The sequence below is a fragment of the Lyngbya sp. PCC 8106 genome (genome assembly GCF_000169095.1).
GTDB lineage: Bacteria > Cyanobacteriota > Cyanobacteriia > Cyanobacteriales > Microcoleaceae > Capilliphycus.
The window spans coordinates 57,672-108,332 of the sequence record NZ_AAVU01000021.1 but is presented as its reverse complement, the minus strand read 5'-3'; the positions used below and the strand labels follow the sequence as shown (position 1 = coordinate 108,332).

The 50,661-nt window shown below is 41.1% G+C and carries 44 protein-coding genes and 2 pseudogenes (1 of these 46 cut by a window edge); 19 read left to right on the top strand and 27 right to left on the bottom strand.

Going from position 1 to position 50,661, the window contains the following annotated elements:
• Nucleotides 1-11: 11 nt before the first annotated feature.
• Nucleotides 12-566 (top strand): annotated as a pseudogene (locus tag L8106_RS15610) (transposase); the annotation flags it as partial.
• 237 nt (nucleotides 567-803) lie between these two features.
• Nucleotides 804-1,106: pseudogene (gene folK / locus L8106_RS34470) on the top strand (2-amino-4-hydroxy-6-hydroxymethyldihydropteridine diphosphokinase); the annotation flags it as partial.
• A gap of 114 nt (nucleotides 1,107-1,220) precedes the next feature.
• On the opposite strand, the gene queD reads toward folK, so the two are convergent.
• The 4 genes from queD to L8106_RS15590 form a co-directional block, all read right to left on the bottom strand.
• Complete coding sequence (gene queD / locus L8106_RS15605; protein WP_009785309.1) at nucleotides 1,221-1,673, bottom strand: 6-carboxytetrahydropterin synthase QueD; 453 nt, start codon at nucleotides 1,671-1,673, stop codon at nucleotides 1,221-1,223.
• Between the two features lie 35 nt (nucleotides 1,674-1,708).
• Nucleotides 1,709-2,680: an NAD(P)/FAD-dependent oxidoreductase gene (locus L8106_RS15600; RefSeq protein ID WP_232228500.1), complete on the bottom strand. Its 972-nt coding sequence runs from the start codon at nucleotides 2,678-2,680 to the stop codon at nucleotides 1,709-1,711.
• Between the two features lie 70 nt (nucleotides 2,681-2,750).
• A complete protein-coding gene (locus tag L8106_RS15595; protein WP_009785307.1) occupies nucleotides 2,751-3,437 on the bottom strand; it encodes a 2OG-Fe(II) oxygenase family protein in 687 nt (228 codons plus the stop codon).
• Between the two features lie 47 nt (nucleotides 3,438-3,484).
• Complete coding sequence (locus tag L8106_RS15590) at nucleotides 3,485-4,687, bottom strand: LL-diaminopimelate aminotransferase (RefSeq protein ID WP_009785306.1); 1,203 nt, start codon at nucleotides 4,685-4,687, stop codon at nucleotides 3,485-3,487.
• Nucleotides 4,688-4,937: 250 nt separating this feature from the next.
• Here L8106_RS15590 and L8106_RS31480 point away from each other — a divergent pair.
• Nucleotides 4,938-5,665 (top strand): IS1-like element ISLysp1 family transposase gene (locus tag L8106_RS31480; protein ID WP_156803696.1). Its coding sequence is split into 2 segments (ribosomal slippage): nucleotides 4,938-5,226 and nucleotides 5,226-5,665, totalling 729 coding nucleotides; the frame shifts between segments, so codons are not numbered across the junction.
• A 221-nt stretch (nucleotides 5,666-5,886) separates the two neighbouring features.
• Here L8106_RS31480 and L8106_RS15575 read toward each other — a convergent pair.
• Both L8106_RS15575 and L8106_RS15570 read right to left on the bottom strand, forming a co-directional pair.
• Nucleotides 5,887-6,381 (bottom strand): SET domain-containing protein-lysine N-methyltransferase, encoded by a 495-nt coding sequence (locus L8106_RS15575; protein WP_009785303.1) that lies wholly within the window; start codon nucleotides 6,379-6,381, stop codon nucleotides 5,887-5,889.
• An 830-nt stretch (nucleotides 6,382-7,211) separates the two neighbouring features.
• Nucleotides 7,212-7,631 carry an SDR family NAD(P)-dependent oxidoreductase gene (locus tag L8106_RS15570; protein WP_009785302.1) on the bottom strand — a complete coding sequence of 140 codons (420 nt, stop codon included), beginning with the start codon at nucleotides 7,629-7,631 and terminating at the stop codon, nucleotides 7,212-7,214.
• Nucleotides 7,632-7,886: 255 nt separating this feature from the next.
• Here L8106_RS15570 and L8106_RS15565 point away from each other — a divergent pair, with 255 nt between their 5' ends.
• The 3 genes from L8106_RS15565 to L8106_RS15555 are packed head-to-tail and all read left to right on the top strand — an operon-like array spanning nucleotide 7,887 to nucleotide 10,580.
• Nucleotides 7,887-8,936: an ABC transporter substrate-binding protein gene (locus tag L8106_RS15565; RefSeq protein WP_009785301.1), complete on the top strand. Its 1,050-nt coding sequence runs from the start codon at nucleotides 7,887-7,889 to the stop codon at nucleotides 8,934-8,936.
• 29 nt (nucleotides 8,937-8,965) lie between these two features.
• On the top strand, nucleotides 8,966-9,733 hold the full coding sequence (locus L8106_RS15560) for an ABC transporter ATP-binding protein (protein WP_009785300.1): 768 nt from the start codon (nucleotides 8,966-8,968) through the stop codon (nucleotides 9,731-9,733).
• Nucleotides 9,734-9,767: 34 nt separating this feature from the next.
• Nucleotides 9,768-10,580, top strand: coding sequence for an ABC transporter permease (locus L8106_RS15555; RefSeq protein WP_009785299.1), 813 nt, complete (start codon nucleotides 9,768-9,770; stop codon nucleotides 10,578-10,580).
• Nucleotides 10,581-10,812: 232 nt separating this feature from the next.
• Here the strand turns inward: L8106_RS15555 and L8106_RS15550 are convergent, their stop codons facing one another.
• Together L8106_RS15550 and tnpA are read right to left on the bottom strand one after the other, a co-directional pair.
• The gene (locus L8106_RS15550; protein ID WP_009785298.1) at nucleotides 10,813-11,292 is read right to left on the bottom strand and encodes an NUDIX domain-containing protein; all 480 of its coding nucleotides are present in this window, start codon (nucleotides 11,290-11,292) and stop codon (nucleotides 10,813-10,815) included.
• Nucleotides 11,293-11,499: 207 nt separating this feature from the next.
• On the bottom strand, nucleotides 11,500-11,913 hold the full coding sequence (gene tnpA / locus L8106_RS15545; protein ID WP_009785297.1) for an IS200/IS605 family transposase: 414 nt from the start codon (nucleotides 11,911-11,913) through the stop codon (nucleotides 11,500-11,502).
• A gap of 737 nt (nucleotides 11,914-12,650) precedes the next feature.
• Between tnpA and ltrA the strand changes: the two genes are divergently transcribed.
• The 4 genes from ltrA to L8106_RS15530 all read left to right on the top strand — a co-directional run bounded on the left by ltrA (nucleotide 12,651) and on the right by L8106_RS15530 (nucleotide 15,858).
• Nucleotides 12,651-14,381, top strand: a complete 1,731-nt coding sequence (ltrA, locus tag L8106_RS15540) for a group II intron reverse transcriptase/maturase (protein WP_009785296.1) — start codon at nucleotides 12,651-12,653, stop codon at nucleotides 14,379-14,381.
• A gap of 111 nt (nucleotides 14,382-14,492) precedes the next feature.
• Nucleotides 14,493-15,416 (top strand): RNA-guided endonuclease TnpB family protein, encoded by a 924-nt coding sequence (locus L8106_RS15535; RefSeq protein ID WP_009785295.1) that lies wholly within the window; start codon nucleotides 14,493-14,495, stop codon nucleotides 15,414-15,416.
• Nucleotides 15,409-15,600 carry a zinc ribbon domain-containing protein gene (locus tag L8106_RS34465; RefSeq protein WP_083798419.1) on the top strand — a complete coding sequence of 64 codons (192 nt, stop codon included), beginning with the start codon at nucleotides 15,409-15,411 and terminating at the stop codon, nucleotides 15,598-15,600. The genes L8106_RS15535 and L8106_RS34465 overlap by 8 nt, the downstream gene beginning before the upstream one ends.
• 57 nt (nucleotides 15,601-15,657) lie before the next feature.
• Complete coding sequence (locus L8106_RS15530; protein WP_009785294.1) at nucleotides 15,658-15,858, top strand: hypothetical protein; 201 nt, start codon at nucleotides 15,658-15,660, stop codon at nucleotides 15,856-15,858.
• 83 nt (nucleotides 15,859-15,941) lie between these two features.
• Here the strand turns inward: L8106_RS15530 and L8106_RS15525 are convergent, their stop codons facing one another.
• Nucleotides 15,942-17,621, bottom strand: coding sequence for an AarF/ABC1/UbiB kinase family protein (locus L8106_RS15525; protein ID WP_009785293.1), 1,680 nt, complete (start codon nucleotides 17,619-17,621; stop codon nucleotides 15,942-15,944).
• A 166-nt stretch (nucleotides 17,622-17,787) separates the two neighbouring features.
• Nucleotides 17,788-18,933, bottom strand: coding sequence for a DegT/DnrJ/EryC1/StrS aminotransferase family protein (locus L8106_RS15520; RefSeq protein WP_009785292.1), 1,146 nt, complete (start codon nucleotides 18,931-18,933; stop codon nucleotides 17,788-17,790).
• A 53-nt stretch (nucleotides 18,934-18,986) separates the two neighbouring features.
• Between L8106_RS15520 and fetB the strand changes: the two genes are divergently transcribed.
• Both fetB and L8106_RS15510 read left to right on the top strand, forming a co-directional pair.
• The gene (fetB, locus tag L8106_RS15515) at nucleotides 18,987-19,766 is read left to right on the top strand and encodes an ABC transporter permease (RefSeq protein ID WP_009785291.1); all 780 of its coding nucleotides are present in this window, start codon (nucleotides 18,987-18,989) and stop codon (nucleotides 19,764-19,766) included.
• 73 nt (nucleotides 19,767-19,839) lie between these two features.
• Entirely contained in the window at nucleotides 19,840-20,181 is a 342-nt protein-coding gene (locus L8106_RS15510) for an antibiotic biosynthesis monooxygenase (protein WP_009785290.1), read from the top strand.
• A gap of 219 nt (nucleotides 20,182-20,400) precedes the next feature.
• Here the strand turns inward: L8106_RS15510 and trpD are convergent, their stop codons facing one another.
• The 5 genes from trpD to fraC form a co-directional block, all read right to left on the bottom strand.
• On the bottom strand, nucleotides 20,401-21,471 hold the full coding sequence (trpD, locus tag L8106_RS15505) for an anthranilate phosphoribosyltransferase (RefSeq protein ID WP_039896438.1): 1,071 nt from the start codon (nucleotides 21,469-21,471) through the stop codon (nucleotides 20,401-20,403).
• A gap of 517 nt (nucleotides 21,472-21,988) precedes the next feature.
• Complete coding sequence (locus L8106_RS15500) at nucleotides 21,989-25,069, bottom strand: RNA helicase (RefSeq protein ID WP_009785288.1); 3,081 nt, start codon at nucleotides 25,067-25,069, stop codon at nucleotides 21,989-21,991.
• Between the two features lie 334 nt (nucleotides 25,070-25,403).
• Complete coding sequence (gene larE, locus L8106_RS15495; protein ID WP_009785287.1) at nucleotides 25,404-26,228, bottom strand: ATP-dependent sacrificial sulfur transferase LarE; 825 nt, start codon at nucleotides 26,226-26,228, stop codon at nucleotides 25,404-25,406.
• Between the two features lie 53 nt (nucleotides 26,229-26,281).
• Entirely contained in the window at nucleotides 26,282-26,887 is a 606-nt protein-coding gene (locus L8106_RS29675) for a DUF5357 family protein (RefSeq protein WP_009785286.1), read from the bottom strand.
• A gap of 5 nt (nucleotides 26,888-26,892) precedes the next feature.
• Nucleotides 26,893-27,405, bottom strand: a complete 513-nt coding sequence (fraC, locus tag L8106_RS15485; RefSeq protein WP_009785285.1) for a filament integrity protein FraC — start codon at nucleotides 27,403-27,405, stop codon at nucleotides 26,893-26,895.
• A gap of 399 nt (nucleotides 27,406-27,804) precedes the next feature.
• Between fraC and L8106_RS15480 the strand changes: the two genes are divergently transcribed.
• Nucleotides 27,805-28,038, top strand: a complete 234-nt coding sequence (locus L8106_RS15480) for a hypothetical protein (RefSeq protein ID WP_009785284.1) — start codon at nucleotides 27,805-27,807, stop codon at nucleotides 28,036-28,038.
• A 98-nt stretch (nucleotides 28,039-28,136) separates the two neighbouring features.
• Entirely contained in the window at nucleotides 28,137-28,391 is a 255-nt protein-coding gene (locus tag L8106_RS15475) for a hypothetical protein (protein WP_156803693.1), read from the top strand.
• A gap of 132 nt (nucleotides 28,392-28,523) precedes the next feature.
• Here the strand turns inward: L8106_RS15475 and L8106_RS15470 are convergent, their stop codons facing one another.
• Both L8106_RS15470 and L8106_RS15465 read right to left on the bottom strand, forming a co-directional pair.
• The gene (locus L8106_RS15470) at nucleotides 28,524-29,936 is read right to left on the bottom strand and encodes an ATP-binding protein (protein WP_039896433.1); all 1,413 of its coding nucleotides are present in this window, start codon (nucleotides 29,934-29,936) and stop codon (nucleotides 28,524-28,526) included.
• A 250-nt stretch (nucleotides 29,937-30,186) separates the two neighbouring features.
• Entirely contained in the window at nucleotides 30,187-30,522 is a 336-nt protein-coding gene (locus tag L8106_RS15465; protein ID WP_009785281.1) for a hypothetical protein, read from the bottom strand.
• Between the two features lie 310 nt (nucleotides 30,523-30,832).
• On the opposite strand from L8106_RS15465, the gene L8106_RS15460 reads away from it, so the two are divergent.
• Together L8106_RS15460 and L8106_RS15455 are read left to right on the top strand one after the other, a co-directional pair.
• A complete protein-coding gene (locus L8106_RS15460) occupies nucleotides 30,833-32,044 on the top strand; it encodes an RNA-guided endonuclease TnpB family protein (protein ID WP_009785280.1) in 1,212 nt (403 codons plus the stop codon).
• 142 nt (nucleotides 32,045-32,186) lie between these two features.
• A complete protein-coding gene (locus tag L8106_RS15455; RefSeq protein ID WP_009785279.1) occupies nucleotides 32,187-32,477 on the top strand; it encodes a hypothetical protein in 291 nt (96 codons plus the stop codon).
• A gap of 19 nt (nucleotides 32,478-32,496) precedes the next feature.
• On the opposite strand, the gene L8106_RS32245 is transcribed toward L8106_RS15455, so the two are convergent.
• The 4 genes from L8106_RS32245 to L8106_RS32235 form a co-directional block, all read right to left on the bottom strand.
• On the bottom strand, nucleotides 32,497-34,470 hold the full coding sequence (locus tag L8106_RS32245) for an adenylate/guanylate cyclase domain-containing protein (protein WP_009785278.1): 1,974 nt from the start codon (nucleotides 34,468-34,470) through the stop codon (nucleotides 32,497-32,499).
• The gene (locus tag L8106_RS29670; RefSeq protein ID WP_009785277.1) at nucleotides 34,467-38,252 is read right to left on the bottom strand and encodes a response regulator; all 3,786 of its coding nucleotides are present in this window, start codon (nucleotides 38,250-38,252) and stop codon (nucleotides 34,467-34,469) included. Before L8106_RS29670 ends, L8106_RS32245 begins: the two co-directional genes overlap by 4 nt.
• 10 nt (nucleotides 38,253-38,262) lie before the next feature.
• Nucleotides 38,263-39,468, bottom strand: coding sequence for a sensor histidine kinase (locus L8106_RS15435; protein ID WP_009785276.1), 1,206 nt, complete (start codon nucleotides 39,466-39,468; stop codon nucleotides 38,263-38,265).
• Between the two features lie 330 nt (nucleotides 39,469-39,798).
• Complete coding sequence (locus tag L8106_RS32235; RefSeq protein WP_156803692.1) at nucleotides 39,799-39,948, bottom strand: hypothetical protein; 150 nt, start codon at nucleotides 39,946-39,948, stop codon at nucleotides 39,799-39,801.
• 753 nt (nucleotides 39,949-40,701) lie between these two features.
• Between L8106_RS32235 and L8106_RS15425 the strand changes: the two genes are divergently transcribed.
• Both L8106_RS15425 and L8106_RS15420 read left to right on the top strand, forming a co-directional pair.
• Nucleotides 40,702-41,463: a calcium-binding protein gene (locus L8106_RS15425; protein WP_009785275.1), complete on the top strand. Its 762-nt coding sequence runs from the start codon at nucleotides 40,702-40,704 to the stop codon at nucleotides 41,461-41,463.
• Nucleotides 41,411-41,740 (top strand): hypothetical protein, encoded by a 330-nt coding sequence (locus tag L8106_RS15420; protein WP_198012950.1) that lies wholly within the window; start codon nucleotides 41,411-41,413, stop codon nucleotides 41,738-41,740. The genes L8106_RS15425 and L8106_RS15420 overlap by 53 nt, the downstream gene beginning before the upstream one ends.
• A gap of 124 nt (nucleotides 41,741-41,864) precedes the next feature.
• Here the strand turns inward: L8106_RS15420 and L8106_RS15415 are convergent, their stop codons facing one another.
• The gene (locus tag L8106_RS15415; RefSeq protein ID WP_009785273.1) at nucleotides 41,865-42,488 is read right to left on the bottom strand and encodes a hypothetical protein; all 624 of its coding nucleotides are present in this window, start codon (nucleotides 42,486-42,488) and stop codon (nucleotides 41,865-41,867) included.
• 913 nt (nucleotides 42,489-43,401) lie between these two features.
• Between L8106_RS15415 and adhE the strand changes: the two genes are divergently transcribed.
• Nucleotides 43,402-46,062: a bifunctional acetaldehyde-CoA/alcohol dehydrogenase gene (gene adhE / locus L8106_RS15405; protein ID WP_009785271.1), complete on the top strand. Its 2,661-nt coding sequence runs from the start codon at nucleotides 43,402-43,404 to the stop codon at nucleotides 46,060-46,062.
• 65 nt (nucleotides 46,063-46,127) lie between these two features.
• Here adhE and L8106_RS15400 read toward each other — a convergent pair whose 3' ends face one another.
• From L8106_RS15400 to L8106_RS15380, 5 genes are all read right to left on the bottom strand, one after another.
• Nucleotides 46,128-47,849, bottom strand: a complete 1,722-nt coding sequence (locus L8106_RS15400; RefSeq protein ID WP_009785270.1) for an ABC transporter permease — start codon at nucleotides 47,847-47,849, stop codon at nucleotides 46,128-46,130.
• 30 nt (nucleotides 47,850-47,879) lie between these two features.
• Nucleotides 47,880-48,656, bottom strand: coding sequence for a phosphonate ABC transporter ATP-binding protein (locus tag L8106_RS15395; protein ID WP_009785269.1), 777 nt, complete (start codon nucleotides 48,654-48,656; stop codon nucleotides 47,880-47,882).
• Between the two features lie 18 nt (nucleotides 48,657-48,674).
• A complete protein-coding gene (locus tag L8106_RS15390) occupies nucleotides 48,675-49,061 on the bottom strand; it encodes a hypothetical protein (RefSeq protein WP_009785268.1) in 387 nt (128 codons plus the stop codon).
• A 119-nt stretch (nucleotides 49,062-49,180) separates the two neighbouring features.
• Entirely contained in the window at nucleotides 49,181-50,092 is a 912-nt protein-coding gene (locus tag L8106_RS15385) for a putative selenate ABC transporter substrate-binding protein (RefSeq protein WP_009785267.1), read from the bottom strand.
• A 79-nt stretch (nucleotides 50,093-50,171) separates the two neighbouring features.
• Nucleotides 50,172-50,661 carry the 3' portion of a class I SAM-dependent methyltransferase gene (locus L8106_RS15380; protein ID WP_009785266.1) on the bottom strand. 278 nt of this gene lie beyond the right edge of the window, so 490 of the gene's 768 nt are visible here — the last part of the coding sequence; the start codon falls outside the window, past its right edge; the stop codon is at nucleotides 50,172-50,174.

The window sequence follows — 50,661 nt, the reverse complement described above, 5'->3', positions numbered from 1 at the left end:
AAACTGAGCATATCCTTGGGATTGACCCGGGTTTAAATAATTGGTTAACTTGCGTTAGCACAACCGGAAAATCATTTATTATTGATGGCAAAAAGGTTAAGTCTCAAAATCAATGGTATAACAAGCAGGTTGCAAAGTTAAAGACTGGTGCATTACAGGGATACTGGGATGAACAGCTTGCGGCTGTCACCGAAAAGCGCAACCGTCAAATGCGCGACAATGTTGATAAGGCGGCAAGATTCATCATTAACTGGTGTCTCAAAAACAAGGTTTCAACCATTGTATTTGGATGGAACCAGCGCAACAAAGACGGTATTAATATCGGTAAGAAGAATAACCAATCTTTCGTGCAGGTTCCTACTGCAAAATTAAAATCCCGTATCGCTCAACTTTGTGAACAACACGGGATAGAGTTTGTCGAGACTGAAGAATCTTACACATCGAGGTCAAGCTTTTTAGACAACGATACTCTACCTACATTCGGTGAGAAACCCGTAGGCGAAGCCACTCCGAAGGAGTTAGGGTGGATTTCATCAGGAAAGCGAGTAAAAAGAGGTTTGTACAGAGATTCCAAAGGACAATTAATTAATGCAGATTGTAATGGTGCTGCCAATATAATCCGCAAAATAAACGTATCAACACAGCAATTAGCCAAGGTTGTTAGGGGAGTCTTGAGTCTCCCACATCGATATTTTCTGGACAATCTTTCTAGATCATATCGTAAGCAGCATTGTGAAGCGGATTTTAATCCGTGTAACAATTCCGCGCACGAATCCATGTTTTTTAAAGCATGGAGAACTCAACCCCAAGAATTACTAACAACTTTACTAGCAATTGAAGACCAATTTGGTCGAGTCCGTCAAGAACGTTGGGGTGCGCGAACCTTAGATTTAGATGTACTATTATTTGGCGATTTAATTCTAGAAACTCCCGACTTGCAAATTCCACATCCCCGGATGACCGAACGAGGCTTTGTTTTAGTCCCCTTAGCGGAAATTGCCCCAGATTGGGTCGAACCTGTTTCTGGAGAGGCAATTTCTCAACTGGTCAAAAAGGTAGACTGTTCTGGAGTCACTAAGAGCGTCACTAAGGGCGAAAGAAACTAAGAAACTAAACTCTCGCAAATCATCCTCCATAGGGCAGCAATTGCCCCGTCACATAGGTCGCGGAGCGATCGCCTTGGATTTGCCACATCTCCAGTCGTCTCAGTCATTGGTATTTTACAAAATCAAAACATTCCCTTTTCCTTTTGAGTAAACACATTGGCTGGTACAAGTTTCATCAACTCTTACGGCTATCAGACCGGGAATTTCCGTTTCCAGTTTCTCGTAAATCCATTGGGCGATCGCTTCGCTGGTGGGATTAGCTAGACCTGTCGTATCATTTAAATGGTAGTGGTCTAGATAATTATCCATTATCGGTTTGACATATTTTTTAATATCGTCATAATCCATAATCATCCCCTGCTTGGCACCAGAATAGATCAATCTATTCCCAGAAACATAGATCGTACAACGCCAAGAATGACCATGCAATCTGGCACATTTTCCATCATGATTCGGGAGTTGGTGGGAAGCCTCAAATCTAAATTCTTTGCCGATCGTCCAACTTTCGGAGTTAGATTCATCTCTTCTCACTTGAGATATTTTATTCTTTTCTTCATTTGAGTTCATGGTAATTTATTGTGATGCATGAAGCAAATTCTGCACTAAACATTCGATCGCAAATCCTCTTCCACACTTCGCGCTGCAATTGTATCCTGACCGACTGCTGTGGCCACACAGGGATCCCAAAAACTTACCAAATCTCCCGCAGCATAAACATTCGCAATCGATGTACGCAGAAATCGATCCGTCGCGATATATCCGGCTGAATTCAGTTCCAAAGATACCACCCCACCAACATCTAACAATTCGACGATCTCTTCTATGTTCGGTGCAAAGCCCATCCGAAAACATATATAGTCTACCTGGATCTCTTCTGACCGGTTATCTCCCTCTTTGAAGGTGACATAAATCTTCTCTTCTCTCAGATCGAATTGGTGGATCGTTGCTGGTTTATGCAAAGTAATTTTTCCAGCTTCTATATAGTCTAAAACCATTTTTTGGTTCATCCCAAATCCTCGAATCTGGGAGCGAACGAACAAGTGAACGTGTTTGGCAGTATCCGCAAGCATTACTGCGGTTCCTAGTCCGTTATCACCACCCCCCACCACCGCAACTACCTGTCCGTGAGTCCTGGGAATCGCGCCAGGATTAAAGCATACATTTTGTGATAACAAAAGCTGGTTACTTCCGGCAATTGATTCGATAGATTCGTAGCTTTTAAATCTTTGACCTGTGGCGATCGCTATGGCTTGCGCGGTAATTTCCTGTTCCTCCGTGAAGATACTGAAATTGTCTTTAGTTTTTTTACGGGTGATACGTTTTAACTTAGAATCTAAGAGTGTTGTCAGAAATTCTATTTCAACATGTCGGCGAAATTGCTGGGCAAGTTCCTTTCCAGTCTGTCCGGGCACTCCCAGATACCATCTGTTGTGAAATGGATTAATAGTTTGCAAACCTCCAAGCTGTTTGCTCTTTTCGATGATAATTGGGTGAAAACCGAGGTGTTTCAGCCACAGAGCACAAGACATGCCAGCTGGGCCACCTCCAATGATAACAACTATTTTTTTCATCATTAGACTTGATTCAACATAACCATAAACTCAGATAGGTTGATTAGCAAAATTGTACAACCTAAAGATTCAGTCAATTAACCGGGGCTAAGTTACTCCAAAATAATGCGTTTGAGGAATCATGTCCGCGAACCCGATGTATGTTGGCCTTGATTGCGCTTTGAGTTAGATCCTGCAAAATTGTACCGCCCTGGACTATCAGATAGCCTTCCCGATCTGGCATAGAAAACCAGTTATATTCCTTTGTATAGCCTTCTAATCCTTTGATTGACACGACCAGAGTAATTAAGGATCGATCTCGATGAGGTCCAACGGCAATCTCTTCGCGATCGAGATTTTCAATGTATTTTATATACTCTTCCTCTCGATCGTAAAAATATAATCCGTAGTTTTCTTTTTGAGATAACTCTTGTAAAAATTCTGGCGGATATCCACAAGCACAAGAGATGACACGCAGGATCTTCTCAATAAATTTAATGTATCTCTCGACCTTTGTATTTTCTTTGCTATCAAATCGGCTATAAGTTCCATGAAACACAGATCCTTGACCCGTGTAGGCATCTTCTCCGTAATAGACATCAACTGAATTTTGGAGACTTTCCAGTTCTCGATCTATGTGTTCTCTGGCTTCAATGGTATCTTTAATATAAAAAAAACCAAATTGAGTTAAATAGTTTTTGACTTGCTCGATCTGATATTCTTCTGTTCGCTCTAATTCATCAATAATTGGATACTGTTCTAGTTGAATCGGACTCACCATTTTACTCCTTATTTTTTTGTGTATTTCTCTTGACAAAACACAGTTTACTAAGATTCTAAATATTCCAAAGCAGCTTTAATCTCTTCGTGCTGACCCAGAACGCTCAAACGTAAGAATCCTTCGCCACTTGAACCGAATATACAACCCGGAACACCTACAATTCCTGTGGATTCTAATAGTTTGTCAAAAAACTGCCAAGAGGACAACCCTTGGGGCGCTTTTACCCAAATAAAAGGACTATCAGTGGCACCAAAACATTTTAACCCAGTTGCTTCCAAACCGTTTCTGAGTAATCGAGCATTTTTCAGGTAATAATTTATGACTTCCTGGCATTGTTCTTGTCCGTTTGAAGATAAAGCAGCGATCGCCCCATATTGAGCTACATTTGCCGTTCCCCAAAACTTAATCCCATGGCGGATTCGCCACAAGTTATTTAATTCTCCTGGCACTGTATTTTTAATCGTTAGCGCATCAGGAATCACACACCAACCGATCCTCAAACCCGTAAAATTGGCAGTTTTGGAAAAACTGCCAATTTCAATGGCACATTCTTTTGCCCCTTCAATCTCATAAATACTCCTTGGTATATTTGGAAGGGTGATAAAAGAGCTATAAACCGCATCGAAAACAATTACAGCTTTGTGACTCCTCGCATAGTCCACGAAAGCTTGTAGCTGTTCGTAGGTAGCAACTGCTCCAGTGGGGTTATTCGGAAAGCACAGATAAATCAGATCTACTTTTTCTGAAGGCAGATCCGGTACAAAATTATTTTCCTCATCACAGGACAAGCTGACCAATGGACGACCTGCCAGTAAAGTTGCCTCCACAAAAGCCGGATAAGCGGGATTTTGCACCGCCACTTTATTATCTAAAGCAAACAGTTCTTGAATGTTGACTGAAGCCGATTGAGCGCCATCGCTGATAAACACTTCAGACGGTTCGAGTTCGATGCTCATTTTTTTCTGGTAATAGTTGCCGCAAATTGCCTTTCTCAGGGCTAAATTTCCGGTAATATCCTCATACCCCGTATAAGTTTGCGGATCTCCCAAACGATTGGCTGCATCGACGATCGCTTCAACCACTGTAGGTGGCAAAGGCTGAGTGGTGTCGCCAAAGGCCATCATAAAAATTTTCTGTTGCCCATGGGTTTTTCGATAGGCTTCTACCTTACCCCACACTTGGTTAAAAACAATTTCGGTATAAGTTTTTTCTCCAGTTAGCTGACTGAGATTGAAATTTTTGGTAGCCATATCGGAAGGGGTAAAGGAAACGGTAGTAATAAATATATAGTGATAAGCAGTATTAACTAGAAGTATCTTTGATATTGTTGTACCTTTTCTTGAAGAATCGAGCCGTCAGGAATCGTTTGATTAACAATGCGATCGCCAGTAAGACCAACAATAAAGTCTTTGAAAAAACTGGTAAAATATAAATCGGTTGGGAGTCATTCATCCCTAGCCTGAGACTTGATAAACTGAAGACTCACAAAAAATTAAAGCCATGAATAATTCTGCCTTAACTTGTCCCCAATGTCAAAGCCAGAAAATCGTAAAAAATGGTAGCATTCATAACAAAAAGCCCAAATACAAATGCACCGAATGTGGAAGGCAATTTGTCGAACATCCTCGCAAAATTTATATTTCTGAAGACACCAAAAATTTGATCGAGAAACTCTTGTTAGAAAAAATTAGCTTGGCTGGAATAGCTAGAGTAACAGGAGTTTCACGAAAATGGTTGCAAGATTATATTAATGCCAAGTATAAAGAGGTTTCCCGGGAAATTAATGTCTCAAAAAAAAACGAGGAAAGCTGACCATTCAAGCCGATGAAATGTGGTCATTTGTCGGGAACAAAAAACAGAAGCAATGGCTGTGGTTGGCTGTAGATAGAAACACCAAGGAAATTGTTGGTTTTGATTTGGGCGATTGTAGTGAAGAAGGAGCAAAAGGGCTGTGGCGATCACTTCCTAAAGTGTATCGTCAATGTGCAGTGTGTTATACGGATTTTTGGTCGGCTTATGAACATATTTTTCCTAATAAAAGACACAAATCTGTCGGAAAAGAAACTGGGTTGACTAATCATATTGAGCGATTGAACAATACTCTTCGTCAACGAGTTTCTCGACTGGTTAGAAAGACTTTATCTTTCTCGAAAAAATTGGAAAATCATATCGATGCCATTTGGAATTTTATTCACTACTACAATTCAGCGATCGCATCTCAATTTTAGTATCACTACATATTTATCACTACCAAGGAAACATATATAGGACTTACCCATAAAATATATCGGTAGGGTGTCGTTCCCGGGGATAGTCAGGAACCAAGATGCTATATCGCTATATCTAGACAGAGGTACAAATTGAAAACTTGCGATCTGCGATCGGGCATCGAATCCATTTTGTGATGTCCCGATGCCCGATCGAGACCCGCTATATTAATGAGTTGTCATTACTCAACTTCAATTTGTAACTTTTTCTGTATGTACTGCGACAGTTTATATTTTGTCAACATATTTACAGGCAAGTGAGCAGCCCCTTGAATGTATCCGAGGCAAGCTTCGCTTTTACACAGACAATCAAATCCTCGATCCATCGACCATTCTGTTGATGGATAAAAGAATGTCAGTTGTTCGCCGATTTTAATTCGTCGCAAAGCCGTCACTACCCAATCGGTGGTATCAAAACCTACGTTAGGGGTACAACTATGATTGATATATTGCAAAAATTCAGGATCGAGCATAATATGCTGGCGATCGCTGATTTGTACGGTTAAATAGTTTGGGCGATCTAATATCTCTTTAGCCCCAAATTTACTGATGACGTCTCCCGGCATAAAATCGACGGTAGCGTGTAGAGATTTGCTCCCAGTTTTTAGGCACTCTCTAATTTCAGCGAACGAGCAAATTAACGAGCAAATTTTTGTTTGTTTTTCAGTGATCTGCATTAATTTTAATCCTGACACAATTGCAATAATACATAAGCCTGTTTTAACTGTTCTACAAAACCTGTACAAAACGTCGCATTACAACACTTTTGCACTGTTTGCTTCCTGTTTCAAACCAGGACTGTCGGCAGCACCCTGTCCACAGGCTGAAAATCGGCTGGAACCCAACCTATTATTGAGTTTTCAATCACAACTTTGGATCTCTACTCCACTATTTTCAGGAAATTTAAAACTGATGGCTTTACTCAGTTACCTTTTTACAGGCTGCCCACTAGACAAGAATTCTCTGGGATGTCAAGCCTTAAATGCTTTAATCGCTTGGTTTTCGCGTTTTTTGATTGTATCACATTCAGAAAATACCTTGAAGCCACTCAAAGTAACGCAAATCGTATACTAGATTACATCTCTCTTATCTTTAAATTAGACTAAGAGTTTCTAAAACCGCTTTTACTTTTATCACGGGAAATAGTCCGGTAGAGTGGAAGCCCCGTGTCTTTAGACCGGGGAGGAAACTCGACACGAGCGGTTTTAACCGCCTGTAAAAAAATTAATGGGGGTATGGTTGCCCCCAACACCCATTTCTGGGGTAATGTTTGCCTCGCCAATGTTATCGGTCGGTACTTTCCACAACACACTGTCTTACCCCTCGTAGGACTGTTTAATGCTGTGGTTCTAGAGCCGGAGACTGGCCACGCATCTCCGGGTAGGAACGTTAACTCTTGCCGATAACGTAGCCCTCAAGGGACTTAGGCGGGTACTAGCTACCTAAAAAGAGAAGCATGATGCCCCGTCTCTTTAGAGCGGGGTGCTGACATTTTGGGCGCTCGCGATCACAAAGTTGACGATCCGTCCCCAACCTGCTTTCTTGAGAAACGGAATTGTTGCTTGAGTATAACAGAAAAGGTGGCATTGAGGTTTGAATCAAGCATTTGATGCCACTCTTCTATAGAGGTTTGGCTGGTGGGTGTTTCCAAATAGTTGCCTACATTATTCACCACAACAGATAAACCTCCGAGTTTTTCGGCTGCATTTTCTACTAAAGACTGGGCTTGTTCTGGTTTGGTGACATCTGCTTGCAGGGCAATCGATTTTACGCCGTGGGTAGCAGCTTCTTGACTCCCTTGTTTGGCGGCTTCGGCACTATTATTATAGTGAAAGGCGACATCAAATCCCTTACTTGCCAGATCGAGAGCGATCACCCTGCCAATTCCACTTGCGGATCCGGTGACGAGGGCTTTTTTTAACATCATCTTTTCATCTCATTAGAATAGAATTGAGCAATATGAGGATTTAGATAGTGTTATCCAACCTTTAAGTATACAATGAAACTTAGGGGACTCGGCAAAAAAATTCATATATCTTTACATTTTACCGAGCTTGGCTCCAAGAGGATGCTCTGGTGGCCGAGTCATCGAACTCTTACTTAGTCTTGCTAAAGACCGTCTCAGCATTTCAAAATAATTGCTGAAATTCTGTCAACGTAATTGGATCCAACCAGAAACCTAATGCTGAACAACTATCAACCCACTCAAATCAAGCGGCGGCAATTTATGAAACTTAGCGCCTTCGCTCTTGGCAGTAACATTTTGGCTGCTTGTACCAATTCAAACTCTAGGACTTCAGAATCACAAGGCAATCTGGATCGGATTAAATTTAGCCTGGATTGGAAAGCAGAAGCCGAGTATGGAGGGTTCTATCAGGCAGTTGCTACCGGAATTTATCAACAACAGGGTTTAGATGTCGCCATTAAACCAGCTAGTCCCCAAACCAATCCTACTCAATTACTCATGGGAGGTGTGGTTGATTTGATTATGGGAGGTGCGGTTAATGCCCTCCAAGCCGTCCAACAAGGCATTCCCAAAATCACAGTGGCCGCTATTTTCCAAAAAGACATCCGCGTTTTATTAACTCATCCTGGCGTTGGCAATGACTCTTTCGAGGATTTAAAAGGCTCCCCAATTTTTATCGCTCCGGGTTCAAATTTTTGGCTATTTTTGAAGGCTAAGTATGGTTTTACTGACGACCAGCAACGTCCCTACAACTTCAATGTCGCTCCGTTTTTAGTGGATAAAAATTCAGCGCAACAAGGAATTTTGACCTCAGAACCTTACATTGTTGAAAAAGAAGGAGGATTTAAACCCAATATTTTACTTTTAGCCGATGCCGGGTATAATCCTTATGCGTTTACGATCGAAACCACAAAAAAATTAGTAGAAACCAATCCCGATTTAGTTCAGCGGTTTGTAGATGCCTCAATTAAGGGATGGTATAGCTATCTACAAAATCCCGAACCGGGCAATGAACTGATTAAAAAAGATAATCCCGAAATGACCGATGACCTGATTGCCTATGGGTTCAATAAGCTAAAAGAATATGATGTAATCTTCTCAGAAGATGCTGAAACCCTGGGCATTGGCGCGATGAACGACCAACGTTGGGAAACTTTATTTAATGATTTAGTGGCGGTGGGAGTCTTAGACGGGAATACGGATTATAAACAGGCTTATACTTTTGATTTTGTGAATAAAGGAGTCGATTATTATTTATCTAAATAACGCTATCAATATGAATGGAGCGATCGCCTATGAATTCTCAACCTTTAATTACTCTCAGTCAGGTGAGTAAGTTTTTTGACAATGACACTCTCGCACTCACCGACTTAAACTTAACGATTAATCAATGTGAATTTATCAGTTTGGTCGGGCCTTCGGGGTGTGGCAAAAGTACCTTACTCCGCATCATTGCCGGACTAACGCCTCGCAGTTCAGGAACCATTCAATGGCGCGATCGCACTGACAAAAAAAATCTCGCTTTTGTCTTCCAAGAACCTGCTTTAATGCCTTGGTCTACAGTGAAGGGAAATGTACGTTTACCTTTAAAATTGGCAGGAATGTCGAAAAAAGCGGCAGATTATGCCATTAACGAAGCCTTGAAATTAGTGGGATTAGAAAACTTTGCTCATGCTTATCCCCGCCAGCTTTCTGGAGGGATGAAAATGCGGGTTTCTATTGCCAGATCCCTGGTAACATCTCCCACAGTTTTACTCATGGATGAACCTTTTGGCGCATTAGATGATATTACCCGCACTCAGTTAAATGTGGAATTGCTGAATTTATGGAGTCAACAAAATTGGACAATTATTTTTGTCACCCACAATATATATGAAGCGGTTTATCTATCCAATCGAGTCGTGGTGATGGCACCGAGTCCAGGTCGAGCGATCGCCGATATTCCCATTAACCAACCTTATCCACGTTCTGAAGCATTTCGCACTTCCCTGCTTTATTCCCAATATTGCCAGCAAGTGGCGACTGAACTGTCCAAAGGAATGATGCCGCAAAGAACCGTTTAATCCATATTAAACCTGATAGAATATGAGCAAGGATATGAAAAATTCAATCTGGGAAAAGCTGAGATTAAACTACTTAGTCTCTCTTGATTTTCTGGCACCAGTTGCCGTAGGAATTGTCGTCTTACTGACTTGGGAATCTTCGGTGAAAATCGCCAACATCCCTCCCTATCTGCTGCCCAGTCCTAGTCTAATTCTGAAAACATTAATCGCTGACTGGTATCTTTTAGCCCCGGCCTTAATAGTTACCTTAAAAATTACCGTAGTTGCGTTTATTACGGCGGCAGTTTTGGGGTTATTGATTGCCATGTTGATGGCGCAGAGTAAATGGATTGAAAAAAGCTTATATCCTTATGCGGTAATCCTACAAACGGTTCCGTTAGCAGCGATCGCACCTTTAATTATTATTTGGCTAAGAAACAATACCTTTGCCGCATTAGTTCTTTGTGCTTGGATTGTGGCTTTTTTTCCGATTATTTCTAATACAACCTTTGGACTGAATAGCGTTGATTCTAATTTGCGGGATTTGTTTCGCCTTTACAAAGCCTCTCGCTGGCAAACGATGCTCTATTTAAGATTACCCAGTGCATTGCCTTATTATTTATCCGCTTTACGAATTAGTGGGGGGTTATCATTAATTGGCGCTGTAGTTGCGGAATTTGTCGCGGGAACCGGGGGAACTAACTCAGGATTAGCTTATCAAATGTTAATTGCTAGTTACAATCTAGAAATTCCGCGAATGTTTGCCGCTTTAGTGATTATTAGTGTTTTGGGGATTGTGATTTTTCTGGTTTTAAGCACTTTATCTAACTTACTGTTAGGAAAATGGCATGAAAGTTCTATAAAATAGTCTGAAACCATAGAGAACACAGATAAATTCTTTATCCTATCTGTTTCAAGAATTAAGAATCCCAGGTTACAGCGACAAGAGGAGGTTAACGGTAGGAGTCGTCAATGTAGTTAGTGAAAAGCGACATCAAATTTATGACTAGCTAAGTGAGGTGTGAACGCCCGTCCAATTTCAACTGCTGATCCGGTGACAAGGGCTTTTTTGCACCATTACTTATGGTTAACTTTACCGATTAGTTATGATACAGTTGAGCGATATTTTTGTCGATATAATTTTGAATTAAAATTCGAGTATAGGTATTGAGATCATACTTCATTGCCTCTTGGGGCGTAACCCAAGCCCATTCGACAATTTCTTCGTTGGGCGTAATCGTTTCACTGGCTGAGAAGGCATAATAGTTGATCATAATGAAATGAGCGGGTTGGAAAAACTGTGAATCCAGAACAGCTTCTTGTAACAAGGCAAAGCGGATTTGAGTCAACTCCAAACCCACTTCTTCTTGGAATTCTCGAATTAAAGCGGAAACAAGACTTTCCCCCCATTCAACTTTTCCCCCAGGAACGCCCCATGTTCCTCGCCACTTAGTTGTTTTCACGATTAAGACTTTTCCGCGATCATTGACCACAAAAGCACCTACCGTAGTCAAGGGAAATTGCTTTTGTCCCGATGGAACCGATGTTTTTGCTAGGGTCGTTGGATTTTGTTTGCTCACTTTGATTATTGACTGGTAAATTAGTTGTTCAAGTTAAATATTCCGATCACATTTTACCAGATACTGGAGTTTAGACTAATCTAACCATAGGACTTGTCCCCGAGTTTATCTGGATGAGAGAATTAAAAGTTTATTGATCGTGCGTAAAACCCCGTCCCTTGTGGGCGGGAATGAAAGCACGGCAAAATGGATGGGTTCAATGCCCATTCATTTTGTGTGATCTCGTTGTTTTTGAGTTTCGATGTACTGCTTGATTGCCTTTTCCGAAACTCCACCCACGGAAGAGTAAAACGTACCATCGCGACCCATTCCCGACCCCCAAAAGCGACGTTTTTTAAGTTCTTTAAATGTACTGAAGATGTGTACAGCAGAAATTGATTTTATGGTTTTGGCAATTTCGACTGGTGCAGTCGTATGATCTGCTTGTACGAATACATGAACATGATCGGGCATGATCGACCGTGCATGAAGTTTCCATCTATAGGTCTTGCAGATTTCGCCAATAATGCGTTTCAATTCGACCTCTACCGCGCCTTCAAGAACGGGCAGGACGGTATTTGGGACTACGATGATGTGGTATCCAAGGCAGTGTTGAGCGTGAGAAGAAGACAGTATTTTCATGGTTCAGTATTTATCAATTGAATATATAAGCTTTGCGCTATTCTAAATATAATCGTGCGAAATGTTCCTGTCAAAGTGAAGGGATAAAACCCGAAACGTAAGCAGGGAAGTGGTTTTTGAAAAACAAAGCCCACTTTAACTTTGAAAATGTGACCTTAAAGGAAGGTCAAACTCGGAGTCAATAGAATTGGATATGAACCCCAACAGGAAGTAGTAAACAAATCCAAAGAGTTAAGGCAATTTCCACAGTGTCAGACTGATTATCAAAACACTGAAGCTGGAAATAACGGGAAATCAGGTATAAGTCAAATACCAAAGAAGTTCTCTAGCTAATTGCCCAAGAATAACGAAAGTGAACATCTGGCTTGAACCGTCGTGAACAGTAAGTAGCGAAATGACTTGACTACGCTGCGTTCAAAAGAACAAGGGGAAAAGGTAGAAGTTTCAATACACTTCTTCAAAGAGGTAAGAGGTTTGATTATACTAATTACACAGACTCCCAAAAGTACCCCGGCGGATAGGACGATTCTAAAGGCAATAACCCCGTTTTCAAGGAACGTTAAAACCCCTCATATACCCCTACAGAGGTCGAATACTGATAGGTAGCCACAAATCTAAGGCGAATGTTATGAGGGCGAAAGATGGAGTCAGAAGCTAAAGCCTAGATGTAATGTTTAGGATACGCTGATAGATTCCGGTCAAGTTGTTAGGTAAAGTTTCAATTAGCAGTTAAAACGGTGAAAACGAGTATAACCAAGACTACGACTGCATGGAATACAATCAATTGGGCGAAAGTTCAACGGATAGTATTTAAGCTGCAAAAGAGAATTTACCAGGCATCATTATCGGGACAAAATGCGAAAGCTCGAAAGCTTCAAAAGCTCCTAGTTAAGTCGTATTACGCCAAACTCTTAGCAATAAGAAGGGTTACTCAAGATAATCAGGGTAAGAAAACAGCCGGGGTAGATGGAATCAAATCTATTACACCCAATCAACGGTTAGAACTTGCCAAAAATCTAAGCAAATACCAAAAGGCACCACTCCGAAGGAAATGGATACCCAAATCCAAGGATGAAAAACGCCCTTTAGGAATCCCGACTATACACGATAGAGTAAGGCAAGCTTTGGTAAAATCTGCATTGGAACCACAATGGGAAGCCAGATTCGAGGGGGAAAGCTACGGGTTTAGACCCGGACGTTCAGCCCATGACGCAATGTCACGAATCTTCCAAAGTATCAATCAAGGTGAATATTACATCTTAGATGCTGACATCGCAAAATGTTTCGACCAGATTAACCATGAACACCTACTGTCCAAAATTGATTGTCCATCAACAATAAAAGCCCAAATCAGACAATGGTTGAAGGCTGGAGTTATGGACAACTGCATATTTGAGGCAACAGAGGCAGGCACACCACAAGGAGGTGTTATTAGTCCTCTACTTGCTAACATCGCACTGAATGGAATGAGTAGGCTTGTTGAGAAAATCTTTCCAAAAAGAACAAACAACAATAAAAACTACGCAAAAATCATCAGATATGCAGATGACTTCGTGGTAATCAGCCCACAATTAGAAGTCATTCAACAGTGCCAAGTTGCCATAGAAGAATGGTTAAAACCTGTCGGGTTAGAACTGAAACCAGCTAAAACCCGTATATGTCATACACTAAAAGAAATTGAAGTGAAAGGCATAAAGGCTAAACCCGGATTCGACTTTCTAGGTTGGAACTTCAGACAATATCCAGTTGGTAAACACCACTCTGGTAAGACTGGTAGTGCGAACTCAAAACTACTAGGGTTCGGAACCATAATAAAACCTAGTAAGAAGGCAATAGAGCTTCACACGGACAAGGTGAAAGAAGTGATTAAAACTCACAAAACTGCACCCCAGTACGCATTAATCAAACACCTAAACCCGGTAATCAGAGGATGGTGCAATTACCATTCCAAAGTTGTCTCCAAAGAGATATTCTCCTCTTTAGACCACATCAGATGGCAAAGATTAAGAGCATGGACAGTTAGCAGATGCGGTAAAGCTAGTTACGATCAACTGAAGAAATACTTCAGGAAAAACGGTAATATGGCATGGAGTTTTGAAACCAAGGATGGTTATAAACTACTAAACCATGCTGAAACAACTATTAAACGTCACGTAACTATAAGACCTGAAGCATCACCCTATGATGGAAACTGGACTTATTGGAGTACACGAAAAGGCACAGCCTACGATGTACCTAAACGAGTAGCAAATTTGCTCAAAAAGCAAAAAGGCAAATGTAAATCATCTGGACAATATTTCACCCCAGATGATATTGTAGAAATCGATCATATCATCCCAACGTCTGTAGGCGGTAAAGATGAATACAAAAATCTGCAATTATTGCATCGCCATTGTCACGACATTAAAACGGCAACCGATGGGTCTTACAACTCAAAAGAAACCGGATGTTCTGATGATAACAGATAACTTGTACTAGGAGCCGTGTGCTGTGAAAGTAGCAAGCACGGTTTTGAATGGGAGTCGGGAGTTGTAAAGCCTCCCTCGACCCCTAATACGATTTCTCAGGTAATACCACCTATGAAACGTACCGTTTCCATCCCTGTCGATTTACCCCATAAGAGGTTTTTACCCCTCATGGGGTTTTGTGCTGACATCTTTAATCAACACGTTGACTGGGCATTGAAAGAACGGACGTATAACAAAAACAAGGCTCACAAAGCTTTGTACGCCAAAGCCAGATTGCAGCACCCAAATGTGCCGTCTGCACTACTGCAAACGGTTCGAGATAGCGCGATGGAGGCAGTTAAAGCTACAAAATTCAAGCGGCATCCCAGAAAAAAACCGACATCAGGATTGCGTTACGACAAGCGCACGATGACGCTAAGAGGACATCAATTAACCCTTAGTTGTATTGGCAAACGTGAAAAACTCATCTTGAATGTGCCGGAATATTTCCAAGAAGTCTTTGAAACTTGGGAGTTTCGTGCGGCTACACTAACTTACTCAAAACATAATAAACAGTTTTGGGTGAGACTGGTTTTTGAGACAGAAACACCGACTCAATTAGAAGGGGGAATTCAAGGAATTGACCGTGGGCTATATCATCAAGCTGTTACCAGTAACGGGCAATTCTTTAGTTCATCCAGGATCAGGGCAGTACAAAGGCGTTACCTATACAATCGTCGTCAACTCCAGCAAAAAGGCACTCGCAGTGCCAAGCGTCGCCTAAAAACGATGTCTGGATGCGATTATCGGTTCATGCGGGACACAAATCATTGTGTAAGTAAGAAGCTAGCCAACCAACCAGGAATAGCAGCTTTTGTACTAGAAGATTTGTCGAGTATTCGCACTCGAAGACGCGGCAAAAAAATGAACAAATGGTTGGGAAGTTGGGCGTTTTACCAACAAGAACAATTTCTGACTTACAAGGCAGAAGCTTTGGGTAAAAAAGTAGTTTACCAAGACCCTCGTTACACAAGAGCAAAAATGCAATATTTGTAAACATATTCGGCGAACAAATCGCCACAAATCCAGGTTCTATTGCAAAAATTGTGGGCATCAAACACACGCGGATCTTAACGCTGCTTTGAATATTAGAGATGACTATATTCTCTCCTCTACCCACGCTCCGGAGGAGCAGGGGTCAGTCAATACCCCGTATGTTTCAGGAAATTATGTTTCCTAGTTACAAGCCGCATCCCCTTGTGGGTGTGGTAGTTGACATAAATTTTCTCTAATCCAGATGAAACTGAAACGATTGCAAGAGTTTCACCAAAATGTCTACAATCAGATAGGCGCAGCGGCTGATGCTATATTTGAATTAATGAATGCTGCATTATTAACTCGTAATCCCAGTTGTTTGGTTGAATTGTCTCTATCTTCTGTCTTTTTTAGAAAGTTGCACTCAGCCTATGAATTTCTATCTGATTGTAGACCTCACTAATCAAATTTTATCAAACTTTTTCTACTCGAAATTAATCAAAATATTCAGCCCATATTGGTAGCAGATATTTTGATCAGCGGCTTCTACTGTAGTAGTCGCAAAGCGGCGACTTGGGTGGTGGAAAAATCGGCGATCGCACCAATTGCAACATTAAACAAGCGAGCGGGTTGAATATGATCTCCAACTAAACTCCAAATCCGACTGACTTCTTCAGTATGTAAGCGCTCATCTTCAGTCAAAGCTAAAATGATTTGACGGCGAAGAAAATCTCCTTCTGGGGATAGTAAATATTGCAAACCGAGTTGAGCGGTGGGTAGAATATCAAAAGTTTGATCAGACTGAGCGATCACCAACATATTCTCCAACCGTTGCCAGTTAAACTTCCCGTCTTTTATTAATACCTCAATCAAGCGACGACGTAAAGCCGGAGTTTCACCTTTTAGCAAACGACGAGCAACATAGGGATAAGCAACATCAACAATTTTAAAACCAGAATTAAGCGTTAGGGCAATTCCTTCTTGCGTCACCAAAGAGCGAATAATCAGGGCAAATTTTGCCGGAACTCGGAAGGGATAATCATACATCAATTCCGAGAAACTATCCGTAATTGTTTTGAAATTAAAATCCTGAACACTTTCACCCATTGCATTTCCCAGTACCTTTTCTAAAGAAGGAACAATCGGTGTAATATCAGTTTCCGGTGTCAGAAATCCTAATTTAACAAAGTCTTTGGCTAAATCGTTGTAATCTCGATTAATCAGATGAACAACAGAACCCACTAAGGTTTCTTTAACATCTTGTTCTAGCTGATCCATCATGCCAAAATCAATAAATGCCATGCGACCATCAGGCATTGCAAATAGATTTCCAGGGTGAGGATCGGCGTGAAAAAATCCAAATTCTAGCAGTTGTCTTAAACCGCTTGTCACTCCCAGTAAAATCAGATTATCGAGATCTAAACCTGCTGCTTGAATACTGTCAACATCAGTCAGTTTAAACCCGTTAATCCATTCAAGAACTAGAACTCGAGTGCTGGTATATTTCCAGTAGATTTCAGGAACTTTTATCGTCGGATCATCGCTAAAATAGGCACCAAATCGTTCGGCATTGCGACCTTCATTGAGATAATCGATCTCCTCAAACAGTTTAATCCCAAATTCATCGACAATTAAAGTCAAATCGTGGCCGAGATTAAGCGGTAGCCAAGGAGCTATCCAACCTGCTGCCCATCGCATCAGATATAAATCTAAGGTGATAATGGGAACTAAATGGGGTCGCTGAATTTTAATCGCAACTTCTTCACCCGATCGCAAACGGGCGCGATACACTTGACCTAAACTGGCTGCGGCGACAGGTTCAGGCGAAACTTGACTAAAAACACTTTGGATGTCTCGGTCTAAGTCCATTTCTAAAATTGCCATCGCCACTTCAGTGTTGAAAGGCGGTAACTGATCCTGAAGTCGGGTTAATTCTTCTAAAAAGTCTTTGCGAATTAAGTCAGGACGGGTCGAAAGGGCTTGACCCACTTTGATAAATGTTGGGCCGAGATAAGTTAGGATTTCTCGGAGTTGAGTCGCTCGTTCCGGTGTATGTTCAACTTCGGGTCGGCGCCATCGATCCCAAAACAGACCCCAAACAAAGCCTGCAAAAAACCAGACTACGGTTATAGCCCGCCAAATAGCTTGCCAGGGACGACGGCGATAATACTGGGCGATCGCTCTTGGGTCATAACACCGTTCAGATGTGAATGGGTGTGGACTCACGCTTTTATTTTTCCTCTTGAACGCTGAATTTTAACTGGGGGGTTACAGTGGACAGATCGACTCAGATTGAGCGGCTCTGTTCTGTAATTTTATGTTTATCTTGTTGTTATCGTTTTGTTAATTAACAGTATACAAAACTACACACCCAGATTGAAAGTAAATTTACCTATTGGCTCAAACAATCTTTGATCGCATAGATCACACAGTCTTGTTGAACGGTTGTCAGTTCGGGAAAAATTGGCAACGATAACACCTCCTGACAGAGTTGTTCAGCGACCGGAAACTGACCCGGTTGATCGTCTAAATTTTGATAAAGAGGCTGCAAGTGCAACGGTACGGGATAATAAATCATCGTACTAATTCCCTGTTCTTGCAACTGTGCGCGAACAACATTTCGATCAAAAATCCAAGAAGAACCATTCTCAGAAGAACGCGGCATCACTCGAACGGTATATTGATTCCAAACACTTTGTCCGTCCGGGAGTTCTTGAGGAAGAATCAAGCCAGGAACGACCCCAAGAAGCTGATGATAGCGTCTGGCGATGCGATCGCGTTGAGCATTCCATTGATCGAGATAACGCAGTTTAACGTTCAAAATAGCGGCTTGGAGTGCATCCAATCGACTATTAATCCCCACAACCGCCGAATTATACTTGCTCGATTGTCCATGATCTTTAATTATGCGAATTTTAGCGGCGATCGCTTGATCATTCGTTGTAACGGCACCTCCATCTCCACAAGCCCCAAGATTTTTTGTTGGGAAGAAACTAAAACAGCCAATATCCCCAATATAACCGACTTTTTGACCGTCCCAAGTTGCCCCGGTCGCCTGGGCGCAATCTTCAATCACAGCTAAATGGTGAGTCCGGGCAATTGCCATCAACCGAGTCATATTCACCGACTGACCAAACAAGTGTACAGGAATAATCGCTTTGGTTTGAGAAGTAATTGCGGTTTCTACTTGGTTAACATCGAGGTTAAAAGTATTCGCCTCAATATCGACAAACACCGGAGTCGCCCCGACTGCACTCACGACTTCTGCGGTGGCAATAAAGGTAAATACCGGAACAATCACTTCATCACCCGGGCCAATATCAAGGGCGCGGAGGGCGAGAAATAACGCATCGGTACCGGAGTTACAGCCAATACACTCAGAAACCCCAATGTATTTACCAAACTGTTGTTCAAACTGTTCAACCTCAGTTCCCCCAATATAGTAACCCGAGGCTAAAACCTTTCCGACGGCGAGACTGACTTCTTGTGCGATTAATTTGTACTGTTGACCAAGATCGAGAGGAGGGATTTTGTTCACGCTTCACACCACCTTAAAATCTAAGATTAGTTATCTGTTATCAGTGAATAGCTTTGTTAATTCCCTTAGATTTTACAGACTTGGCGTTAGCATTGGGACTGATTGTCATTGCGATCGCTTTATCATTTTGGCAGCAATTGGGCTTAGAGGGGCAATTTCTTCTAGCGACGGCGCGAACAATTGTCCAGTTAGCCGTTGCGGGTTATGTTTTAGCGGTGGTTCTCGATCCCGATCAACCTAACCCTTGGCTGGTTTTAGCCTTTGGGCTATTAATGTTAACGCTTGTTACCGTTGTCACGCGCAACCGCATCAGCAAAAAAGTTCCTCGACTTTTCCCGTGGGTTTGGGCTTCTTTGGGGTTGAGTGCGGTGTTGATTGTCGGTTATGCTCAATTCTTGGTGATTCAGCCGACACCGTTGTATAGTCCTCAATATCTGATTCCGTTATTGGCAGTTATTTTAGGAAATGCCATGAATGCGGCTTCGATCGCGGGGGAACGTTTAGTCACGACGTTGAACCGTTCACAGGTGGAGATTGAAACTCATCTGAGTTTAGGGGCGACTCCGACTCAAGCACTCAAACCCTACCGTCAAGAGGCGATGCGGGCGGGGTTGCTTCCTACACTGAATTCTATGGCAATTGTCGGAATTGCAACGCTTCCGGGTATTTTAACAGGTCAGTTGCTCGTTGGGGTGAATCCGTTGGATGCGGTGTCCTATCAAATTTTGATTCTGTTGATGATCACAGTTGCTAACTTGATTGCTATTCTAGTGTTGAGTACAGGCATTTGTCGTCAGTTTTTTAACACTGAGGCGCAATTGCAAAAACGTTAAGGATTGACTTGATTTGATCAGATCAGATCGGGTTATCTAAAAGACCAGTAACCGTCATTCTTTTGGATTAAAAATGTCAGAATTTTTAGATTTTCTCAAACATCAATATGCCTACGTTGCGATCGGTGAATTTAAACCCGGTAAGTTTGATGAAGCTGAACAACTGTTTGAAAAAGCGGTTTCTACTTATACTAAAGGATTTAAAGGATCGTATCTGTTACAGGAACCGGGAACGGATAAAGGAATTGCAATTATTTTTTGGGAAAATATAGATGATATGGATGAAAATCATAGTGATGTTTATGAAGCCATTATGAATGAAATGGCGCATCTATTTGCCAAAGTACCTAAAACCTCTTTTTATCAAGTTTGTAGCGAAGTTCATCCTCAAGAATTAGCCACCGAAGAAGGATAAACCCGTAGGGTGCATCAAACAATTAATCTGTTGCTAACAGAAGAAAATGCTTACTATTTGATGCACCCCATTCTAACTTGGTCGGGTTCATCAAACAATTAATCTGTTGCTAACAGACGAAAATGCTTACTATTTGATGCACCCCATTCTAACTTGGTCGGGTGCATCAAACAATTAATCTGTTGAAAACAGAAGAAAATGCTTACTATTTGATGCACCCTACTTGAGGAATTTAACCAACTGTTCGAGTTTCGACCAAGCCGCACCGCTACTGATAATATCCTGAGCAACAGACAGCCCAGAAACATGATCTCCTATCGGAACAAAACCGCTAACTTGTAAGGCTAAAGACGCATTTAAAGCCACCACATCTCGTTGAGCAGATGTTCCTTTTCCTTGTAAAACATTTTGCAAAATTTCAGAATTTTCGGCAACTTCTCCGCCTTTTAAAGCCGTTATTTCTGCCGAATTCAATCCCAAGTCTTGCGGGTTAATTGTTACTTTTTCAACTTTCCCTTCTGACAATACAGCCAAATCTGTTAAATCACCCAACCCCGCTTCATCAAGTTTTTCTCGTCCGTATAGAACAATTGCCTGTTTTAACCCTAATTTTCCTAACGCTTCAGCAATGATTTCTAATAAATTGGGATCATACACACCCATCACTTGACCCGCAGGTTTTAAAGGATTAACTAACGGCCCCAAAAGGTTAAAAACCGTTCGCACTTTTAACGTTTTTCTCAGGGGAACAACCGCTTTCATCGCCGGATGCCAACCGGGTGCAAATAAAAAGGTAATTCCAACTTCTGTTAATGCGGCAGTAATTTTTTCAAACGGTGAATTTAACTGAATTCCTAGCGCTTCTAAAACATCCGCAGAACCCACTTTACTCGAAGCCGAACGGTTCCCATGTTTGGCAACAGGAACTCCAGCCGCCGCCGCTACAAACGCCACAGCAGTCGAAATATTAAACGTAGAAGCGCCATCTCCCCCAGTCCCGCAAGTATCAATAATCCGATAGGGAGAATTTGGCAGAGTCACAGGAGTTGAAGCCGACGCCGACTGAGACTGCAATACAGAAGCCATTCCCGCCAATTCTTCTGCGGAGACGCCTTTGGTTTGCAACGCCATCAAAATTGCACCCGAAAGCACCGGGGGAATTTCCTCGTTTAGCCATCCCTCCATTAACGTTGAAGCTTGCAAAGCAGAGAGGGAGTCACCGTCGAGAAGTTGTTGCAGTAAATTCGGCCAGAAGTTGGAATCTTGTGTTGGGGAAGCAGTGACAGTCATTTCAGGATTAAATCTAATCGGCAGTTTGAGAACCTGATTGTTAATTGTACCGTTAAAGGTTACTTTCTTGATCAGTGATCTCAAGTGAAAAATCAAAAAAATTTAATCAGGCTGAAAATGTCAATTTAGGGGTACAAAGCTTGCACAAAATCCCCCATTATGTACAAAGATTTTAGTTCAAAATAAAAGAAAAAAACAACATTATGGAAATTCATCGCCTCATCAAAGATATTTAACCCGTAATTAAATCCGATGAGTCAGGACAAAACTCGATGGTGTAAATTCAGATTACTATTGATAATGATGAGTACCAATTGCAACCGGGATTTGAAGGAGTTGCTCATATTCAAACTTCCCGACTGCGATTTGATCAGAAAATTTCGCGGGAGTTTTTTAAGTTATTCCCCTGGTGGAAGCGGTAAGACAACATTGTACAGAACCGATTAAATTGCACTCAGACTCTTGGACTTGACTTTTCGTTACATGATGATCAATACCCGACCAACCTACTAATTTTTTATTCTACATCTTCATTAATCGGATAACGATCCAGTAACTTTTTCGCATCCATTGCTTTTTGTTTAAAGCTACCATTCAAATGAGGAACATGAGGAATTTGGGAGAGAAAATCCAACGTTCTTCTAATCATTCTGACTAAATCCCCCTCATCCAAACTCGTATGTTCAACTAACTGTAACCAATCAACTCCTTGACCCCATTGTTCGATAATCGCACTCATATTTTGATGTTCCCAGCGTTCGGGTAATACCAAAAACTCCACTTGATAATGACTTTGAACTTTGATCAACATTTTCCGCAAACCCCAGAGTCGTTCTAAAGCAGACTGTACAGGTTCCGAAAGCTGATAATCTGTCCAGGTATCTGATCGCGAAATTTCTGTGACTAACGCCGCACAAGCTGCCGCTAATTGGGAGGGTTCTAACTGATAAAATTCCCCAGACATCAAGGCAATTCCCAACCATAATTCATTATCACCTCGCAAAGCTGCCGTCGCCTGACCTAAAACAGTCGGTTGTAATTCATCTAAGGCTTCAAACTGCTGTAAAATCAAAATCAAATCTAAAAATTTCTGCCAATAATGACCTTGATCTGCCTCAATTTCTGCTTGTAATAACCGAACTTCATAATTGAGATCCGTCCACCGTTCTCGACGTTTTAACAACTTCTGCGGTTTACCCCATTCATACAATGGATGCGTTTCTAACTGTTCTTCAATCTCCCTAACTTGCTGCATTTGATGTTGCACTTCTGGGGGAACTTCTGGCATCGGTACCTCAGAAATTTGTTGGGCGACTGCTTCACTGAGAGTATCTCCTTTCCGCTTCTGACCCAACTTATAGGGAATATCGGGAATATCCATATAGTCTACTGCGGTTAACCGAGGTAAGTCCCCATGCAGCCCCACCACATCAGACGCCCCCACCACATACCAACGGTTATCTTGACCTAAACAGAGAAAATAAGGCGCTTGACCCGGACTCGGCGTTTGGGCGACCAATACCGCCCCTAAAGGTTGGTCTTCGGGGTTCCTGGCATTCGGAGAGACGTGTTTCCCTCGCAGACTAACAAGGGTTCCTAACACCGCAGAAACCAACGCCTGAGACATCCCCGCAGTCAGAGTTTCCTCGGCTTGATCTTGCAAAAGCTTTAACAAGCGTCTTTCTTCCCGGAGACGGGCTTGTAGCTTCTCGTAGTTGGCGATCACGGTTTCGAGATCTTCTATGGTTTGATCTCCCTCTAAGCCCAAATTCGCTTCAATATCAGCAAGTTCGGCTTTGAGTTGCTGCATCTCTACTTCTTGGGGCTGGAGTGAGGCGGTAGACAAGTATTGACCAAAACTACGTTCTATTAACGCTTTCGCCTGTTCTAAACTGTGGGTTTGCAACAAATTCAACACCATGCCATAACTCGGTGTAAACTGACTCACTAAGGGATCGGGTTCAGTTGTGGCTAAATAAGCGGCCTCTGTCGCCCCTTCAAAAGGCGTTTGGACGGTAACAACATGACCCAACAAGTCCATTCCCCGTCGTCCAGCCCGACCTGACATTTGCAAAAATTCTGACGGTTTCAGCAGACGTATTCCCTCATCGGTGCGTTTGGAAAGGCTAGAAATGACTGTTGTTCGGGCGGGCATATTAATTCCGGCAGCCAGGGTTTCGGTGGCATAAACAACTTTAATTAACCCCAGAGTAAAAAGTTCTTCAACTAATACTTTCCATGCGGGTAATATTCCGGCGTGATGGGCGGCTATTCCCAAATACAAAGGTTCAATACTACGAGAGGGAGAAACATCGGTATTGTGGGCGCAAAAGATATCGATTTTTTCTCTTAAAAGTGTGGCTTCTGCTTCATTCACCAGGGAAATAAAGCCCAGTTCATGGACGGCGTAGAAACATTCTTCGACGGCTAAATCACAGCCTCGGCGACTGAAGATAAAATAAATCGCCGGAAGCATTTCTTCTTCTTGAAGTTCATAAAGAACGTACAAGGTTTCAGGAACAAACAGAACTTTGACTAAACCCTGTTGAAATAATTCAGCAACGAATATTCTCCAAGCTGGAGGGAGTTCTAGATGATAAGTGGCTATTCCCCGCGAGAGAGAGTCTAGAGACTTAAATTGTTTAAGTTTGGGGTTAGCGTTTAAAAAGGCGTTAATGGCAGTATTTAAACGATCAGCTTCACTGGAGTTAACAAAAGAAATCCGTTCTATTTTGGGATCGGTGACGGCGCGATCGCAACCTTTACGACTTGAGATGAAGTAAATTGTAGGGAGAGTTCCTTGCTTTTGTAATTGCTTGAGGGCGCTTGCCAAGCTTTGGCCTTGTTGTTTATGTTTGTTGTGGAAACGAGAACGACGGTTATCAAATCGATTATTGCGTCGTTTTTTGGGTTCTAAGTGGCGGTTGATCTCAGTACCCGACTCATTTAACAGGGGATACAGTCCTTGAGTATTGCAAAAGTGAAATTGTAGAGGAACCGGGCGAAAGCTAGAATAGATCAGTTCTGTTGGCCCGTGAACTTTACATAACCAGTCGGTGAGTTGATCGCTGTTGGCGATCGTAGCGGAGAGGGCGAGAAGTTTAATTTCAGGAGGACAATAGATAATCGATTCTTCCCAGACTGTACCGCGAGTGCGATCGTTCATGTAGTGACATTCATCGAGGACAACCGCTTCCACGCCTTCGAGGGAAGTTCCCACTTCACCAATCGGTGTTCCATAAAGCATATTCCGAAAGATCTCGGTTGTCATCACCACAACAGCAGCTTCTCGGTTCATGGAGAGATCACCCGTAAGCAAGCCCACGTTCTCTACCCCAAATCGTTCTTGAAAGTCTCGTAATTTTTGATTGGATAGGGCTTTGAGGGGAGTTGTGTAAAACACTCGTCGTCCCCGACTCAAAGCGTGGTAGATGGCATATTCCCCGATCAGTGTTTTTCCCGAACCTGTTGGGGCGCAAACCACCACAGATTTACCTGCTTTCAAAGCGTCGATCGCATCTTGCTGAAATGGATCGAGTTGAAAGGGAAAAAGTTTGTCGAGTTCGAGCGGTTGAGAATTTGGGGTAGAGTAGGACACTAGGATAATATTGAAACAATCAAAGGACTGAGTTATCCTTCTTAACCTGAGTCAGTTCAGGCAATAAGGTCTTTATAATCAATTTTAAGCTTTTCTTCGAGAAGTGTTGGAATCCAAAGGCTGATGAAGGTCAGGGGCTAGCAACGAAGGTAGACTTTCTCGTTTCGGGAATATGGACGGTCATCAAATTGTCACATTAAACCGGAGTCTGCTCTGCGATTCCCCTGACAATGAGATTAGCGTTTAACTGTCGCCTGCTCCCTGCCATCTCCTAATGGTAGGGTCATTTTATTTGTAAATGTTGGGGAACTTCTCATTTTGTGAGGGGACAGTTTTAGGATTGTCCCAAGGCTTCTGGGGTTAAGACTTGGTTAAGTTTACCACTACGATACCCTTCCAGGTCTAAGGTGACATAAACAAAGCCAAATTCCTGAAAGATTTTGACGAGTTGCGACAAATCAGTCGTTAATACAAATTCCTTGATTTGATCGGGGGGAAGTTCGATACGAGCGGTGTCTTTTTCTGAACGCACTCGTAAATTTTGCCAGCCCAGTTGGCGTAAATAGACTTCTGCTCGTCCGACTCGTTGGAGTTTGGTTACGGTGATTTCTTCTCCGTAGGGAAAGCGAGAACTTAGACAGGGTTGAGCGGGTTTATTCCATCCTGATAAACCAAGTAATTTTGAGAGTTCTCGCACTTCGGCTTTACTGACTCCAACTTCCGCTAAAGGCGATCGCACTCCGCGTTCAGTAGCTGCTTGGATTCCCGGACGATAATCTCTTAAATCATCAGCATTGACGCCATCAACGATGTAAGGATATTTCCATTGTACCGCCAGAGGCTTCAATGTATCATGGAGTTCGCTTTTACAAAAGTAGCATCGATTGACTGGATTAGACGTATAGTTGGGATTTTCCATCTCATGGGTAGAGATTTCTTGATGACGAATTCCAATTTCTACGGCTTGAATTCGGGCGTCTTCTAAGTCTTCGGGGAGTAATGATGGGGAAACTGCGGTTACGGCGAGGGCGCGATCTCCGAGTACATCATAGGCGATTTTGGCGACTAAGGTGCTGTCTATTCCTCCCGAGTAGGCGATTAATGCCTGTTTCATCTCCTGAAACAAAGATTGGAGTTGTTCTAGCTTTTGGATAACCATTATTTGCTTTCGATCTGACGTGAATTTTCCTAGTTTATAGTTTAAAAGATTTGTTAAAATTGTTCATCTGAGTTGAGAAACAGATGATTTTCAGCGTGAAGCAAGCCAGAAGCGGGCTGAAGAAATGCTGGACGGGGGCGAGTAATGCTCGGATTGAGTTCGGGATTGTTTTCCATCTGTTGAACCAGTAGGATATAAAGATCGATCCAGCAGCTTAACAACACATGAATTAAGATAATCGTCACTAAGCTTGTTCGACTAAAAAGCGATGGTGAGTTCTCGGGGGAGCGACTTTTAAACCCTTCCATAACGGCAATGAAAACCGCAGCAATTAAAGGCCATGCTTTCAGGGCGAGAGTCGGATCGGTGTCTTGAGTGAGTTGATAAATGAGTAAGGAGATAAAGGTGGCAATGATCCATGGACTTAAGATAAAACTCCCGAAAACAAACGGGGGTTGACTGGTTGCCCAACCCAAACTAACCGTGAGTAAAATCCATCCTAAAACAGCCATGATATCTTTGGTATTCTCTAGGGCAATAAAAGACAAAACCCAAATGACAATACTGAAGATCAATAAAGTTTTCCAATGGATGAATTTTGGCGGAAGTGCGGGATCAATAACCGTTTTAACTCGATCTACATTTTTTTTCCAGTCCATAATTTTTAGAGGTAAAAGACACGAATTTTAAAGAGGGCAAAGAGTAACGTCACAGAGTAACTGATGGTATGAGCTTTGGTAACGATTTTAAACTGATTTCCCCATTGTGTGCTTCTTTCTAGATTTGAGATTGATGTCCCTTGTTCTGAAACGGTATTCTCGTTGTCAAAAACAAACATATTTAAGAAAAGCAAGCCAATCCACTTGACGAGTAAAAATAGCAAGAAATAAAATAAAGTCAGAACCATTACATCGGCAGCAATTTTTTGAAAGTCATCTAAAGTCAAATAAATAACCAGGTGTCGAGCGGCGTTGAACGGAAAAAAAGTTTGTAAAGAAGTAAAGACGATCGCCCCAAAAACTTCGGCGAATAAATCAATCATCATTGCATATTGTACTCCCTGTTTAGGAGAGATTTTAAAAGATTTTTGATAAACAAAAGACTCAACGGTAATGCTGATCAGAAGACGTAATAATCTAAATAAAATTGCCCGGCCTGCTAAGATAAATGGCTGCATACATCAAACCTTTTTCACTGAATGATTACAATTTTCGTTTTTCGGAAACCTCAGTCAGAGAGCCAAAATCTCTACCTGTCGTTTTAGAGCCGTTGGACGACCTCAATTGATCATACAGATTTTACCTTCTCATTTTTTCACAATATTGCAGTTGTGGATTGATCGAATTTTGATCTAGATTAGATTCAAGCATTGTTACTCGATCGCAAAGACTGAAATAAGTCCGGTCTGAGTTGAGGTGATTGCTCTGTTGTGAACCGTTCTGTCGGCTTAAAGAGAACAGTCAACCTCTGAATCTCAATCTATCATGTTGGTGTAAACTCGTAGATTAAACTTATCTCATTTTATTGACTTTGAGTACAAGGCAAGTAACGACCTGATTGAAATTGCCCTCACACTATGAATTATCCCATTCCGAAAAGTTTGGCAGAAATGATGACTCTGAGTCAACAGCCTATCAGTGAAGAACTGGTCGCCTCGGCGATCGCTGGTGTTATTCAAATTGCTCGTTCTCAGCATCTGTCTCTCGAAGATCTCAAAGCAGAAGTTCTCGCCGATGACTGTCTTCTCAGTTCAGAACAACGCTTGTGGTTAAGTGAATTAGTTGTCCTCGCTTGGAACGGCTTCTCTTGAGTTCTCAGTGACTCTCTGTGAACAGTATGACCCGTGTCCCTCTACTGTTCACGGTTAACTAACTAACAGTTAATTTTAACAGCAGTTGGCATGAAGCGGTGAAACACAGCAATTCAAGAGGTCGAGGTGTGGGAAAATGTTGGAGAACGTTACACCTTAGAAAGCCTTTCCTAACGGGTCAACTCCGGGGAAATATTGCGGCGCATTTTGTGTCTTCGGTGACGTTTAATTTGGATGGGAAAAAAAAGGCGATCGCAGCTTTAGATAATACCCTAAAAATTTACGATGTGGAAACCGGAGAATGGGATCAGTGCTTATCTGGACATAGTAGTTGGCTATTTGTCAAGAGATGATCATTGGGAAAATTCCCGGAGACAAAACTCTAAATCTTCCTAAAACTCTGAACGAATGCTAATTTTTAATTCAGTCATATTTTTATAAGAATCAAATGACATCAAAAGATTTCCTCTAACTCAACTTTAAAATCAAACTAGAGGTAATAAAATCTCAAACTGCGTTCCCATACCCGGTTCAGATTGCATCAAAAATTGACCTCCATGTTTAGCGGTCACAATTTGATAACTCTGGGCTAAACTGGTTTCCTTTTCAAGACGCTTTTTAGTTGAAAAAGATTCTATGATTTTTTGTTGTTGATCCCAAGACATTCCAGGGCCATTATCGCTAATCCGAATTGAAACCCAACGTTGTGGAGTTCTTTCTGTACTCAGTTTAGTTTTAGGGGATCGCACTTCTGTTGAAATTTCTATTGTTGGTTCTGGAACCGGAGCTTTATTCTTGTTTTCTCGATATTTCCTCGCCCATTGTTGAGTAGAAGCTTGACTAATTAACGCATCAATTGAATTAATCAAAACATTCATAAAAACTTGGTTAAGCTGACCAATATAACAAGTTACAGGTGGAATATGATCATAATTTTTAGTGACTCGAATCTCACTTGAAATTCTACTTTTCAGCAGTAACAAAATACCTTCAATATTCGTATGAATATCCGCAGGTTTTGGATGAACTTCATCAATATAACAAAAGTTTTGTAAGCTAGTCGCTAAATTTTTTAACCGTTCTGCTCCGGCTTGAATACTATTCACAATTTGGGGAATATCTTGTTGAATATATTCAAACTCAATTTCTTCTTTAAGCTGCTGAATATCTAATGGAATTGTCGAAAAATGTTTTTCATAAGCCGTAATCAATTCAATCAAACTCTCACTATAAGTCGAGAGATGAGTTAAATTTCCCCAAATAAAACCCACCGGATCTAAAATTTCATGGGCAACCCCATCAACCAACCGTCCCAAACTCGCCATTTTCTCAATTTGGACAATTTGAGTTTGCATCCGTTCATAGCGAACTTGAGTTTCAATCCCCCGAATTTGCCAGTTAGCAAGATTTAATTCGTGAATATCTAACAATCGATAAGGTAAACTTGCAGAAGAAGAAGACTGCGGATCAATTTCCACGACAACAGGATCGCTTCGCAGTTCAGGTAATCGTCTGACGGCCTGTTGTGCGGCACTGACAATGGGTGTCTCCTCTGAGAGAATGAGGGGAGAGTTGCGGGCATAGCTATAAAGAACGCGCAAGGGCTTCTGTAAAAACAGCTTCATCCCTTGAGGGCGAATGAGAAATTCTAACAATTGACGTCGCGAGATCATGCCTACAAATCGCGAATTTCCGTCCGGTGATTCCTCTACAAGAATCACTCCTGGAACAAGAGGATACCGCTCAAAGATTTGAGCGACAACAATTCCTACACAACTTACAGAAACCTGAAACTCATACAGAGATAGATCTCCCAAAGTTGATGCTAAACCCAGATCGAAAATGCTCCCCTCCATTAAGTGTGGGGGAGAGACTTGATCGTGATGTTCGTCTAGCACGGGCTGGTAAATGAATCAGCTACAGATCTACTGTACCGCCTAATTTGTCTTTCTGCACTCCCTATACTCTTTCAATTAAGGTCGTGTCACCATTCCTCATGGATTGTCTCACCAAAGAGTTCACCAAAGCACGGGCTGAACGGATTCTCTGGGTGTTCTCTTTTGGGGTGTCCGAGACCTATCCATTTTAATAAGTTTATAACGTACTGCTATAAGAGTCAAAGAACTAACAAGAGACTATGATTTCTGTCTAAGCGACTAAGGTAGAGTCCCGTCTGACATCCTCAACTTGGTCAATAAAAGCTTTAACCATCGCTAAGTCTGGGTGAGCATATCGTTTGTCGGTGAGGTGATCGTAGGCTTCCCATTCTTGGGCGACTTCTCCGTCGTACCAGACAAACCATTCTCGGTAGAGTTCACCTTCATCGATATCGGGACACAAGGACAACCAATCATCTCCGGTGTAAGTGTCCACGGTTTCCGCCACTAAATGCAACCAAGCGGTTTTGATACATTCTTCTATGTTGTTCTCGAAGGTAGAGCGATCTTGGACTAAAGTTTGGGTCGGATTTTGATTGGTTTCCATCGGTTTTCTGTGACTCAATAACCTTACTCTACAAAAGGGTTTGGGGTAAGTGGAATGCTAGATGTGACACTCTCCAAAGCGTGACATCTCACTGGAGGCGATTATCTTTTCCAACCCTAATAAATAGGGCGATCGCCTTTTCCCCTGACAGACAGTTAACACACTGGCACAGGAAAACCGATTTTGAGAGTATTTTGACCAAGGAAAGCGGGTACAAGCCCCGTCGTTCACGACGGTTAACTCAAGTCGATGCACACAAACTGAGCTACGGGTGATATATTGTTGATATACGCCAAATAATCTAGCGTCAATGATTGTTTACGAATTCAAGGCAAAAGGGAAGCCATATCAATATAAGGCAATCGATGAAGCTATCCGAACAGCTAAGTTTGTGCGGAATTCATGCTTGCGGTATTGGATGGACAATCGTGACTTAGGAAGAAAAGAGTTGTATCGATACAACACTGAACTCCGAGCTATGTACCCTTTTGTCAAGGATTTGAACTCACACGCTTGTCAGGCATCTGTAGAAAGGTGTTGGTCGGCTATTGCTAGGTTTTTTGAGAACTGTAAAAAATCCTCACTCGCCCTTCTTAATAAAGGGGAAATCAAAGGGGGGATAGGATATCCTAAGTTCAAAAAGTATTCTCGCTCTGTCGAATATAAGACATCAGGCTGGAGGCTTCTAGATCCTAAGCAGATCGAGTTCACTGATAAAAAAGGGATTGGAAAACTCAAGCTTGTCGGAACTTGGGATTTGGCATTCTATCCTGTCGAACAGATTAAACGGGTAAGACTGGTTAGAAGGGCGGATGGGTATTATGTTCAATTTTGCATCCAAGTTGATGTGAAGATAGAAACACAACCAACAGGGAAAACAATTGGATTAGATGTAGGACTAAAAGAGTTCTACACTGATAGCAATAACAATACTGAACCCAATCCCCGTTTCTACAGAAAAAGTGAGAAACAATTAAAGTTTTGCCAAAGACGTGTTTCTCGCAAGAAAAAAGGTAGTGCCAACCGATTAAAAGCCATTAAACGACTAGGCAAAGTACACCTTAAAATAAGTAGGCAACGTGAAGAACACGCCAAGAAAATAGCGCGTTGCGTAATCCAATCTAACGATTTGGTCGCTTACGAAGACTTGAGGATTAAAAACTTAGTAAAAAACCATTGTCTTGCCAAGTCGATTAATGATGCGGGTTGGTATCAATTTAGAAAATGGCTAGAATATTTTGGGAGTAAGTTTGGTAGGGTAACGGTTGCCGTCCATCCTGCTTATACTTCCCAAAATTGCTCAAATTGTGGAACAATCGTTAAAAAATCTCTATCAACCCGAACTCATGTTTGTCGATGTGGATGTGAGTTAGATAGAGATCATAACGCCGCAATTAATATTCTAAATTCTGCCTTGAGTACGGTAGGGCATACCGGAACTTGGATCTTAGATCCGAACGCTTCTGGAGATTCAACCTCTACTGTGATAGGAGGAATCCTGTCTCAGCAAGTCGAGTCGTAGAACGAAGAATCCCCGTTGTTTACGACCGGGAGTGTCAATTATTCAGTCCTGAGTGAACAGTTTTCTATAGAGATTGATCCTACAATATTAAAATGGAAATTGTTAACTTTGCCTCTGTACAATCACCCGTTAAGGGGTTTTTATGAAAGCTGTATTATCGCTGATTGTGATCTCTATATTGGGATGGGCTGGGTTGCCGAAAACGGCTCAAGCTTCTTCTGCTTATGATATTGTCTGCGAATTTAAGTACAAAGTGGGAGAGGGATCTTGGGTTCATGATTCGAGTCAGGGAACAACAAGGGCGATCGCTACGGCGAGACGGAGGAATTATCTAGAACGTCAGGAAGCAAAAGCTGAAGAAGCCGGAAATAGTTTTGAGGTGATCTATATGTTCTGTCGTGATCCGTGGGGAAATAGCAGCGATAGCGATTAAGTATTGACTCATGCCTTTTTTAGTGTTCACGGGTCAGGAAATAGGTGGTCATTTCTCCTTTTCCTTTGATGGGAATAGAACCTCGTAAAGCAAACACAAATTGATCTTTTAAGCGTTCGTAGACCTCGGATGTGACTTGAATTTGACCCGAAACTCCGTTAGATTCCATTCGAGAAGCCACATTTACGGTATCCCCCCATAAATCATAGCTAAATTTGCTCAACCCAATCACACCCGCAACGACTGGCCCGGCATGAATACCAATTCTTAGTAGAAAATTATTTCCGGTTTGCTGATTAAATTGAGTCAAATTTGTCTGCATATCAAGAGCCATTTTGGCGATCGCATGGAGATGATCCCGATGATAAAGGGGTAAGCCACCCACAACCATATAAGCATCTCCAATTGTTTTAATTTTTTCTAAACCGTAGTGTTGAGAAAGTTGATCAAAATGGCTAAAAATACTATTAAGAATTTCTAGAATTTGAGCGGGAGTTGCTTCGGAGGAAAAATCGGTAAAACCCACTAAATCAGCAAATAAAACACTAACATCCTGAAAATAGTCTGCAATAATTCCGGGTTGTTTTTGTAACCGTTCCGCAATGGGTTGGGGAAGAATATTTAAGAGTAATTTTTCGGTTTGTTCTTTTTGAGATTGTAATTCTTGTTGGGCTTGTTTCCGTTGAATCAAAGAACCGAGTTGAGTCGCCACCGCTTTAACCAGTTCTAAAGTTCGTTCTTGGGGTTTGCTTTTGGTTTGAGTAAAAAAAACTAACACCGCTAGCATCTGTTCTTCAGCTAAAATCGGCACCCCAAAACCTGATTGTAAACCAATATTGGGTAATATTTCTGAATACAAATGAACTTCCGGTTTGCCAGTCGCCCAAACTCGTCCCGGTAAACCTTCATCGAGTGCAAAAGTTAAATCCAATCTAAACTGTCTAAATTGAGTGGAATGGTGATCACTAATATGCCAAGTTTGACGACACTCTAATAAATTTCCGTCACTATTCGGTATCCAAACCTCACCATAATCCCAATCAATCGTTTGACAAACTGTTGCTAAAACCAGATTCAAAGCTGAGTCTACATCCACCGCTTCATTAATCGCTTGAGTGACTTTCAGAAGCAGTCGAATTTCAAGTTCTCTTTGTTTGGGTTCACTAATATCACGTACTGAACCAATCATCCGTATGGGCTTTCCAGAAGTATCCCATTGAGCTTGTCCGCGAGTCAATACCCATTTATAACCGCCATCGCTACAACGCAAACGATGTTCAACTGAATATAGCGGAATGATTTGTTGTAAATAATCCTGTAAAATCGTTTCAACTTGTTTCCAGTCATCGGGGTGAATCGAATCTTTCCAGGCTTGACTAAATTGAATATGATGGTCTTCGTAACCTAAAACATCCTTAAACCAAGACGAAAGAAACATATCATCTGTTTCAATCTTCCACTCCCAAATGCCATCTTGATTTCCTTGCAGTGCCAGTTGCCAGCGTTCTTCACTTTCGCGAAATTGTTGTTCGATAATTTGTCGCAGATTAATTTCTTTTTGGAGTTTGATATTTTGTTCGCTGAGTTGTAGTTGTAGCGATCGCAGCCGCAAATGATTTTCAATCCGAGCTAAAACTTCAGTGAGTTGAAAGGGTTTAGTAATATAATCTACTCCCCCCATTTCAAAAGCTTTAACTTTATCAGAAGCATCGTCTAATGCACTCAAAAAAATAATCGGAATTTCCCGTGTTTCTGCTTGATCTTTGAGGAGACGACAAAAGTGATAGCCGTCCATTTCCGGCATCATAATATCGAGTAAAATCAAGTCAGGGGGACTCATCTGCACAGAGCGTAATGCTAAAACCCCACTCGGTGCCACTCGGACTTCATACCCCTGCGTTGTCAGCATCCGCGTCAACAGCGTCAGATTAATCGGGGTATCATCAACGACTAAAATACTTTTTTGAGGAGCAGAAGGCGACAAAGAGTTCATGAGCCTCTAGAAGCAGATCGATCAGTTTTCGGTTCAGTTAAAGCCAGTAACTGCTCATATTGATACCGATCCATTAAATAGATTAAGGTATCGGCAACGGATGGATATTGGGGATGAATTTGCTCAATCAGACTTTGCATTCGCTGGCTGCGTCCTTCAATGATAGCTTGATGAAATTGAGCTAACCACTCACTCGGTAATTTGGCCAGATCCTCGGATGTGAGTGTTGCACTATGGACACTTTGAGTAAGGTCAGCTAGAGTAGACTCCTGACAAATGTAATGGACTTCTAAGTGTTGAGCAATACGATCAAAAATATCTCGTTCTAAAAAGGGTTTGCGAAGAAAATCATCACACCCAACAGACAAAGCCATTGCTTTTTCTTTCTCCAGAATTCCGGCGGTAATTGCAATAATTTTTGTTTTCTCAATGTTCTGGTGAGAAGGTATAATCGTCTGAGATCGCGGATCGGTTTTCCTGGCTGCTTCTAACTGACGAATTTGACGAGTGGCTTGATAACCATCGATCATCGGCATCCGTAAATCCATAAAAATCAGGTGCGGTTGCCAACTTGACCACAGTTTGACGGCTTCTTGACCCTCTTTTGCTCCTCGCACTTCAAAACCTACAGGAGTGAGCAATTCGATTAACAGTTGACGGTTATTCGGGCGGTCATCAACGATTAAAATGCGATAGCGGGGTTGGTTTGGTTCGAGTGCAATGACTCGCAGATGCTCGGAGGAAGTATGGGAGATTTCATCTTCGCTAATCTCAACGGGAATCATAAATTGAAAGGTTGTTCCTCGTCCTAAGTCGCTCTCAACGCTAATTTCTCCCCCTATCAAATGAATAAATTGCTGAGAGATTTTTAACCCTAAGCCTGTTCCTTCTTGGGCTTGTTGACCTGATAAGGTTTGCACAAACGCTTGAAAGAGGTATTTGCATTCATCGGGAGCAATTCCTACTCCGGTATCTTTCACCTCAAAGGATAGGGCATAAGTTCCCGCAGGTAAACGGGATGAAGATATGGCTTCGAGATTAGACCAACGAGGGTAAACTCGCAGAATAATCTCACCTCTGGGGGTAAATTTGATGGCATTACTGAGAAGATTAATTAAAATTTGGCGTAATTTTGTCTCATCGGTGTAGATCAATTGAGGAATATCTGGATGACAGTCAAACTTTAACTCTAGGTTTTTATCGTTGGCTTTTTGGGTGAACATTCTCTCCAAGCTTTGGAGGAGATGAAATAGATCAAATTTCCGCAGTTGCATTTTCATGCGTCCGGCTTCTATTTTAGATAAATCTAACACTTGATTAATCAAAGTTAGCAGATGTTGACCACTACTATGAATCACTTCTAGGCTATCTTTTTCATCGCCTGACAGATATATACTGCGACTGAGCAATTGGGAAAACCCTAAAATAGCGTTGAGGGGAGTTCGCAACTCATGACTCATATTCGCGAGGAAGGTGCTTTTTGAACGGTTAGCGGCTTCTGCGGCTTCTTTAGCTTGTCGGAGAGTAATTTCAAAGTGTTGACGTTCGAGTTCGGCTTCGGTACGAGTGGCGAATATTTTCATGATCATCTCGTGATCGAGATTGATTTCTAGCGGTGCGACATCCATAATATAAATTAAGCCAATTGATTCTCCGGTTGAATTGGCTAGGGGAATTCCCCAATAGCTTTCGACACCCAATTTGGCTAATAATATATTGTCGGGGAAATAATGTTGAAGGTTTGCGGGGTGATAACACCAAGCTTGATTGATCACCAGTTCACAGGGAGTTCCACTAGCATCATATTCTAGATTTTCTCTGAGACTATCCCCGTCCCAAAATGCCAAAGTTCGCAGTTTTTGTTTAGTTTCGTCTGTCACTTCTGCAATCACCGCATATTTAACTTGTAGCACTTGGGCTAAATATTGAACGCAGGTGTGAAAGAATTCTTCACCTGTTTTACAGGCAATTTCTTCGGAAAATAAACGCAGAGCTTCTTCTCGTTGTTTGTAGTCGCTAATATCTTGTAAGGTGCCATACAAACGAATAATCTGTCCTTGATCATCTTGCTGAACTTGGGTGCGAGAAATCAGATGATGAATTGTATTATCTTGATCAAGCGTCCGAAACTCGATTGTTGAAGTGATTCCTTGTCTGAGGGTTTCAAAGGTGGCTTGTCTGACTCGGGAACGATCTTCGGGATGAATTCTTTGTTCGATTTGCTCTAAACTGGAAATCGGATCATCAGGATGAATCCCTGTCAGTTGATACATTTGTTCTGACCACCAATATTTATGATCAATCAAATCCCATGACCATCCCCCGACTTTGGCGATGCGTTGTGTTTCTTTGAGTAAGGTTTCACTGCGACGGAGTTCTTCTTCGGCTTGTTTTTGGGCAACTTCTGCAAAAATGCGATCGCTAATATCTTCTTGTATGCCAATAAAATGAGTTAAATTCCCCTCTTCATCGTGTACGGGAGAAATAGAAAGTTTATTCCAAAATGGTGTACCATCTTTGCGATAGTTACGGACAATAATCTTTGTTTCTCGACCTTCTGCGATGCTATTACGCATTTCGATTAAGTTCGGTTGATCGATATCTTCTCCCTGCAAAAAGCGACAATTTTCTCCAATCACTTCATCCGCACTATACCCTGTAGTCCGTTCAAATCCAGAGTTCACATAGGTCAAAGGCTTATCAGTGAGTTGAGCATCGGCGATTACAATACCGTTAGAAGAAGCATCTACTGCCCGTTGTAGAAGTCGTAAATAAGCTTCGCTGGTGGTGCGAATTTCGATTTCTTGTTGGAGTCGGCAATTTTGATCTTTGAGTTGTTGTTTTAACTTTTGGTTGGTGAGATGAGTTTTGACTCGCGCTAATACTTCTTCAAATTCAAAGGGTTTACTAATAAAATCAACGGCTCCTGCTCCAAAGGCTTTGACTTGATCAACGGTTCCGTCTAGCGCACTGATAAATAAGATGGGAATGTTACAGGTTTTAGGATTAGCTTTTAAGTTTTTACAAACGGTATATCCATCTAAATCAGGCATCATCACATCCAAGATAATTAAGTCGGGTTGACTCATGTTGGCTGACATTATCGCGTGTTTTACGCTTTGAGTCGCTCGAATTTTATATCCATTTTCTTCTAAGATTTGCACCAGTAATGTCAGATGATTTGCATCATCATCCACAATTAAAATGTGACCTGAAGTTGTCTTGATATCTTCCTCAAAAGTTTGTTGTAAAGTTCGATAATTTCGCAGGGAAAGAGTGACTGTTGTGATTAATTTTTCTTGGGTAAGTTCCAGTTTGGTTTTGTAGTCGTTAATATCATAGTTGAGAATAACTTGAGCTTCAGGAGCTTGTCCAGGATGACCTGTACGAAGGATAATTCGAGTGAGTTTATTGTTGAGGGTTTCTCGAACATATTTGACAAAATCTAAACCCGCTTCCTCGGTTTCCATGATCACATCCACGAACAAAATTGCAATATCTGGATGCTTGAGGATCAGTTGTTTTGCTTCGGCTGCACTATAGGCGGAAATAAAGTTTAGGGATTTGCCTTCAAAGCTAAATTGGTCTAAGGCGAGTTGCGTCACTTCATGGATAGAGCGATCATCATCAACGATCATCACTTTCCACGTCTCTGTATCACTGGGGAGAGATAAAATTTCATCTTCTTCTTCGATAAAAATCATTTCCTCCTCTGCGGGTAAAGACGTGAAATCTGTTTTTGGGGAAGACTGGTTCGGTTGAGAATTAATGTTTTTTGGCATACTTTTGGTATTATTCCTGAAGTTCTAGTGGTAAATTTAATATAAATTTTGTACCGGAGCTGACTTGACGATCACAGGAAATTTGACCCTGAAGTTTTTGCGTCACTAAATTGTAGATAATATGCAATCCTAAACCACTCCCACCTCTAGAGCGATCTGTTGTAAAGAATGGCTCAAAGATTTTGTCGATATATTCTTCTGGAATACCACACCCATCATCTGCATAGCTAATAATTAGTCTATCATCTTGACAGTTAATGTCAAAGTCCAAACATCCCTTTTCTCCGGGTTGATAGCCATGTATAATTGAGTTGATGACTAAATTCGTGACGATTTGGGAAATTGCTCCTGGATAACTATTGATTTTGAGGTTTTCTTCTCCTCTGATTTTTAATTTATGTCCAGTTTTTTCGAGATGAGGACTGAGGCTAATAATTACTTTTTCAATATAGCTTTTTAAGTCAAAACATTGCTTTTTAAAATGACTTTGATCCACAGAAACTTGTTTTAAGCTTTGAACTAAGTCTGCCGCTCGTTGTAAATTTTCTAGCAGGATTTGACTACTCCGTTTTACCCGGACAATATGATTCACAACTATCGATTTTTTGAGTTGATCTTGGTTGACTTGAAATTCGAAGTTTTGGGCTTCATTATTCAGGGTTGAAGCTAAAGTTACTCCTATTCCTAGCGGGGTACTAATTTCGTGGGATAAACCCGCCACCAATCTTCCCAATGCTGCCATTTTTTCAGCTTCTATCAGTTGAGCTTGAGTCGTTTTTAAATACTCTAACATTTGAGTAAGTTCTGCATTTTTTTCTTTCAACTCTTTTTGCAACTGATGTAAGCTTAAATGGGTTTTGACTCGCGATAACAGTTCGGGAATTCTAATAGGTTTTGTCAGGTAGTCAACAGCCCCGATGGAAAAGGCTTTCACTTGATCAAATACTTCACCTAAAGCACTAATAAAAATAATCGGAATATCTTTAGTACGGGGATCGGCTTTGAGGCGATGACAAACTTCATAGCCATTGATATCTGGCATCATAATATCAAGTAAAATCAGATCAGGACGGTTCTGCACCGCCAAACTCAAAGCAGATAACCCATTCACTGCGGACTGGACTTGATATCCCTTTTCTGTTAAAATTGCAGTTAAAAGTAATAAGTTGTCTTCGATATCATCAACAATTAAAATTGATGGTTTTAGAGAATTCATTTCATTCTATACAATAACTCTTTCAAGGATTAACCGATCAACCTGATTTTTTGTCTTAATACACCCTGACCGACTCGATCCCATTTCTATTGATTGTAGCGGTCAGGAACAACCGCAAGGCTACTCTCTCAACACTCCCCTGGTTAAACGAAGGATTCAACCCTAAGCAAATCGGTTCCTGAGAACTCTCGAAAATTGCTTTGTGTTCGTCACTGACCACCCTGAACCTTGCAGACCTACACCTATGGTAACTTAGATTAGCCAAAAAAAAGAGGCTCGTTTTTGTATTCTCCTTTAGTCTGATTCAAGAGATATTCAAAAAATAAGCTTTTATTGTTCAATTTCTACCCGGAATGTCCCTTCATCTAGAACTCGGTTGAGAGTCAATCCTAAACGTTCACAAACTTTCTGTATGGTGAAATATTTGGCTAAAATCTTAGTCGTGATCTGAACAATATTTTCTGGATGATCAATAGACAAAAGTTGTGATCATTATTCTATAGAACAGCTTCAACAGATGATGAAAAAATTCAAGCCGTTTGTTGTCAAGATTGAGTAATTTTTAAAATGACAAAGGCACAAAGATATGAATATAGCAATAAGAAATCATTTGTAAACGACTTTGCTCCCAAACCCCCTCCTCGCGCGTTCCCTCTCTTGCAAACTTCGCTCTCGACGGAAACCGCCAAGTCGCGAGTTTGCGCTAGCGCCCACAGGTGGCGCGGTGAGTTAGTGCGTTGGGCGGGTTCCCCGACAATCACGCAACTAACGAACCCTTTAGGGGGTCGCTCGTCAATTCTGCGCCCCCCTTCCCCCCAATTTTGGCAGGGCCGTTTCGTTCTAGCCCGAAAACTTGATTTGTGGGGAGGTGGGGAGGTAGGGAGGTAGGGAGGTAGGGAGGATTTTTATTAATAAAAAGCTATTTTTCCTCGGAAAAAACTCCTCTCCCCATCACCCCATCACCCTTTCACCCCATCAACCCCGGCAATTTTTAACTTAGAATGAAACAGCCCTGCCCCAATTTTGGGGGGTGATCTCGATTACTTTTTTACAAATTAGGTAACATTGCTATATATATTCTTGGTATTTTCCGTGTTAATTCTATTCTTATTATTTTTTAAAACTAACCTTGATTATCTATTGATCTTTTGATGCTATTTTCGCTAAAATATGACTAGAAAATTGATTAAAGATTTTCACAAAAATGTCACGATTCAATCGGAGTAATTGATAATGTCCATTAGAGAAATCCCAGTTCCAGTCACAGGAGAGATCGTTTTACCGAATGGAGAAGTTCTCAATATTAATGAGCTTCCGAGTCTTGATAATGGTGAAACTTACGGAAGTATTTTAGAAGTTCGTGGGGTTGAAGATGCTGTTGCGACTGCAACTCCAGACTTTTTAATCAGTGCGGATGATTTCCCAAAATCGATTTATGGTTTGGGCGGAAACGACTTAATTATTGCTGGCATTCAATCGGCTTTTCTCTACGGAAATGAAGGGCAAGATCAACTTCGGGGCGGGTTTGGTAATGATGTCCTTTTTGGGGGAAAAGATTCCGATCAATTAGAAGGTCAACAAGGCGATGATGTACTTTATGGCAACCAAGGAAATGATGCTTTAGCGGGAGATGCGGGAAACGATATACTCTTAGGTGGAGAAGGAGATGATGGATTGCGTGGGGGATATCTGGTCGATTTAGATTTTGGTGAAATTGACCAAGATGGAGATGATTTTCTCTCCGGAGGTGGGGGTGGCGATGATATGGCCGGAGGTCAAGGGAATGATTTTCTCTCTGGGGACTCGGGCAATGATGTCTTGGATGGGGAACAGGGAAATGATACTCTCGATGGCGGAGATGGCTTTGATAACCTGACGGGAAGGAGTGGCACTGACCTGATGGTTTTGAGTCCGAACAACGAAGGTTTTGACCGAATTAGCAATGCGCGAAGATGGCTCAGATTTGATCGGTTTGCGGGAGGGTTTGACCTTTGAGGATGTGTTGATTAGTCCGGTGGGTGAACGGGCGGAGCAGTTGGCTGACGAATGGATTACGGGACGGGGCTTTGCTGAGTTGTTCCGTTTACCTACTCCTCCAGGAGCAGAACTGATTACGGTCGATGTCTCCGCTCTCCCGACAGATATCTTGATAGAAAATGCAAATACCGGGGAAGTATTGGCAATTTTGAGCAGTATTTCATTAAGTGCTACTACGATTGAGGTCGTTCTCGATATTTCTCAGATTACCCAGGAGGATTTTTTAACTCTCTAACTAAAGACTGTAGGGATGTTTGATTGGTATATCATCGCTATATCTTGAGCAGAAAGACCACAATCTTCAGAGGTTGTGGTTAATATTTTATATTGATTGACGATAGAACTCGGACTTCCCAAAATTATGCAAGAAAAGATTCTGTGGAGTATTCTGAAGAGGCTAAGAGATCTTCTGGGTATGCTAGACCTTCGACTTCAACAATTGTAAAAGATCTTTCAGGGTGAGAAGCTGAAAAAATTGAGTCTGCTAACTCCGATGAGCCGGGAGGAACCGCAATAATTTCACTGTCTCCGATATAGTTATCCGTAGGTAGGAAGTAGTTAGGTTCCCAGATAGATTTTTCAGGTTCTTCAAGCGAACTCATTAAATATTCTGTGCGAGTCTGAGTCTCGGATAACAGACTTTCTAAGGTTTCAGTATCTAAACCCGTCAACGGATCAACATTTGCTTCTGCTGTCACGGGTAAACCATTTTTACGGTCTTCGAGCAGTGCTGTCAGTCGTGCTTCTTCTTGTAGACCTGTTTCGATAGATTCTTGAATAAATTCACGGTTTCGAGTCTCTTTCCAGGTGATAAATTCTTCAAAGCTACTAATGTGAGGAGTGCCGAAACGACTCCAATCTATGTTAATTTGATCAGCTAAATCATTAATACCTGTATCGCTGGTTTCAATAGGAAATGGTTTCAACCCAGTATGGAAATTACCAATAAGGATATCACTTCCATTTGTTCCATCAATTGCCATATTTTTTGTTACTCCTTCAATACAATACAGAAACTCAATGACAAGCAACAGTCAATATTCTAGAGCTTGTGATGATTCGCTCCCGCTTTGACCTGTTGTAGTTGAGTATAGCAGCAATATTTGAATTTTTACATCTGTAAATGATAAAAATAATTGTATTTTTTCGGGGGGGGTGTAATTAGTTTAAGTTATCAAATTAAGCGAATGTTAACATCAATATTTTTTGATTTTTTTGAACAAAACTTGTTATTTTATAAATCAACAAAACTTGGAATATCTACCGAGAATATCTACCGAAAGATAGAGGTCAATACTCTGAATATTTCACTTGAGATTGAAGCTCGTTAAACCTGAAAAACGGATGAAATGTATAGACCTTTTGTTGAATCTGACTCTTTTTTGTTGTTAAACTCACCTCGAAGATCCGAAAATTCATTCTGGGTGATCTTTATATCTTGGTGGTTTTTATTCTCTCTGTTTTTAAAATTTAACAACTCAGATGAAAGCGAGTCAACACAAGAAAATATTTTGGAGTTGAAAAGTATCCCTTCTCATTTTAGCACTGTTTTGGCTGAGGTTATCAAAGAATTTGAGTGCAGCTAAATTTTAGATTGTATCGAAAAAAAATATCTTCCGCAAGCCCAAATGAAATCTTAAAACGAATGTTAAGAATTTTGCAAATCTCTGACAAATTTTTGAAGATGAAATAAGATAAAGGATAGAGGCAAGTAGAGAAAACAAAAGAAGACTCTACCCGGTCGGTAATACGTTAAACTAGACCGTGAAACAGCACAGTTGTTTTTTTCACGCCAATCCGTAAACTATCGAAAACCATTAGCTTGTAAACTTTCTAGATTTTGAATCTGGCGTTCATTATCAACACTTCAACCGAACTTTTATCTGAGGTAAAGATATGGTTAATCAAGTAACCAACATCGAAGAACTCGAAACTTTAATCGCCCGAGTCAAAGCAGCCCAACAAAAGTATGCTTCCTACACCCAAGAACAAGTAGACTACATATTTAAAAAAGCGGCTTTAGCCGCCAACGCAGCCCGAATTCCCTTAGCAAAAATGGCAGTCGAAGAAACGGGAATGGGTATTGTCGAAGACAAAGTGATTAAAAACCATTTTGCCTCAGAAATTATCTACAACAAATACAAAGCAGAAAAAACCTGCGGAATTATTGAAGAAGACAAATCTTTCGGTTTTCAACGCATCGCTGAACCTGTCGGAATTCTTGCTGGAATTGTCCCCACAACTAACCCAACTTCGACAGCAATTTTTAAAGCCTTAATTGCCCTCAAAACGCGCAACGGCATTATCTTTTCCCCTCACCCTCGCGCCCGAAATTGCACCAATGAAGCCGCCCGAATTGTGTTAAAAGCAGCCGTTGAAGCCGGGGCGCCCGATGATATTATCGGTTGGATTGATGAACCGACAGTTCCCCTCTCCCAAATGTTAATGCAGCATCACGACATCAAGCTGATTTTAGCCACAGGGGGGCCAGGAATGGTGAAAGCGGCTTATTCTTCGGGTAATCCATCTTTGGGGGTTGGCGCTGGAAATACTCCGGCTTTAATTGATTCTTCTGCCCATATTAAAATGGCAGTTTCTTCAATTATTCTCAGTAAAACCTTCGACAATGGGATGATTTGCGCCAGTGAACAATCTGTTGTTGTGGTTGATGAGGTTTATGATTCTGTCAAAGCCGAATTTCAAGCCCGAGGTGCGTATTTCTTAACCCCAGAAGAACGAGAACGGTTGGGCAAGAAAATTATCATTAATGGCCGTTTAAATGCCGAAATTGTGGGTCAACCTGTTGATAAAATTGCGGCATTAGCAGACATTACTCTCCCCGAAAATACCCGAGTCATTATTGGTGAAGCTGAAGAGATTAGTTCCAACGAACCTTTTGCCTATGAAAAACTCTCGCCTGTACTAGCAATGTATCGGGCAAAAGACTTTGAAGATGCGGTGGAAAAATCGGAAAAATTAGTTGAATTTGGCGGACGCGGACATACAGCCGCCCTCTACACCGAGCCTTCAAATACTGACCATATTAAACGCTTTGAAAATGCCGTCGAAACCGCCCGAGTTTTGATTAATACTCCCTCTTCACAAGGGGCAATTGGGGATATTTTCAACTTCCGTCTTGACCCCTCTTTAACCCTGGGTTGTGGCAGTTGGGGCGGTAATTCTGTCAGTGAAAACGTCGAACCCCATCACCTTTTAAACATCAAAACCGTCGCCGAACGTCGGGAAAATATGTTATGGTTCCGGGTGCCGCCGAAGATATACTTCAAATACGGGGCATTATCAACCGCTATTCGTGATTTAGCCGGAAAAAAACGGGCATTTATTGTCACCGACAAACCGATTTATGAATTAGGAATGACGGCAAATTTAGAGGAAGTTTTGGAGGAAATTGGGTTAAAATACGATGTCTTTTATGATGTTGAACCTGACCCTTCTCTCGATACAGTGCAACGGGGATTGGTGTTGATGAATACGTTTCAACCCGATGTCATTATCGCGATTGGTGGCGGTTCTCCGATGGATGCGGCGAAAATTATGTGGTTGATGTATGAACATCCCGACATCGAATTTGAAGGGTTAGCAATGCGGTTTATGGATATCCGCAAACGGGTTTATGACCTCCCACCTTTAGGGGAAAAAGCAACAATGGTTGCAATTCCAACAACATCAGGAACGGGTTCAGAAGTGACTCCTTTTGCCGTTGTAACTGACCGTCGAAATGATATTAAATATCCCCTCGCTGACTATGCGTTAACCCCAAATATGGCAATTGTTGATCCGGAATTGGTGTTAAATATGCCCAAAGGATTAACGGCATTTGGTGGGGTGGATGCTTTAACTCACGCCCTAGAATCTTATGTCTCGGTATTGGCTTCTGAATATACGAATGGTTTGGCGTTAGAAGCCATTCGGTTAATCTTTAAATATTTGCCAAGTTCCTATCATAATGGTGCAAAAGATCCAAAAGCGCGAGAAAAAATGCACTATGCTTCTACGATGGCTGGGATGGCATTTGCCAATAGTTTCTTGGGAATTTGTCACTCAATGGCACACCAATTAGGGGCAATGTTTCATGTACCGCATGGGTTAGCAAATGCGTTGATGATTTGTCATGTGATTCGCTACAATGCCACCGATGCACCGTTTAAACAAGCCACGTTCTCGCAGTACAAATATCCGAATACAATATGGCGGTATTCTCGCGTTGCTGACTATTTGAATTTGGGTGGTGAAACGGAATCCGAAAAGGTTGATCGCTTGATTTTGGCAATCGAAGACTTGAAGTATCAAGTGGGAATTCCGAGTGGAATTAAAGACGTGATCAAAGAAAGTGAAGCGGAATTTTTAGCAAAAGTTGATGAATTAGCAGATCATGCTTTTGACGATCAATGTACAGGCGCAAATCCTCGTTATCCTCTGATTAAAGACCTGAAGCAATTGTATATCAATGCTTATTATGGTCATCCGTTAGTGGAAGCCCAACACAATGGTAAAATAGGTGTTCAACAAGAACCTGAAGTTGTGGCAACAAACTAACAGTTATTAGGAAATCCCCCCGGCTACGCCATCCCTTTTGGAAAGGTAGAAGGGGGGATTTTAACTTATTCTCTCAATGTTTGTCGTATAAAATGACTGATAAAATCAACAATAAGGGTTAGAGAAATAAACACAATTAATGTGGCAAAAATACTGCGATAATCAAAACTACTCAGTTGTTCTGTGAGTAATCGTCCTAGTCCACCCGCACCCACTAAACCCACAATTACAGTCGCCCGAATACAGACTTCCCAACGATAGAGAATATAGGCAATAAATCGAGGGAGAGTTAAGGGTAAAACACCATATAAAAAGACTTGAGGACGAGTGGCGCCTAACCCGGAAAGCGATCGCAAAGGATGGGGATCTAAATTTTCGGTGACTTCTGCCATTAACCGTCCTAAAATCCCTAAGTTATGTAGCCCCAAAGCAATGGCACCGGGTAAAATTCCGGGAAACAAAATAAATAGAAAAATTAATGCCCAAATTGGTTCAGGAATAGCCCTAAAAAAGAGTAATATCAATCGACTGAGACTCCAAATCAGGGTTCCAAAGTTTAAAAAGTTAGCAGATTTATATTGACTAAAATCAAATATTCCACCCGGTAATGAGAAGTTATTTGCCGCAGGAAATGAAAGTAATATTCCGCCTAAACCTGCTATGATTATTGCTAAAATAGAAAGGGCGAGGGTTTGTTGAGATAAGATCAAGAGTTGTTGGAGTTGACTAAAATCTGGGGGAAACGCCTCTTGTAAAATTGACACAAATAATTGCCATGTTCGAGGTGACAACAGTTTAGAAAAATCAGCGTTAATCTCCCAAAAGGAAAAGACAATTAAAACAAGAGTAAAATAACCGGAGAAGGTGAAAAAGGAAAGAAAATGATGTTTTTTAAGTTCTAGATTTTTTGAATATTTGCTGTAACTTTGTTCAGTTTTTAACTGTAAAATATTAAGATCTAAACGAGAAGGCGCACCCAAGCGATGACGTAAGGTTGAACTCCACAGATCGGTTAATCCGGTTAAGATCACTAATGCAATTAATAATGTCCAAACTTGATGATAACGCAAGGATTGAAGGCTAAGTAAGATTTGATAACCTAAGCCACCTGCCCCAATAATTCCTAATAGAGTTGCTGAACGAATCGAACATTCAAATCGATAAAAGGTGTATGATAAAAGATTAAGAAAGGCTTGCGGAAATAAGGTGTAAAGAAAGGCGTTGAGAGGAGAAACACCACTGCTTAAAAGGGCGGTTAAAGCTTGACGAGGGGTTTCATCTAATATATCTGAAAAAACTTTGGCGGTAATCGTACCAAAAGGAATAGCGATCGCGAAAATTGCCACCAGAGGATCGAGTCCAAAAATATTAACAAAAAATAAGCCCCAAATGGCTTCGTGAATGGAACGAGGAATAGCTAAAAGTGATCGTATAAATAACCAAGGAGTTCCTAATAGATGGGGAGACAGCGATCTCCACCAAATTTCAGAGGAAAATAAACCGCCAATTAAACCGATTAAAATACTAAAAAAAGTACCACAAACTGCAAAGCTTAAGGTTTTTAAACTAGCTTCTAGGGTAAGTTTAAGAAATTCTTGGCTAAGTTCGGGATAAAAAGCGGCGTTGAGAAATTGTTCAACTAGGGTTAACCCGCCTAAATTTACTAATTCTTGTTGAAAAACTCCCGCAGTTTGTAATGACCAAATCAGAGAGATAATGGTAATTATCAGCCAAAATATTTTCCAGTTGACTAAAGAGGGACGTTTGATTTTAGCTGTTGAACTCATTTGAGGAATAGACGTTGAATTGATAGAATTTTATGATAAAATATAGTCAGTTTTAAATGAAGTATCGTATAATTTCTCAATTAGAGAGTCTGTTAAGGTGTTAGCGGGAAGATCAAAGAAAATTTTTCCAGATTTTAAACCAATAATCCGCTGATAATGACTGCGAGCAAATTCAATTTCGTGCAGACTGGTAACGAGAGTTTTATGGGTTTCTTGACTGAATTGACGCAGTAAATCTATGATTTCAAAGGAGCGTTGTGGATCAAGGCTAGCAATCGGTTCATCAGCTAATATTGCAGTGGGATTTTGTACTAAAACTCTCGCGATTGCCACCCGTTGCTGTTGGCCTCCAGAAAGGCGATCTGTACGTTCAAAGAGTTTTTCTGGAATTCCGACCTGCTGGAGTGCTTGGGTTGCGGTTTGAATTTCTAATGGATAAATGAGTGAAATGGCAGCTTTTAAAAATGACCAACGCCCTAAATGACCTGCATTAATATTATGAATGACTCGCAGATTATCAACGAGATTAAATTGTTGGTAAATAGTGCCGATTTGTTGTTGAATTTGACGGCGTAATTTGGGACGAAGATTTCTAAAATCACGACCCAGTATCAAAACTTCACCTTGACTTGGAATAATTGTACCATTCAGTAAACTCAGCAGGGTACTTTTTCCCGCACCGGAAGATCCAACTAATGCGACTTGTTCCCCTGCTTTAATTTTGAGGTTAATATCGGTTAAAGACTGAATTTTTCCAAAGCGATGAGAGACATTTTTAAGTTCAAAAATTGGAACATTTTGTATCATTTAAGAAGCAAACCGATTTCAAAAACTGACATCAATTTTAACTGTTTTTCCAGTTTCTTGATTATAAAGTGTGAGTTCCATAACATCATTAAACTGTTCGGCTCTCTCCAAAACCCAAGCCGTCTGAATGAGAGCATTTACTTGGTCTGGGTTGGGCATAATAACTTCTGCACCGGACTGAGCTTTTAAGATAATCAATGTCCCTAAATTAGTCGATAATTGAAAACTAATTCTTTCTGTGTCAATTTGCGATCGTGAATAGTTACAATTAAAGAGTTGAAAGCTATAGTCATCAGTCCCAGATTCATCAATTGTGCAGGATACTGGCGATGATTGTGCGATCATTGGAGTGACGAATTCACTTCCCCAAAAAAATAACAGCGACAAAAATAGAAGTTTGAGCATTGTATTAACCCAAAGATTTAAAGTATATTTTTAATCCATTGTTCCCTAGCCATTTCTAATTGGTTTTGAAGCAAGAAGTTTATCCTAAATTCTATTGGCACAAGGTTTTGAGCAAATTATTACTTAATTTTACCAATTTCTCGCCCTACTTCTTCAATTTGAGTATAGTTTGAGTTTTGAGTTGTAATAAATTGACTTGCACTAAACAAATCTAGAATTTCCTTTTCCTCTGGCACCTTGGGATCAAGACTAATAAAAGCCTCTTGTATCTTTTGAATGAAGTCTGCACTGTATTGTTCCTTAACTTGGGGATGAATTACCCAATGGTAATCATAATAGGCAGGTGTACGCCAAATCACCTCAACCTGATCTAAGTTTATCGCATTTTCTTGAACTCGTTTTTCCCAAACCTTTTCATTGACTGCACCCACCTGATAAGTTCCGGCTTCTACGAGTTTAATCGTCTTATCATGATCACCTGAAAAGCCAGGTTCCCCTTTAAAATCTTCTAAATTTACCCCTGCTTGTTTAAGAAAATACTGTGGCATTAATCGACCTGATGTAGAAGATTCGCTTCCAAAAGTAAAACTTTTTCCCTTGAGTTTTTGCAGTTCATCAATGTCATTTAAAGGAGTCAATTCACTGGATTTATTAGCAATAAATAAACTATGAAATTGTTGATCAATATCTCGTTGGGCAATCGCTTCTGCTCCCGGAACTTGTAGACGGGCTTGAACTCCCGTTAAACCGCCAAACCAGACTAATTCTAAATCTCCAACTTTAAAAGCTGTTACTGCTGCGGCATAATCTGTGACGGGCTTATATTCAACGGGAACGCCTAGTTTTTCTTCTAAATAAGTCGCGAGTTTTTGATACTTTCTCTGTAATTCTTCGGGATCTTGATCCGGAATTGCGCTAATCACTAACGGTTCTTCTATTCCCTGCATTGAAGTTTGAGAAGAAGGAGAAGAACAAGCTGCTAAAGGTAGCATTGATACAATAATTCCCAGAATAAAAAGTTTTTTAATCATTAATGATCCGATTTTATAAAGTTATGCAACCTGAGTTGAAGTATTTCTATTATACTCGAAATTAAAGCGATTTTTAACTTCAAGTTAAAGTTTCTGGCTTGGTGAAAATCATCAAATGTTGTTGAGGCAAAATATCTTTTGTTTCTTGCCAAACCAAACCGACTGCTTGCATTTCTTTTTTGACTTGCTTTTCGCTCATTTTGTGCAACCCTTTGATCATAATGAGAGGATTTTCTTGGCGATATTCTAACAAAACAACTCGTCCTCCAGGTTTGAGAGCTTGAACAATTCCCTGCATCATTTCTTGAGGATATTCAAATTCGTGATAAGCATCAACTAACAATGTAATATCAACCGTAGATTTTGGTAAATTAGGGTTGTCAATCTCCCCTAAAACAGTTTCAATATTGGTAATATTTTCTTCGTCGATCACAAAATTCATTAACTCTAACATTTCCGGCTGGACATCAACAGAAAAAACCTTTCCTTCGGGAACTAATGGACTAATTCTAAAGGTAAAATAACCTGTACCCGCCCCAATATCAGCGACAATATCAGTCGGCTTGAAG

Excerpts from the sequence above, each read along its gene's own strand:
- queD (WP_009785309.1), bottom strand. The coding sequence starts at position 1,673 with ATGAACTCAAATGAAGAAAAGAATAAAATATCTCAAGTGAGAAGAGAT.
- L8106_RS15600 (WP_232228500.1), bottom strand. The coding sequence starts at position 2,680 with ATGATGAAAAAAATAGTTGTTATCATTGGAGGTGGCCCAGCTGGCATG.
- L8106_RS15595 (WP_009785307.1), bottom strand. The coding sequence starts at position 3,437 with ATGGTGAGTCCGATTCAACTAGAACAGTATCCAATTATTGATGAATTA.
- L8106_RS15590 (WP_009785306.1), bottom strand. The coding sequence starts at position 4,687 with ATGGCTACCAAAAATTTCAATCTCAGTCAGCTAACTGGAGAAAAAACT.
- L8106_RS15575 (WP_009785303.1), bottom strand. The coding sequence starts at position 6,381 with ATGCAGATCACTGAAAAACAAACAAAAATTTGCTCGTTAATTTGCTCG.
- L8106_RS15570 (WP_009785302.1), bottom strand. The coding sequence starts at position 7,631 with ATGATGTTAAAAAAAGCCCTCGTCACCGGATCCGCAAGTGGAATTGGC.
- L8106_RS15565 (WP_009785301.1), top strand. The coding sequence starts at position 7,887 with ATGCTGAACAACTATCAACCCACTCAAATCAAGCGGCGGCAATTTATG.
- L8106_RS15560 (WP_009785300.1), top strand. The coding sequence starts at position 8,966 with ATGAATTCTCAACCTTTAATTACTCTCAGTCAGGTGAGTAAGTTTTTT.
- L8106_RS15555 (WP_009785299.1), top strand. The coding sequence starts at position 9,768 with ATGAAAAATTCAATCTGGGAAAAGCTGAGATTAAACTACTTAGTCTCT.
- tnpA (WP_009785297.1), bottom strand. The coding sequence starts at position 11,913 with ATGAAAATACTGTCTTCTTCTCACGCTCAACACTGCCTTGGATACCAC.
- L8106_RS15535 (WP_009785295.1), top strand. The coding sequence starts at position 14,493 with ATGAAACGTACCGTTTCCATCCCTGTCGATTTACCCCATAAGAGGTTT.
- L8106_RS15530 (WP_009785294.1), top strand. The coding sequence starts at position 15,658 with ATGAAACTGAAACGATTGCAAGAGTTTCACCAAAATGTCTACAATCAG.
- L8106_RS15510 (WP_009785290.1), top strand. The coding sequence starts at position 19,840 with ATGTCAGAATTTTTAGATTTTCTCAAACATCAATATGCCTACGTTGCG.
- trpD (WP_039896438.1), bottom strand. The coding sequence starts at position 21,471 with ATGACTGTCACTGCTTCCCCAACACAAGATTCCAACTTCTGGCCGAAT.
- larE (WP_009785287.1), bottom strand. The coding sequence starts at position 26,228 with ATGGTTATCCAAAAGCTAGAACAACTCCAATCTTTGTTTCAGGAGATG.
- L8106_RS29675 (WP_009785286.1), bottom strand. The coding sequence starts at position 26,887 with ATGGACTGGAAAAAAAATGTAGATCGAGTTAAAACGGTTATTGATCCC.
- fraC (WP_009785285.1), bottom strand. The coding sequence starts at position 27,405 with ATGCAGCCATTTATCTTAGCAGGCCGGGCAATTTTATTTAGATTATTA.
- L8106_RS15480 (WP_009785284.1), top strand. The coding sequence starts at position 27,805 with ATGAATTATCCCATTCCGAAAAGTTTGGCAGAAATGATGACTCTGAGT.
- L8106_RS15465 (WP_009785281.1), bottom strand. The coding sequence starts at position 30,522 with ATGGAAACCAATCAAAATCCGACCCAAACTTTAGTCCAAGATCGCTCT.
- L8106_RS15460 (WP_009785280.1), top strand. The coding sequence starts at position 30,833 with ATGATTGTTTACGAATTCAAGGCAAAAGGGAAGCCATATCAATATAAG.
- L8106_RS15455 (WP_009785279.1), top strand. The coding sequence starts at position 32,187 with ATGAAAGCTGTATTATCGCTGATTGTGATCTCTATATTGGGATGGGCT.
- L8106_RS32245 (WP_009785278.1), bottom strand. The coding sequence starts at position 34,470 with ATGAACTCTTTGTCGCCTTCTGCTCCTCAAAAAAGTATTTTAGTCGTT.
- L8106_RS29670 (WP_009785277.1), bottom strand. The coding sequence starts at position 38,252 with ATGCCAAAAAACATTAATTCTCAACCGAACCAGTCTTCCCCAAAAACA.
- L8106_RS15435 (WP_009785276.1), bottom strand. The coding sequence starts at position 39,468 with ATGAATTCTCTAAAACCATCAATTTTAATTGTTGATGATATCGAAGAC.
- L8106_RS15425 (WP_009785275.1), top strand. The coding sequence starts at position 40,702 with ATGTCCATTAGAGAAATCCCAGTTCCAGTCACAGGAGAGATCGTTTTA.
- L8106_RS15420 (WP_198012950.1), top strand. The coding sequence starts at position 41,411 with ATGCGCGAAGATGGCTCAGATTTGATCGGTTTGCGGGAGGGTTTGACC.
- L8106_RS15415 (WP_009785273.1), bottom strand. The coding sequence starts at position 42,488 with ATGGCAATTGATGGAACAAATGGAAGTGATATCCTTATTGGTAATTTC.
- adhE (WP_009785271.1), top strand. The coding sequence starts at position 43,402 with ATGGTTAATCAAGTAACCAACATCGAAGAACTCGAAACTTTAATCGCC.
- L8106_RS15400 (WP_009785270.1), bottom strand. The coding sequence starts at position 47,849 with ATGAGTTCAACAGCTAAAATCAAACGTCCCTCTTTAGTCAACTGGAAA.
- L8106_RS15395 (WP_009785269.1), bottom strand. The coding sequence starts at position 48,656 with ATGATACAAAATGTTCCAATTTTTGAACTTAAAAATGTCTCTCATCGC.
- L8106_RS15390 (WP_009785268.1), bottom strand. The coding sequence starts at position 49,061 with ATGCTCAAACTTCTATTTTTGTCGCTGTTATTTTTTTGGGGAAGTGAA.
- L8106_RS15385 (WP_009785267.1), bottom strand. The coding sequence starts at position 50,092 with ATGATTAAAAAACTTTTTATTCTGGGAATTATTGTATCAATGCTACCT.